At 44.8% G+C, this 41,885-nt stretch carries 41 protein-coding genes and 1 pseudogene; 22 read left to right on the top strand and 20 right to left on the bottom strand.

Annotated features, from left to right (window positions below; translation table 11 throughout):
- A partial coding sequence (locus BLV54_RS17210; RefSeq protein WP_176969695.1) for a transposase occupies nucleotides 1-152 on the top strand: 152 nt, incomplete at its 5' end.
- 245 nt (nucleotides 153-397) lie between these two features.
- Here BLV54_RS17210 and BLV54_RS06055 read toward each other — a convergent pair.
- From BLV54_RS06055 to BLV54_RS06030, 6 genes are all read right to left on the bottom strand, one after another.
- Nucleotides 398-634 carry a thioredoxin family protein gene (locus BLV54_RS06055; protein ID WP_090569223.1) on the bottom strand — a complete coding sequence of 79 codons (237 nt, stop codon included), beginning with the start codon at nucleotides 632-634 and terminating at the stop codon, nucleotides 398-400.
- Between the two features lie 89 nt (nucleotides 635-723).
- Nucleotides 724-1,266: a YMGG-like glycine zipper-containing protein gene (locus BLV54_RS06050; protein ID WP_090569220.1), complete on the bottom strand. Its 543-nt coding sequence runs from the start codon at nucleotides 1,264-1,266 to the stop codon at nucleotides 724-726.
- A 14-nt stretch (nucleotides 1,267-1,280) separates the two neighbouring features.
- Nucleotides 1,281-1,733 (bottom strand): hypothetical protein, encoded by a 453-nt coding sequence (locus tag BLV54_RS06045; protein ID WP_090569218.1) that lies wholly within the window; start codon nucleotides 1,731-1,733, stop codon nucleotides 1,281-1,283.
- Between the two features lie 224 nt (nucleotides 1,734-1,957).
- On the bottom strand, nucleotides 1,958-3,571 hold the full coding sequence (locus BLV54_RS06040; protein ID WP_090569216.1) for a peptide chain release factor 3: 1,614 nt from the start codon (nucleotides 3,569-3,571) through the stop codon (nucleotides 1,958-1,960).
- 40 nt (nucleotides 3,572-3,611) lie between these two features.
- Nucleotides 3,612-5,666: an ABC transporter ATP-binding protein gene (locus BLV54_RS06035; RefSeq protein ID WP_090569212.1), complete on the bottom strand. Its 2,055-nt coding sequence runs from the start codon at nucleotides 5,664-5,666 to the stop codon at nucleotides 3,612-3,614.
- Entirely contained in the window at nucleotides 5,663-7,198 is a 1,536-nt protein-coding gene (locus BLV54_RS06030) for an ABC transporter permease (protein WP_090569209.1), read from the bottom strand. The genes BLV54_RS06035 and BLV54_RS06030 overlap by 4 nt, the downstream gene beginning before the upstream one ends.
- Nucleotides 7,199-7,416: 218 nt before the next feature.
- Between BLV54_RS06030 and BLV54_RS06025 the strand changes: the two genes are divergently transcribed.
- Entirely contained in the window at nucleotides 7,417-8,910 is a 1,494-nt protein-coding gene (locus BLV54_RS06025) for a helicase HerA-like domain-containing protein (RefSeq protein ID WP_090569208.1), read from the top strand.
- 122 nt (nucleotides 8,911-9,032) lie between these two features.
- Here BLV54_RS06025 and BLV54_RS06020 read toward each other — a convergent pair whose 3' ends face one another.
- The 4 genes and pseudogenes from BLV54_RS06020 to BLV54_RS06010 all read right to left on the bottom strand — a co-directional run bounded on the left by BLV54_RS06020 (nucleotide 9,033) and on the right by BLV54_RS06010 (nucleotide 12,778).
- Nucleotides 9,033-10,283, bottom strand: coding sequence for a porin (locus BLV54_RS06020; protein WP_090569205.1), 1,251 nt, complete (start codon nucleotides 10,281-10,283; stop codon nucleotides 9,033-9,035).
- 446 nt (nucleotides 10,284-10,729) lie between these two features.
- Nucleotides 10,730-11,568: pseudogene (locus BLV54_RS17205) on the bottom strand (RQC domain-containing protein); the annotation flags it as partial.
- A 69-nt stretch (nucleotides 11,569-11,637) separates the two neighbouring features.
- Nucleotides 11,638-12,312, bottom strand: coding sequence for a RecQ family ATP-dependent DNA helicase (locus BLV54_RS17200; RefSeq protein WP_339389433.1), 675 nt, complete (start codon nucleotides 12,310-12,312; stop codon nucleotides 11,638-11,640).
- Between the two features lie 70 nt (nucleotides 12,313-12,382).
- Nucleotides 12,383-12,778: an RNA-binding S4 domain-containing protein gene (locus BLV54_RS06010; RefSeq protein WP_218132326.1), complete on the bottom strand. Its 396-nt coding sequence runs from the start codon at nucleotides 12,776-12,778 to the stop codon at nucleotides 12,383-12,385.
- Between the two features lie 524 nt (nucleotides 12,779-13,302).
- Here BLV54_RS06010 and glnA point away from each other — a divergent pair.
- The 10 genes from glnA to BLV54_RS16005 all read left to right on the top strand — a co-directional run bounded on the left by glnA (nucleotide 13,303) and on the right by BLV54_RS16005 (nucleotide 20,744).
- Nucleotides 13,303-14,712: a type I glutamate--ammonia ligase gene (gene glnA / locus BLV54_RS06005; protein WP_090569200.1), complete on the top strand. Its 1,410-nt coding sequence runs from the start codon at nucleotides 13,303-13,305 to the stop codon at nucleotides 14,710-14,712.
- Nucleotides 14,713-14,807: 95 nt separating this feature from the next.
- Nucleotides 14,808-15,299, top strand: coding sequence for a DUF4124 domain-containing protein (locus tag BLV54_RS06000; protein ID WP_090569197.1), 492 nt, complete (start codon nucleotides 14,808-14,810; stop codon nucleotides 15,297-15,299).
- Nucleotides 15,300-15,325: 26 nt separating this feature from the next.
- Nucleotides 15,326-15,775 carry a hypothetical protein gene (locus tag BLV54_RS05995; protein ID WP_090569195.1) on the top strand — a complete coding sequence of 150 codons (450 nt, stop codon included), beginning with the start codon at nucleotides 15,326-15,328 and terminating at the stop codon, nucleotides 15,773-15,775.
- A 143-nt stretch (nucleotides 15,776-15,918) separates the two neighbouring features.
- On the top strand, nucleotides 15,919-16,320 hold the full coding sequence (locus BLV54_RS05990) for a methyltransferase family protein (RefSeq protein WP_218132325.1): 402 nt from the start codon (nucleotides 15,919-15,921) through the stop codon (nucleotides 16,318-16,320).
- Between the two features lie 112 nt (nucleotides 16,321-16,432).
- Nucleotides 16,433-16,609 (top strand): hypothetical protein, encoded by a 177-nt coding sequence (locus BLV54_RS16730; RefSeq protein WP_256329194.1) that lies wholly within the window; start codon nucleotides 16,433-16,435, stop codon nucleotides 16,607-16,609.
- Between the two features lie 235 nt (nucleotides 16,610-16,844).
- Nucleotides 16,845-17,165 carry a DUF2130 domain-containing protein gene (locus BLV54_RS16725; protein ID WP_256329193.1) on the top strand — a complete coding sequence of 107 codons (321 nt, stop codon included), beginning with the start codon at nucleotides 16,845-16,847 and terminating at the stop codon, nucleotides 17,163-17,165.
- Nucleotides 17,110-17,718: a DUF2130 domain-containing protein gene (locus BLV54_RS16720; RefSeq protein WP_256329191.1), complete on the top strand. Its 609-nt coding sequence runs from the start codon at nucleotides 17,110-17,112 to the stop codon at nucleotides 17,716-17,718. Before BLV54_RS16725 ends, BLV54_RS16720 begins: the two co-directional genes overlap by 56 nt.
- A 193-nt stretch (nucleotides 17,719-17,911) precedes the next feature.
- Entirely contained in the window at nucleotides 17,912-20,284 is a 2,373-nt protein-coding gene (gene lon, locus BLV54_RS05980) for an endopeptidase La (RefSeq protein WP_090569189.1), read from the top strand.
- 36 nt (nucleotides 20,285-20,320) lie between these two features.
- Nucleotides 20,321-20,482, top strand: coding sequence for a hypothetical protein (locus BLV54_RS16010; RefSeq protein ID WP_176969694.1), 162 nt, complete (start codon nucleotides 20,321-20,323; stop codon nucleotides 20,480-20,482).
- 88 nt (nucleotides 20,483-20,570) lie between these two features.
- Nucleotides 20,571-20,744 carry a DUF2188 domain-containing protein gene (locus BLV54_RS16005; RefSeq protein ID WP_176969693.1) on the top strand — a complete coding sequence of 58 codons (174 nt, stop codon included), beginning with the start codon at nucleotides 20,571-20,573 and terminating at the stop codon, nucleotides 20,742-20,744.
- A 171-nt stretch (nucleotides 20,745-20,915) separates the two neighbouring features.
- Here the strand turns inward: BLV54_RS16005 and BLV54_RS16000 are convergent, their stop codons facing one another.
- Nucleotides 20,916-21,092 (bottom strand): hypothetical protein, encoded by a 177-nt coding sequence (locus BLV54_RS16000; protein ID WP_176969692.1) that lies wholly within the window; start codon nucleotides 21,090-21,092, stop codon nucleotides 20,916-20,918.
- Nucleotides 21,093-21,183: 91 nt separating this feature from the next.
- Between BLV54_RS16000 and BLV54_RS05975 the strand changes: the two genes are divergently transcribed.
- Nucleotides 21,184-21,372: a hypothetical protein gene (locus BLV54_RS05975; RefSeq protein ID WP_090569186.1), complete on the top strand. Its 189-nt coding sequence runs from the start codon at nucleotides 21,184-21,186 to the stop codon at nucleotides 21,370-21,372.
- Between the two features lie 80 nt (nucleotides 21,373-21,452).
- Here BLV54_RS05975 and mutL read toward each other — a convergent pair whose 3' ends face one another.
- Nucleotides 21,453-23,231, bottom strand: a complete 1,779-nt coding sequence (mutL, locus tag BLV54_RS05970) for a DNA mismatch repair endonuclease MutL (protein ID WP_090569183.1) — start codon at nucleotides 23,229-23,231, stop codon at nucleotides 21,453-21,455.
- Nucleotides 23,232-23,491: 260 nt separating this feature from the next.
- On the opposite strand from mutL, the gene rpiA reads away from it, so the two are divergent.
- The 3 genes from rpiA (at nucleotide 23,492) to ppx (ending at nucleotide 26,502) form a co-directional block, all read left to right on the top strand.
- Nucleotides 23,492-24,151: a ribose-5-phosphate isomerase RpiA gene (gene rpiA / locus BLV54_RS05965; RefSeq protein ID WP_090569181.1), complete on the top strand. Its 660-nt coding sequence runs from the start codon at nucleotides 23,492-23,494 to the stop codon at nucleotides 24,149-24,151.
- 75 nt (nucleotides 24,152-24,226) lie between these two features.
- A complete protein-coding gene (gene phoU, locus BLV54_RS05960; RefSeq protein WP_090569178.1) occupies nucleotides 24,227-24,934 on the top strand; it encodes a phosphate signaling complex protein PhoU in 708 nt (235 codons plus the stop codon).
- 44 nt (nucleotides 24,935-24,978) lie between these two features.
- Nucleotides 24,979-26,502: an exopolyphosphatase gene (ppx, locus tag BLV54_RS05955; RefSeq protein ID WP_090569175.1), complete on the top strand. Its 1,524-nt coding sequence runs from the start codon at nucleotides 24,979-24,981 to the stop codon at nucleotides 26,500-26,502.
- Nucleotides 26,503-26,531: 29 nt separating this feature from the next.
- On the opposite strand, the gene BLV54_RS05950 is transcribed toward ppx, so the two are convergent.
- The 6 genes from BLV54_RS05950 to BLV54_RS05925 all read right to left on the bottom strand — a co-directional run bounded on the left by BLV54_RS05950 (nucleotide 26,532) and on the right by BLV54_RS05925 (nucleotide 33,010).
- Entirely contained in the window at nucleotides 26,532-26,993 is a 462-nt protein-coding gene (locus BLV54_RS05950) for a type IV pilin protein (RefSeq protein ID WP_305367532.1), read from the bottom strand.
- Nucleotides 26,994-27,075: 82 nt separating this feature from the next.
- Nucleotides 27,076-30,468, bottom strand: coding sequence for a pilus assembly protein (locus BLV54_RS05945; RefSeq protein ID WP_256329188.1), 3,393 nt, complete (start codon nucleotides 30,466-30,468; stop codon nucleotides 27,076-27,078).
- Between the two features lie 12 nt (nucleotides 30,469-30,480).
- A complete protein-coding gene (locus tag BLV54_RS05940; RefSeq protein WP_256329187.1) occupies nucleotides 30,481-31,002 on the bottom strand; it encodes a pilus assembly PilX family protein in 522 nt (173 codons plus the stop codon).
- 25 nt (nucleotides 31,003-31,027) lie between these two features.
- A complete protein-coding gene (locus BLV54_RS05935; RefSeq protein WP_090569163.1) occupies nucleotides 31,028-32,047 on the bottom strand; it encodes a PilW family protein in 1,020 nt (339 codons plus the stop codon).
- Nucleotide 32,048: 1 nt separating this feature from the next.
- Nucleotides 32,049-32,489: a type IV pilus modification protein PilV gene (pilV, locus tag BLV54_RS05930; RefSeq protein ID WP_090569161.1), complete on the bottom strand. Its 441-nt coding sequence runs from the start codon at nucleotides 32,487-32,489 to the stop codon at nucleotides 32,049-32,051.
- On the bottom strand, nucleotides 32,483-33,010 hold the full coding sequence (locus tag BLV54_RS05925) for a GspH/FimT family pseudopilin (protein ID WP_090569158.1): 528 nt from the start codon (nucleotides 33,008-33,010) through the stop codon (nucleotides 32,483-32,485). The genes pilV and BLV54_RS05925 overlap by 7 nt, the downstream gene beginning before the upstream one ends.
- Nucleotides 33,011-33,272: 262 nt before the next feature.
- Here BLV54_RS05925 and thiO point away from each other — a divergent pair, with 262 nt between their 5' ends.
- Entirely contained in the window at nucleotides 33,273-34,367 is a 1,095-nt protein-coding gene (thiO, locus tag BLV54_RS05920) for a glycine oxidase ThiO (protein WP_176969691.1), read from the top strand.
- Here thiO and ispH read toward each other — a convergent pair.
- Entirely contained in the window at nucleotides 34,364-35,347 is a 984-nt protein-coding gene (gene ispH / locus BLV54_RS05915) for a 4-hydroxy-3-methylbut-2-enyl diphosphate reductase (protein ID WP_090569156.1), read from the bottom strand. The two genes, thiO and ispH, sit on opposite strands and share 4 nt — an antisense overlap.
- A gap of 203 nt (nucleotides 35,348-35,550) precedes the next feature.
- Complete coding sequence (locus tag BLV54_RS05910) at nucleotides 35,551-36,672, bottom strand: hypothetical protein (RefSeq protein WP_090569154.1); 1,122 nt, start codon at nucleotides 36,670-36,672, stop codon at nucleotides 35,551-35,553.
- A 281-nt stretch (nucleotides 36,673-36,953) separates the two neighbouring features.
- Between BLV54_RS05910 and BLV54_RS05905 the strand changes: the two genes are divergently transcribed.
- The 5 genes from BLV54_RS05905 (at nucleotide 36,954) to BLV54_RS05885 (ending at nucleotide 41,300) form a co-directional block, all read left to right on the top strand.
- Nucleotides 36,954-37,361 carry an archease gene (locus BLV54_RS05905; RefSeq protein WP_090569151.1) on the top strand — a complete coding sequence of 136 codons (408 nt, stop codon included), beginning with the start codon at nucleotides 36,954-36,956 and terminating at the stop codon, nucleotides 37,359-37,361.
- A gap of 120 nt (nucleotides 37,362-37,481) precedes the next feature.
- Nucleotides 37,482-38,909, top strand: a complete 1,428-nt coding sequence (locus BLV54_RS05900; RefSeq protein WP_090569148.1) for an RtcB family protein — start codon at nucleotides 37,482-37,484, stop codon at nucleotides 38,907-38,909.
- An 18-nt stretch (nucleotides 38,910-38,927) separates the two neighbouring features.
- On the top strand, nucleotides 38,928-39,368 hold the full coding sequence (locus BLV54_RS05895) for a universal stress protein (RefSeq protein ID WP_090569145.1): 441 nt from the start codon (nucleotides 38,928-38,930) through the stop codon (nucleotides 39,366-39,368).
- Between the two features lies 1 nt (nucleotide 39,369).
- Nucleotides 39,370-39,960, top strand: a complete 591-nt coding sequence (locus tag BLV54_RS05890) for an isochorismatase family protein (protein WP_090569142.1) — start codon at nucleotides 39,370-39,372, stop codon at nucleotides 39,958-39,960.
- On the top strand, nucleotides 39,951-41,300 hold the full coding sequence (locus tag BLV54_RS05885; RefSeq protein ID WP_256329186.1) for a nicotinate phosphoribosyltransferase: 1,350 nt from the start codon (nucleotides 39,951-39,953) through the stop codon (nucleotides 41,298-41,300). The genes BLV54_RS05890 and BLV54_RS05885 overlap by 10 nt, the downstream gene beginning before the upstream one ends.
- Nucleotides 41,301-41,885: the final 585 nt, after the last annotated feature.

Here is a 41,885-nt window from a genome sequence, read left to right as displayed (position 1 = left end):
CTGCTTTTGCCAATGCAGGGCACACGCTTGAATATTTGCCGTCTTATTCTCCAGACTTTAATGACATTGAACCAAAATGGGCCCAGGCCAAAACAGTCAGAAAAAAGGAAGGATGCTCCATCGAGCAGCTCTTTACCGCTTATGCACTTTAAATCATTTTATATGGGATCAGCTATATTACTAAGTGGGATTGAATTATTAATGCAGTCCTTATTGCAAGTTGGAATTATAACAAAGAAATGCCAATATGCATTAATTATATGATTCTACTATATATTTTATGGTAGATGTTAAATTTGGGCTAAGATGCTTGATCGTTAATAAAACTTTTTTCCCAATTAAAAACCCCCATCGCTGGGGGTTGCGTTAGCAAGTTTAAGATACACAAGTTAATGTATCATTTCAGATCGTCAATACTGGCACCAAAATTGATGTGGTAAGCTGCGCCATCCATTACAAGTGCCGGAACTGATTTAACCCCGGCAGCTTCTGCCGCACTAATTCGAGATTTGTCAGTGCCCAGATGCACAATTTCAACTTCATATTTTGAACGATCGATTGCATTAGCTACAGCATCTTCTGCTGCAACACATACTGGGCAACCGGCATGATAAAAAATAGCTTTTGCTGCCATGTAGTAGACTCCTTTTGTTAATAATCATACAAATAGCTTGTGCATTTTATCACACAAAGCCATTATTGCTAATGAGAATGGTTTCTAACTTAATCAGCTGGAGGAGGGGGAGGAGGATTACCAAGTGGTGGTGGCGGTATGTTTCTTGCTGGTGGTTGAGTAGGAGTACTAATAGTCTGACTCACGTAAGGAGCCCCTGCAAATTGACCTATTACCGGGACACGATGACCATTCGCATACATACACTGAATATAAGACATATCATAACGCTGTTGACTGATATTGCCAGATGTTCGAGCTGCTTGGCTACCAGCTAGACTGCCTGCCAGCAAACCACTGCCTGCACCAATTGCCGCCCCACGTCCACCCCCAATAGCTGCACCCGCAGCTGTACCAAGGGCGGTGCCTACTGCCGCACTTTCTATTCCGCTAGAAATAGAAGCTTGTCTAGTCGTCTGACCACCACCTTGTTGACTGGCATATTGTTTGCATTGATAGTCATCGCTACGAAACTGATCAAAACTTTTACCAACACCTGGCAAAACCATAACACTTGGGCCACTGGGTATAAGTACACATGCGGTAAGCAAAAGCAGTGGTAACAGATAAGTTAATCTTGAAATCTTTTGCATGATGGCTCCTTAAGTTATTCCTTTGGCTGGGGTGGAACTTTTAACCACCCACCTGGGCATTTCTTGACATAAGGATAATAGCCTGCCGGGTTTTCACAATAATGCCAGTAATTAGTTTCTGGGGGTGAGGGAGGTTGCACGGTGCTTGGTTGTTGGATATAAACCGGGGGGGTTGGTGGTACAACGTAAATGGGGGAATAATAATACGGTCCATAACCTCCATAGTAAGGCCGATAATAATAGGGATAGCCAAAACCATATCCCCCATAACGTCGAACTCCATAGCCATAATAGTAAGGATAACCAATTATTGATGAACCATAACCTGATCCTAATCCCAAACTATATCCATCGGGGTAGTATCCATAGCCATCGTAATAATTGTAACCATCATATCCCCATGCTGTCTCATTCAACGTCATTACTAAGAAAGCAGCCGTTAAATATAGAAACCTAGTCTTTCTCATGAGAATCTCCATCCTATCCTAACAAATAACCTAACCCTACTTCGAACAAGCTTTTTTATTTTTAATCAGAATTGGAGGGACTGGCTTCATTAAAGTTTCATGACATTGGAGAAAGTAAAGAAAAGCGCAAATATATTTGAAATTCCAAAGTATGGTATATTTTTGTGGCTTTGGTTGATTAGTAGGTTGCAATTAATTTGAATAATTAGAAAGTTAATTCTTCCTCAGTTACCTGCATGAGTTTCAAATACTAATCCAGCATGCTCCCGCATCTTATGAAAACAGATAGCAGGCCAATTCTCCTTCGCTACACTTAATTCCGCAGCGAATGAAGCAAGAAATGTAGGGGCATCGACCGCATCATAAGCAATACGGTGTGCGTTTGAATCGATGAAGCGTTGCAACTCCTTGGGATCATCAGCGGTAATCCAGCGCGCCAATTGATATTTAGCAGTGGCAATGCGAGCATCTACCCCGTATTCGTGCTGTAGTCTATGTGTTACTACCTCAAACTGTAAATTTCCCACCGCACCTAGTAATAAGTTACTGCCTATGTGGGGACGGAAAACTTGAATCGCGCCTTCTTCACCTAATTGTGTTAGGCCCAGTTTGAGCTGTTTGCTTCGCATTGGATCAGCAATTTCGATCGTCTGGAATATTTCAGGTGCAAAAAAAGGTAGACCGGTGAAATGTAGCGTTTCTCCTTCGGTAAGGGTGTCGCCAAGTTGCAATGTTCCATGATTAGGAATTCCGATAATATCACCGGCATACGCAACTTCAAGTAGTTCCCGTCGTTGCGATAGGAATGAAACAACTGTACTAGTACGTACCTCTTTGCCGCTCCGGACAACCTTGAGATTCATTCCACGTTTGAATTCTCCCGAGCAGATACGTACAAACGCAATGCGATCGCGATGCGCAGGATTCATGTTAGCCTGGATTTTGAAAACGACACCGGAGAATTTAGATTCAACGGGAGGCACTTCACGTTGAATGGATTTGCGTGATTTAGGGGGGGGAGCCAGTTCGATAAGTGCATCAAGAATTTCGCGGACACCAAAATTATTGATTGCTGAGCCAAAAAATATTGGCGTTTGTTCTCCAGCAAGAAAGGCAGCATGATCAAATTCTGGAGATACACCACGAATTAAATCAATTTCCTGGCGTGCTTCAATGAATCTTTCACCAAGACATTCAATCATTGCTTTATCATCTAGATTACTGATGATCATTTCGTTTTCATTTTCAACGCGATCAGCGCCGGGGTGGAACATGCGCATGCAGTGATGTTGAAGATCAAATACGCCATGAAATTCCTTGCCCATTCCTATCGGCCATGTAAAGGGTATCGTTGCCATACCGAGCGTGCGCTCGATTTCATCGATCAAATCAAGTGGATTACGTACTTCACGATCCATTTTGTTGATGAAAGTGAGAATCGGTGTATTGCGGGCGCGACATACTTCCAGTAGACGCAAGGTTTGTGCTTCCACACCATTACCAGCATCAATGACCATCAAGGCGGCATCTACAGCGGTAAGAACACGGTAGGTATCCTCGGAGAAATCTTGGTGGCCGGGTGTATCAAGCAAATTGATAACATGATCCCGATATTCCATTTGCATTACTGAGCTTGCAACCGAAATGCCCCGTTGCTTTTCGATCTCCATCCAGTCAGAAGTTGCATAGCGACTTGCTTTACGAGCCTTGACACTGCCTGCGATATGGATTGCTCCCGCAAACATAAGCAATTTCTCGGTTAATGTCGTTTTGCCTGCATCCGGGTGAGAAATAATAGCGAATGTGCGGCGTCGTTTTACTTCTTGCTCAATCATTATTGAAAATCCTTAAATACTTATTATCTGGTTATGCTGAATTTTAGTTCTGTGAATAAAGGTAGCAATGTGCGCTATGTGTCGGGCTAAAGGTACTTTTATCCGGGTAAATTTTTCGGCAAATTGGCATTACATAAGGGCAACGAGGGTGAAAGTAGCAACCTGATGGTGTATTAGCAGGAGAAGGTAATTCTCCTTTCAGGTGAGTACTATTTGTGCGCCTGGATGTTGCTTCGATCATCGGCACCGACGAGAGAAGTGCCTGTGTGTAAGGATGCTTAGGGGCATTCAATACTTCATCCACATGACCTTTTTCTACAATTCTCCCCAGATACATGACAGCTATTTCATCGGCCAGATACTCTACTACCGATATATTGTGCGTAATGAATAAATAAGCAAGACCTAAACTCTGCTGTAAAGTTCTGAGTAAATTTAGGATTTGTGCTTGCACGGAAACATCCAGTGCACTCGTTGGTTCATCACAAATCAATAATTTAGGATTAACTGCCAAGGCACGTGCAATTGCTATCCGCTGTCGCTGACCACCAGAAAATTCATGTGGGTAACGCCATTTTGCTTCCGGTGGCAAACCTACACGCTGGAGGAGCTCATCGACCTTATTTTCTTTCTGGTGTGACGATAGCTGTTGCTCAGGTTTTATTCTGTCACGATGATCAGAAACTAGGGCATTCATTCCTTCTACAATAATATCGATAATGCGCATTCTAGGATTAAGGGATGAATAGGGATCCTGAAAAATAATCTGAAATTCAGCCCGTTTCTTACGTAACTGATTGCGTGTTAATCTAGTGAGCTCGGAACCATTTAACTGCACGCTTCCTGCCGTGGTTGGGATGAGTTGGCAAATACCTTTACCTACTGTGGTTTTGCCACAGCCTGATTCACCCACTAGCGCAAGCGTTTTTCCGGGAGCAATCGTAAGCGAAATACCATCTACAGCTTTAACGTGTCCGATAGTGTGTTTTAGTAGGCCTTTGTAAATAGGGAAATGAATTTTAAGATTAGTGACGTTCAATAATGGTGAATCCTGATGAGGTGTTGCGTGATATGCTTCAATGGCTGAAGTTGTTTGTTTTTCCCTCATATTAACTTGGTATTCGGATTCATTTTCTTTACTGAAGAGGTGACACTTAACCCGATGGCCAGGGGCTATTTCGATCCACTCGGGTGCTGTCTGGCGGCATAGTTCCCAAGCATGATCACAGCGCTCTGCAAAGCGACAGCCTTGGAATGCTTGTGACAGGGGAGGGACATTTCCGTTTATCACAGCGAGACCTTGATTGCGTTTAGCTCTTTCTGGTAAAGCAGCAAATAATTTCTGGGAATAAGGATGGGCAGGCTGCTGAAAAAAATCTTCACATGTTGCAGTCTCGATAATCTCTCCAGCGTACATGACACCAATACGATGCGCCATTTCAGCAACAACCCCTAAGTCATGGGTTATCAGCAGGATAGCCATACGGGTGCGTTGTTGGAGGTCACGCATGAGATCAAGTACCTGAGCTTGAATCGTGACATCCAATGCAGTAGTAGGTTCATCTGCGATAAGTAGCTCAGGCTCGCCAGCGAGTGCCATGGCGATCATCACACGCTGTTTCATTCCGCCAGAAAACTGAAATGGGAATTCATCCATGCGGCGCGATGCATCCGGGATGCCTACCTGCTGCAATAAACCCAGGATGCGTTTTTGTGCGTCAGCATGATGCAAATCAAAGTGTTGTTTCAATACTTCTTTAATTTGTGATGAGATGGTCATGACTGGATTCAGGCTAAGCATTGGCTCCTGAAAAATCATGCTGATACGCTTACCCCGCACTTTTCGCATATCAGTTTCCGGTAAAAGTAGTAAATCATTGCCGTCAATCTTGATATGGCCTTCAATAATTTCTGCTGTTTCCGGTAACAGGCGCATGATGGAAAGAGCCGTCATGGATTTACCACAACCGGATTCTCCGAGTAAGGCGAATGTTTCACCTTTTAAAATTTTTAGTTCCAGTCCGTCTACTGCATGAATCGGTGCTGAATCAGTATTCAAAATCGTTTTGAGTTTTTCAATTTCCAGCAGCGGCATCATGGGTGTACAGTATTGTCCTTTGCTTCAGGAGAGATAGCGGCAGGAGCTGGTCGGGATGAGGAAGTATTGGATTGCAACATGTTACCTGCTTGATGAGATGACCTACTGACTCTTTCTGATAATGTTTTAATGCGTGGATTAAATGCATTCTGGACCGCATCGGCAAAAAGGTTTGCGCTTAACACCAATATAAACATGAATCCAAATGCTGCGAGTAGTGTCCACCATACCATTGGTTCCCGCGCCATTTCTAACCTGGCTGCATTGATCATGGTGCCAAAGCTGATCATGGAAGGATCAACGCCAACGCCTACATAAGAAAGTACAGCTTCTGCCAACACTAGGCTACTAAAATCCATGACGATAGTAATCAAGACGATATGCATGACATTGGGGAGGATATGCCGGCTAATAATCCGCCAATGTGAAACTGCAAATGCATGTGCAGCCTGAATGTATTCCATTTCACGCAATTTCAAAGTCTCCCCACGCAGTAGCCGGCACAGACCTGTCCAACTGGTGATACCAAGTATGATACAAAGAAATAACAAGCGTAAATCAGCACGCGCTGAAATAGTATCAAACATTTCTGGATGGGTTTCGATGTATACCTGCATCATCAAAACTGCAGCAGCAATGAGTAGAACGCTGGGAATCGAGCTTAATGTCGTATAGGTATACTGGATAACATCGTCTACCCAACCGCGGAAGTAACCAGCAGCGATCCCTAATAAAAGAGCGAAAGGGAGCATGATGAGGGTGGTCAGTGTGCCAATCACAAGTCCAGTGCGAATGCTCTTGAGCGATTGGTACAGCACATCTTGCCCTACCTTGTCGGTACCCAGCACATGGTAATGGGTAGATAGTGCAACGACTATGCCTAGCAAAACGAGTATCAATCCAAGCGTAATCATTATGACATGCCAGGGCGTTTCGGTAGTGCCTTTCCAAATTTCAGATTGCATTTGCAGAAAGCTTATCTTATGCCTCCTGGCTAATAGCATGCCCAAACTCATCACGATTACACTCCAGACCAATAATCCCCCTGCCGCACCTCTGATTGATCGCTCAGTAATGTCACCCGTTCGCTGAACCTCGGGATCCTCTAAGTGTATCCCGCCGAACGTCAGTCTGGTAAATTCCCGCGCTTGACTTCCATCAGGTAATTCCACGGTTTCTTTTGCATAAAGATAAGCTGAAAGGGGGGCTGAATAAGTTTTTTCCACACGAGTACGTAACGGCGTCGCGATGACATCAAAAAGACTCAATACTTCTACACTATATACCTTTTCACCTAGATTATTGCTGGTATTGTCTAAAGCAGGGCGGAAATGGATGGTATCGAGCAGTCCAGTCAGGATAAAAAAGAATAGAATGGTAAGAGCCGCCATACCACTTGCGCTATGTGTTACCCGTCGCCACGGCGTAAGCAAGTGCGTGTGACGCTGCATGTACCAACCAATAGCGATCACAACAGCTACGAGTAAGTAAACTAACGCATCAGTCCAAAGAATAACCGGGTCAAAAGGCATGATAATTTGAATTTTTTATGATTATCAAAAGTAGTTGAATGAATATTGTAGTGTAATTTACTTGCAGGTTTTACATTGCAGGTATAACTATTTCTGCTAGAGGAAAGTTAGGTAAGTAGGCAGGGGATATTTCAACTGATAAGATTAAATTTTGTATACACTTGCAAGTTATTTAGAGAAGAAGAATTTGATTTTTAATTCATGCTCAATTTTAAAATATGAGTAATAGGTTAATCATAGCGCAGTCGAGAAGGTCGACACTTGATTTTTTGCTTCCAATGGCTAATCGGCATGGTCTCATTGCAGGGGCGACGGGTACTGGTAAGACGGTAACTTTACAGGTTCTGGCAGAGCAATTTTCCCGCGCGGGCATACCCGTGTTCATGGCAGATATCAAAGGAGATCTATCAGGACTTAGTCAGGCCGGTGGCGGTAACGTAAAAGTAGAAGCGCGAGCCAAGGAGCTCGGTTTAGCATCCATCGAATATGCTGGTAATCCAGTTATTTATTGGGATGTCTTTGGTCGGAAAGGGCATTCCTTTCGTGCTACGATTTCAGATTTGGGGCCCATGCTGCTTGCGCGCATACTTAACCTCAATGATACCCAAACAGGGGTATTAACAGCGGTCTTCAAAGTTGCGGATGATCAGGGCTGGTTATTACTGGATCTGAAAGATTTGCGTGCCATGCTACAGTATGCTTCGCAGAATGCTCAAAAGCTGGCGACTGAATATGGCAATATCTCAGCCGCATCTGTAGGTGCTATCCAGCGGGGATTATTGCAATTGGAGCATGAAGGGGGCGAGCATCTCTTTGGAGAGCCGATGTTGAGGTTTGTAGACCTCTTGCAAATTGATGCAAATGGGCGGGGGGTCATCAGCATTTTGTCGGCTGAGACTCTGCATAACACGCCGCGTCTTTATGCTACTTTATTGCTCTGGCTGCTTTCAGAGTTATATGAGAATCTCCCCGAGGTGGGAGATCTCGATAAACCCAAACTGGTGTTTTTTTTCGATGAGGCTCATTTATTATTCAACAATGCACCTAAAGTATTGTTGAATAAAATCGAGCAGGTGGTGCGATTAATTCGTTCGAAAGCAGTGGGTATCTATTTTGTCAGCCAGAATCCACTGGATATTCCCGATGTGGTACTTGGACAACTTGGGAATCGTATTCAGCATGCATTGCGTGCATTTACCCCCAAAGATCAAAAAGCGGTCAAATCGGCTGCACAAACATTCCGTCCCAACCCTCACATCGATGTCGAAGCGGCGATTACTGAACTGGCAGTAGGTGAGGCTTTAATTTCTTTTCTGGACGAGAAAGGGCGTCCGAGCCCAGTTGAGATAGGCAAAATTTTTCCACCCATGAGTCGTATTGGTCCGGTAATGGATCAGGAGCGGCAGAAAATAATTCGTAACTCAGGCTTGTTTGGATACTATGAGGAAGCTATTGATCGCGAGTCAGCCTATGAAATTCTGAAAGAGCAGGTTGAGAAGAAAGCTGGCAAGGAAATGCAGCCAGAAAGCGATCGTGGATTTGATTGGCATGACTTACTGGGCAAGAAAGTGGCTACCAAGCGATCAGGACACCAACCCGAGGGAATTATAGAAGCAATGGCAAGAAGCGCCGCCCGAACCGTGGGCACTGAGATCGGTCGACAGATTATGCGGGGGGTACTCGGTTCCATCCTGGGTAAGAATCGTCGCTGATTGCAAAATGCTGTGATGAACTCCTAAACGGAGTTACCGATACTATATTTTTCTGCTGTAATTGTTTCTTCTAATAAAAAGGGCACCCTTAGGTGCCCTTTTTTTGTTAGCTATAGCCTTGTTTAGAAGTCGTGGCGTAGACCTACTGAGTAAACATTACGGTCTGCATCTAGTCCAACTGCAGCAAGATTTCTGTCTTTCACCCAAACACGCTGATAACCACCAAACAGACTGGAGCGTCTGCTCAGACTGTGAATGACACCTGCAGTAATGTTTTCAATATCTTTCTTGGCTAGTGCGCCAATGCTTTGTGCTGTAGCCATACCACCTTGCACGATGAGCATGGTATTACCGATCGTGTAATCGGCGCCTGCAATCCAGAGCCAGCCATCACCATTGGCATTCATGGCTGAGTTACATTGACCACGGCCATCAAGGGTTAGTGAGCCGGCAGCATTCCCGAAAGCAGCAGCGGTAGTACAGGTAGCTGCGCCGCCTAAAGGATTGGCATTGTTGATTGCTTCATACTGACCTCGAACACGCAGGTCGGCAAAAGATATCAGTGCACCACCACGCCAGATCTCTTCGTCATCGATTACGCCACCTAAACTTTTCATCCGATTGCTGACATTATCGCGTGAATAACCACCAAAAATGTTGACACCGAGTGCATCGAACTGTTGACTATATTTACCTGCAATCTGGAAGTCCCATTCACCATCTTCACCGCCGGAGTTTTGGAAGGGATTGCCACTAGCGAGTGGATCAAGAACGCCGGGAGTAAACGCTGCTGAGCCTGCATTAGCTCTGGATGGATCCAATTTTCTGGCATCGCCCGGCATCAACAAAGCTGACATGGAGAAACCTTCAACTACGGGTGAATCATAGCGCGCTGCACTGTTAACAAAGCTGTTGTCACCTGATCCTAATCCATTTTGTGATGCGGTCATCAAGCCACCGCTGCCGTTGGCATGCAGACTGGTATAGGCAAAAGGATCAATGGTATGACCACCTGCAAAATCCTTGAAGGGAGATTGAACTCGACCAAATTTGAGTTCACCCCATTGATCGCTGCCAAGACCGACCCATTGTTCACGAGCGCTATCAGATCTGCCGGAACCAGGGTTAAAAGAAAACTCTACGCGACCCATAGCTCTGAGTCCCATTCCAAGATCTTCTGCAACCTGCAGACCCCAGCGTGATTGAGCTGCATCATCAAGTATGCCTGTTTGAGCACCATTACCATTAATATGAACCGTGGAGTATTCAGCTTGTAGTCGACCAAAAATGGTGACATGTGTACCTTGTGCTGTGGCGATTAGCGGGGCTGCAAGTGCACCAGCTACTCCCAGCGCAATTAGTTTCTTTTTCATGTGAAACTCTCCTTTAAAATTAAAAAGACGGGGATCGTCATGCCTAAAATCTATCAAACTTATTTTTATTAAATACTTCTCATTATCCAGACCTTCCGAACTGGAAAGGTTAGATAAATTGTGCCCAACATAAATCAGTGGTGCAACAAAAAACAATCAAATTTTCGATTTTAAGCAACATTGTGTTGCTTTTGTGCAACATAAAAATTATTTTGTAAAATTGTTTTAAAAAATATTCAAAAATAATTTTATTTCCTTGTTTTTTGCTACAAATAGTATTCCGATCCAATATAAAAATTAATCCATCAATCTGGGCAACAACAATTGATTCTTAAAAAATTTTGGTTGATTATTGCTATGATCTACGTCAGTGACTGCTTCTCTCAAGAATCTGTTTTTTCATTATTTTATCAACCATACTTTTAGGCTGCTTGCTACGATTTTTTTCACAAATTCTGGGAGTTTGGCGAAATAGAGTCGTGCATGCGGCGTGCTGAAGTACTCGGTTTACGTTTGGAAGAAAGGCGTAAATGAATAATTTGTTCTCCTTTCAATACGGCACGACAAGCAGGAGTTAGATGCAGTGAACGATGATCTGCATTATCCCAGGCGAGATATCCAAGTACTGTTAATTGCCGAAAAACTGCATGCCATGCTCCTTCATTAAACTCTTTGCCGATACCAAAAGTGCTGATTTTGTCATGCCCCACTTGCTTACGCTTTCACTATGATTGCTACGTAACACGTCGATCAAATATTCTGGATCGAAGCGCTGGCCAGTACGATAAACGCAGGATAGTGCTTTTTGTGCGGCGATTGTTCCGTCCCAGACTCCCGGCGGGTGATGACAAATATCACAGTTGCCACATGCGACAGCAATCATAGTCTCACCAAAATAATCAAGTAGTCGTACTCTGCGACAAGTCGTTGCCTCGCACAGAGCGAGTAGTGCATCAAGTTTAGCAAAGGCAATATGTTTAAACCTGGGTTGAGCCTCAGACCGTTCAATCAGGCGCCACAACTGCACAACATCCCCTGGGCCATAAGCCATCCAGGCATTAGCAGTCTTCCCATCACGACCTGCTCGACCGGTTTCCTGATAATAATTTTCCATGCTTTTTGGTGGATCCAGGTGCGCAACAAAACGGACATCCGGCTTATCAATCCCTAAGCCAAAGGCTGTTGTGGCGACTACCACGATACCTTCTTCGTATAAAAATTTCTCCTGATGCTCCTTACGTGCTTGGGTGCACATGCCGGCATGATAGGGGATTGCTGAAATGCCATTTTCAGCTAGCCATGCTGATGTTTTCTCAACTTTCTTGCGTGATAAGCAGTAAACGACACCTGCATGTCATGCATGTTCAGTACAAATAAACTTTAATAGTTGTGCACGACCATTTGTCTTCTCGATGATGCGGTAATGAACATTGGGGCGATCGAAACTCGAAACAAAAAGTCGTGCATGACCAGGATGAAGTCGCTGAATGATTTCTGCACATGTTATGGGATCCGCTGTTGCTGTCAACGCAATGGGTGGAACATTCGGAAATCTTTCATGCAAAATTGAAAGCTGCATATATTCTGGACGGAAATCATGCCCCCATTGAGATACGCAGTGGACTTCATCGATTGCAAATAATGCTAATTGTATGCGCTGCATAAGATGCAGAAATCGGGGAGTAAGCAATCTTTCAGGTGCGACGTATAGTAGATCGTATGTACCTGCAAGTAGATTATGCTCGATGTTAGAGGTTTCCAATTGGGAGAGCGAAGAATTCAAATACGCTGCTCGTGCTCCTCTTTTGCACAAAGTGACTACCTGATTCTGCATCAGTCCGATTAACGGTGAAATAATGATTGCGACCCCATTGCGCATAAGTGCAGGAATCTGGTAACACAACGATTTTCCTCCGCCTGTTGGCATCAATACCACACAATCATGACCACTGGTAACATGAGTGATGATTTCAGCTTGTTGACCACGGAAGCTACTATAGCCGAAAACTTCCTTGAGGGTTGTAAGCACACGAGACATCATTTTGAAAAATCCCGCTAACTCAACCAAAATTGAATAGCCAACGGTTCATGCGTAAGCGCTATTGCCGATTTTTGAAATGATCTATTTCACGCCGGTCGCGTTTGGTGGGCCTACCTTTGGTATAAAATTGCTGTGGCTGCATTTTAATTTGCTCCATAAGCACTTCGCGTGCTTTACGGCTTGCATCAGTCTCCTGATAGAGTTGCTGCGCCTCTGATGCCGAACCTCGCTTATTGGATAATGCTATCACTTTGATTTCGTATTGATAATGCGCAATCCGAATGGTGAGCATGTCACCAATTGCCACAGTCTTGGCTGGTTTCACCCGTGCACCATTAATGTGTATTTTACCGCGTTCTACTGCTTCTGCCGCTAGAGAGCGTGTCTTAAAAAAGCGCGCGGCATAAAGCCATTTATCAATACGGAATTTTTCGATATCGTTTTGCGGCATCATCGTTTTGCTACATCAATCAATTCATTGGTGATTATCTGAAAAGTGCCGGTACAATAAGATCATACTGTTGACTAAACTGAATATTCAGAATCGTGGTTTCTACCAAATAAATGTTAAGTTCTGGCCTTAATTCCATGCTGATAGTATCGTATAAATGGATGCTCTGGTGAGCATAAATAAAGATATGACAGCCATACTTGAATAGCAACTGGCGAAGAAGGCAAAATTACCGAATTATTATATAATTAGCGGATAATTTGAATTACAGGACGAATACCTGTTGCTTGCTGATTAAAAGTCTGTACTGGATCTTCCATAGCTAATTACCCTGCGTGATACAAATACTCTAGGAATAATATCTCTGAGGATGATTTTAAGCAGTATGCTTAATGACTATAGAAATCTGTTCTTTGTTGCCTATCAAAGGAAGGCACATTGTTTATTTCATATTTCACGCTACATACACTGTATATAATTTTCTTAAATAGCTTTTACAAAACCATAATGCCTGTCTGGAGATAAAAATGGCGGTAGCTGATGTTTTAAAAAAAATTCAAGACCATGAAGTTAAATTTGTTGATCTGCGTTTTACTGATACTAACGGCAAGGAACATCATGTAACAGTTCCTGCCCATGCCTTTACTGCAGACAAATTTGAAGATGGGCACGCTTTTGATGGTTCTTCTATTGCGGGTTGGAAGGGAATTCATGCTTCGGATATGTTACTTATGCCTGATCCCGACACAGCTACGATGGATCCGTTTATGGATGAAGCGACATTGTTCCTTACCTGTGATGTGGTTGATCCTTCTGACGGACAAGGCTATATCCGTGATCCCCGTTCACTGGCAAAGCGTGGTGAAGTCTACCTTAAATCTACCGGTGTCGGGGATATTGCTTATTTCGGTCCCGAGCTTGAATTTTTTGTTTTTGATTCTGTACGCTGGCAAACCAGTATGGCAGGATGTTTTCTAAAAATCGAATCAGAGGAAGCTGCCTGGAGTTCGAAAAAGAAATACGAAAATGGCAATATTGGACATCGACCTACCATCAAGGGTGGATACTTTCCTGTGCCACCAGTTGATTCGCTCCATGATATTCGTTCTGCGATGTGCCTTGTTCTGGAAGAGATGGGCATCAGTGTCGAGGTTCATCATCATGAAGTCGCCAATGCGGGCCAATGTGAAATTGGTACCCGATTTAATAGCTTAGTAAAGCGTGCAGACTGGAATCAGATACTCAAATACGTCGTGCACAATGTAGCGCATTCCTATGGTAAGACGGCTACATTTATGCCAAAACCTATCGTGGGGGATAATGGCTCTGGTATGCATGTTCATCAATCGATTTGGAAAGATGGAAAGAACTTGTTCTCTGGAAATGGTTATGCTGGAATGTCTGAAACAGCGCTGTATTATATTGGTGGTATTATCAAGCATGCAAAAGCATTGAATGCGATTACCAATCCTGGCACCAATTCGTACAAAAGACTCGTTGCTGGTTTTGAAGCACCTGTCAATATTGCTTATTCTGCTAGTAACCGTTCCGCTGCAGTGCGTATTCCACATGCCAGCAATCCTAAGCAACGACGTATTGAAATACGTTTCCCTGACCCAATTGCCAATCCCTATCTAGCATTTACTGCATTGTTGATGGCCGGGCTTGATGGTATTCAGAACAAAATTCATCCTGGCGACCCCATGGATAAAAATCTTTATGATCTTCCTCCCGAAGAAGCATCCAAAGTTCCGAGTACTTGTAACTCCTTGGAGGAAGCACTGCAGAATCTGGATAAGGATCGTGAATTTCTTACCCGAGGTGGTGTATTCTCCAATGACATGATCGATGCTTATATTGCCTTGAAGATGGAAGAAGCAATGCTCTATCGGATTAATACTCACCCCGTTGAGTTTTCAATGTATTACAGTTTGTAAATAAAAAGCAAATTTGAGGTGTTTATTATTTTATTGCCTTAGCTTCATTTGATTGAAAATTTAATCAGTTTTAATTTTTCAGTCGGGAGATTGCTATGGGGCAAAAAAATTTTGCCATTGCTTCAGTCTTGGCAGCTTTGTTAACTATTACGACTCATGCGGCGGCAGGTATTTATAAGCTTGTAGATGAAAATGGTCATGTAACCTATACCAATGCACCAGTTAAGGGCGGACAGAAGCTCCAGTTTAACTCTTCAGAGACCAAAGTAGTCGCAAAAGTTACGACAATGGCGCCTTTGACCAGAGGAGATTTTCCAAAAGTAACGGATGGTCAGCAGAAGAGGCGAGATATTAACCGTCGTCAAATTCTTGAGAATGAATTGGCTACAGAAACAAAATACTTGGTGGAGATCCAGCAGACTTTAAATGAAGCTATAAAAAAATTGAGACAAGCTGCGACTAATAATACCCAATTGTTGCTTGATACCCATATTTCAGAAAATGAAAATATAAAGAAGCTTCGTAATCAAATTACCTTGCATGAAAGAAATATCATGGCACTACGTGCTGAGTTGGGAAATCGCTAATCATTGTCATCCTGAATGATTGCCTTATGAAGACTGTCAACATTTTATTCGTGTTGCTTTCTACATATAGTTTTCTGTGTATGGCTCAGTCAGGAGTATACAAGCATGTAAATCAAGACGGTCATACCTTTTATTCTGATACTGAAATAAAGGGTGCTAGCGAGATTGATTTGCCCGAGATAACAGTATTGCCAGCAGATCGCTACGTTCCAGCAAGTTTAGCCATAAAAAAAGGCGCAACTCCGCCCGAGCACAATGAGGTAGTCGAGAAAAAGATCGACCAAGAAATAACACAAGCATCTATGCTCGAGACAGCTCGTCAGAATTCTTCTGACAAAAATGTAAATCAACCGAATGATTATGACCGAGTGCAACAAGTCATTGAAGAAATGGCTCTTTACGAGGATAGTATCGAAGTGCTTGAAATTGAGCTTTATAATTTAGGGGTGGCTATTAAGGAGCGCATGAAGGAATAACACTTAGAAATAGAACGATCTTCGCTTCGTTTATTTATTGATTCGATTTCTTTCTATTTTGATTCGATGTCAGATCAAAGTCTATGAAAGCATTTGAACTCAAAATTCCTCCTATTATAATAATGTCAATTATTGGCATTATCATGTGGTTTATTGCAATTCTTGTCCCTCAGTCAGCGCTAACTATTCCTGGGCGAGTCATTATGGCGACAGTTGTCGGCTTTACTGGCATTGTGTTTATTCTGGCAGGTGCTATAGCGTTCAGAGTGGCAGGGACAACAGTCAATCCAATGCAGCCGAGCAAAACATCGTCCATCGTGACTGGGGGCGTCTATAGAATAAGCCGTAATCCTATGTATATCGGTTTTTTGCTGATACTTTTATCATGGGCGTTATTATTGTCAAATATAGTTTCCTTGGCAGGATTACCTCTCTTTGTTTGGTATATGAATCGTTTTCAAATCATCCTGGAGGAACAGGCGTTGATTGCTAAGTTTGGGACTGAATATGTTGCTTACACGAAAAGCGTGCGCAGATGGTTATGAGTTCTGATTATCAGTGTTATTGCGCCTTGCAGCCATCTATAAAAGGGGGAGTTCATATTTCTGTGGTGTACAAATTAAGATGTGTGTGTAATACCTAATTTATCGATAGTGTATGAACGAGCCAACCATTACTTGTTCTAATTGCCACATTGAAATTCGGCTTACTGAATCGCTCGCTGCTCCTTTGCTGGCTGCCACTCACCAGCAATATCAGCAGCGGCTTGCGCAAAAAGATCATGAAATCGCCAAACGTGAACAGGATATCCCCGCGAGCAGGAAAAGTATCTGATCGAGGCCAGGCGAAATCTTGAGCAGCAAATTACTGAACAGGTTGCAGCTCAGCTCAAGATTGACCGTGCACGACTGATTGAGGAGGAATCCAGAAAAGTCAAACTGGCGATTGCTTCTGAGTTAGAAAGCAAGGTTCGTGAATTGGCTGACCTTCAGGAATTGCTCAGGACGCGTGACAGAAGCTTGCTGAAGCACAACATGCACAAGCAGAGCTCATCAAAAAGCAACGTGAGTTGGATGACGCCAAACGCGAGCTAGAATTGACAGTTGAGAAACGAGTTCAAGAAAATCTGGCGACAGTACGATTTCAGGCTCGTCGTGAAGTAGAGGAAAGCCTCAAATTAAAGGTTATGGAGAAAGATCAAACCATAACCTCGATGCAGCAGAAAATAGAAGAGCTTAAACAGAAAGCCGAGCAGGGTTCACAGCAGCTACAGGGAGAAGTGCAGGAGTTGGAGCTTGAGACGTTGCTGCGCGCCAAATTTCCTCTGGATGCTATTGAACCGGCTCCGAAAGGTGATTTCGGGGGGGGATGTGTTGCATTATGTGTTTAGTCGGAGTGGTCAGCAAAGCGGTGTTATTTTATGGGAGTCCAAACGCACTAAAAATTGGAGCGATGCCTGGTTGGTAAAATTGCGTGAGGATCAGCGTAATGCAAAAGCGGAAGTGTCGATCCTGGTCAGCCAAGCGTTACCGAAGGGAATTGAAACCTTTGATGTTGTGGAGGGAGTTTGGGTGGCGCATCCACGGGTGGCACTCCCAGTAGCGACTATTCTGCGTCATGCTTTACTTCAAGTCAGCCTTGCGCGACAGGTCTCAGAAGGGCAGCAAACTAAGACCGAAATGGTTTATCAGTACTTAACTGGACCACGTTTTCGTCAGCGCATAGAAGCGATCATCGAAGCCTTTGCTACGATGCAGGAAGATTTAGATAAAGAGCGCAAAGTTATCATGACGCAATGGGCGAAACGTGAAGAACAGATTGAGCGGGTAATGGGCGCGACAGTGGGCATGTATGGAGATTTGCAGGGCATAGCCGGGAAATCGCTGCAAGAAATTGCAGGTTTGGAGTTTGAAGCTATTGAGATAAAAGAATTGGATCTTTAAACGATAATTTTTAGTCATTATGTGAATTTGATTGGCTTAATGGTTGTCAACATGTTTTAGGTGTAATTGAAAACATGAAGGGCGTTCAGTACATTTTATCCGGATGCGGAAAAAATGGTGGAGCTGGAGATTCTTTAATCCAGAATAGAATGGCTCATTCATCTCATTCATCTCATTCATGGAGAAACCGATCATGGAACAATCAGCCGTAACCAACTTCGAATTATCCGATGATGTCATTGCGCTGATCCCCATGCGCAACGTTGTGTTATTTCCACATGTTATCATGCCGATTGCTGTTGGGCGCGCCAAGTCAATCGCTACAATCGAGCACGCACTACAATCGAATTCTTCTATCGGTATCGTATTACAACGAGATGCTTCAGTTGATAATCCTGGACTAAATGATCTATGTCTGATTGGCACCATTGCCAGGATTGTACGCCACATCTCTGCGACAGATGGCTCGCAGCATATCGTGTGTCAGGGAGTAGAACGTTTCCAGATTGAGGAATTGATTGAGGGCTATCCTTTTCTAACTGCTCGGATAAGACGTATCGAAGAAACTTCTCAACTATCCACTCAGGCCGAAGCACTCGCTGTGCAACTGCGCGAGCGCGCAATCGAAATTTTGTCGCTAATACCGGGAATCCCTGCAGAGCTTGGGCATGCTCTGCAGACGACCCGTGCGCCTGCGCAACTTGCCGACATTACAGCCAGTTTACTTGATACAGAGGTCAATGAAAAGCAAGCGCTACTCGAAACGATTGATATCGAGGAGCGGTTACAAAAAGTTCTGAAGCTTTTGTCACACCGGATTGAGGTGTTAAGGCTATCGAGAGAAATCAGTGAACGTACCAAGGAGCAGATGGAAGATCGCGAACGTAAGTATTTATTGCGGGAGCAATTGAAGGCGATTCAAAAAGAATTAGGTGAGAACGGGGACCATGACCAGGAGATTACCCAACTCAATGAAGCAATCACAAAAGCGGGCATGCCCGCTGAGATCGAGGCACAGACTCGCAAAGAGCTCCAACGATTGCAGCGTATGCCAACTGCCTCAAGCGAATACTCAATGCTTCATACTTATTTGGAATGGATGACCGAGTTATCTTGGCGATTACCGGAAGAAACGCCGATTGATCTCAATGTTGCTCGTGAAATTCTAGAGGCTGATCACTTTGGATTGGAACGCGTCAAGCAACGTATCATCGAGTTTCTAGCAGTTCAGAAATTAAAGCCACACGGTCGAGCACCTATCCTTTGCTTTGTGGGTCCACCAGGGGTGGGAAAAACATCGCTCGGTCAAAGTATTGCCCGGGCTCTGCAACGACCATTCGTTCGAGTGTCGCTAGGAGGTATACACGATGAAGCGGAAATGCGTGGCCACCGGCGTACTTATGTGGGCGCAATGCCAGGTAATATCATACAGGGTATACGTAAGGCAGGTGCGCGTAACTGTGTAATGATGCTCGATGAAATCGATAAGATGACAGTGAGCGCGCATGGAGATCCAGCGGCAGCGCTGCTTGAGATCCTGGATCCAGAGCAAAACTCGACTTTCCGGGATAATTATCTCGGTGTTCCGTTTGATTTAAGTCATGTAATTTTTATTGCTACCGCCAATGTTATCGATCAGGTTTCTCCGCCGGTACGTGACCGTATGGAGATTATTGATCTGCCCGGTTACACGCGTGAGGAAAAGCTTCAAATCGCGTTACGTTATCTGGTGCATCGCCAGCGGGAAGCCAATGGTTTGCGCGCAGATCAATGTGAGCTAACAGTTGCAACGCTGGATAGCCTCATTGCTAACTATACCCGTGAAGCAGGAGTACGCCAGCTTGAACGTGAGATTGGCCGGATCATGCGTCATACTGCTTTGCGCATTGCAGAAAATGGGCAACTTAAAGTGCGTGTCGATGCATCTGATCTGGATGCCATACTCGGCCCTGCTAAATACGAACATGAAACTGCTGCACGTACCAGTTTACCAGGCGTGGCTACTGGGCTGGCATGGACACCAGTAGGTGGCGATATCCTGTTTATTGAAGCTACGCGAGTGAGTGGTAGCGGGCGCTTGATTTTGACGGGGCAGCTTGGTGATGTCATGAAGGAAAGTGCCCAGGCAGCACTGACGCTGGTAAAAGCGCACGCTAATGAACTGAATATTCCCGTATCAATGTTTGAAGGGATCGATGTGCACTTACACGTTCCGGCAGGAGCTATTCCAAAGGATGGGCCCAGTGCGGGAGTAGCAATGTTTGTTGCGCTTACCTCATTGTTTACCAATCGACCGGTGCACCATGAAGTTGCGATGACAGGTGAAATCAGCTTACGTGGATTAGTGCTGCCAGTTGGGGGCATCAAGGAGAAGATACTTGCCGCGCAAAGAGCTGGTTTGCAAGCAGTACTCTTACCAGCACGTAACCAGAAAGATTTGCGTGATGTGCCAGAAACAGCAAAATCAGCCATGCAGTTTATTTATTTGGAAACAGTTGATGACGCGATTCAGGCAGCATTAGCTCAGCCAAACTATTCGACTATGCCAGAATTCAAACTTGTTTGAACTTGGCCTGGATATTTCACCAGGTTGACCTGTACCATGATGCAAAAACTGATGAACAAGCGCTTCTGGATAGATTTACACAATCCAGTTTTTACCATTGTTGGTCTTCGCGGGTGCTGGCAGGTGATTTGCGGCATTTTTTTCGCCCTCCACTTCACGCCAGTAGTCACGGATATTGGCGTGGTGCGGGATACGTAAATCCGCTTGCAAATCGCCTCGCCATCATCCCGCGTCCTGGCGAAATATCCGGGGCAGAAACCATTTTTAGGTTGAATGAGCGTCATTCATGCCTTGGACTGCTGAGCATTACCCGCCAGCTATGCAAAATTTACCGCTGTTAGTTCGACTGAAAGCCATTGCCATTGCCAATGCTTTAGTGGTTGAAGGAATGGAGGAGGGCCGTGCAATCCGTATTGCCATTGCCAAGACGAAGCAGTGGGCTTATAGGGATACTACGTAAATTTGCTCGCAAATCTCCTTCGCCATCATCTCGCGTTCTGGTGTGGTGTCTTTGTTCACTTTCTCTACTAGAAACGATACTGAATGTTATTTTAATCCTAGATTCCTCAGTTGATCGCTCGTTCTGATGTTAACATTATGAATATAATAATTTTTCCTACATATTTCATTTTCACCCTCTGGGTGTTTCCGCTGCAGGACGGATTGCGCAATTTTGCAAGCGCATGGCTGCGTTGCAACTCTTTGGAATGGAACGACCATTCCGCATCGTTGTGCCTTGCCCTGCACTCGCAAAATCACACACTCCATCCTGCCCAACTGAGGAATCTAGGTTAATAAGTTTGATCAAGATCAATATTTCCCATAGTTATAACGAGTACTATCCTAATCGAAGTTTAAAAAACAATTTTAATTATCTGCTAACGTTAAAGGAATTTTATATGAGAGCTCAATACATAGCTGCAATGATAACGGTATGGGTATTGGTTGGCTGTGGCAAGCCATCAGCACCAGAGACTCCTGATCCTTCGGCTTATGGAAAAACTATTCAGCCCTTCCATCAAATACCTGCAGATGTTCAGGAAGGTGAAGGTAAAGCCAGATCTACAGAAGAGAAATCGAATTATTAAAAATTTACGAGTGTTCTATAGTTTCAGGTTTTGTGCGAGAGCGAGGTTATAGAACACAGTTGTTTTTTGCCTATCGAGAGCTAATTTCCTCGCAAGAACATCTTATCAAGCTCAACCAAACTAATAGCGAACCAGGTTGGTCTGCCATGATTGCATTGATCGGAGCGTTCAGTTGCTTCCATTTCGCGCAGCAATGCATTCATTTCGGTGATCGTTAATTGACGATTGGCACGGACAGAACCATGGCAAGCCATAGTGGCTAAAAGCTCGTTACGTCTACTGGTTAATATCTGACTGCCTCCAAATTCACGAGTTTCAGCTAACACATCGCGTGCGAGCTTGATTATATCGGCATCTTTCAACACTACTGGCACTGCTCGTATGATTAACGAAGTGGGAGAAAGTGTAGCTATTTCAAAACCTAGCTCATTTAAAACAGCGTGATTTTCCTCGACTGTGGCGACATCTAATCGATCAGCCTGAAAAGTAACTGGAATTAACAGCGGTTGCATGGATAATGAGTGTTGATCAAGCGCTAATTTGAGTTTTTCATAAACCACGCGTTCATGAGCAGCATGCATATCTACAATGATCAAACCTTGCTCATTTTGTGCCAGGATATAAACCCCGAGCAGTTGTCCTAATGCAAAACCTAGCGGTGGAATTGGCTGCGTGGGCTGAATGGGTGAATTGCCAGGATCCATTTTGAGCAAATCCGATTTATCACCGTATAACGTCGGATAAAAAGATGAGGGTTGGGCAACGGTTGTGAGTGGTAAATTTACTTGCCGTGAATAGCTTACCGGAGGACGTTTAGAATTTTGGGTTACTTGAGTAACGATGGCAGGGGGTATTTGAGAATCCGCTTGGCGATGAGGTGAAGCCAATACTTTGTTGATACTGTGGAAAACAAATTGATGCACAGCTTGCGCATCACGGAAACGCACTTCTGCTTTGGCCGGATGCACGTTAACGTCTACGTTTTGAGGGTTGATTTGAAGATACAGCACGAAGGCGGGATGTCGATCCAGATGTAGCACATCGCGATAGGCTTCACGTAAAGCATGAGAAATCAGCTTATCCCTGACGTAACGACCATTGACAAAAAAATATTGCAAGTCGCGAGCTGAACGCGAATAAGTTGGCAATGCGACCATGCCTTGCAAGCTGATATCATTTGCCTGCTCGGAAACCAGCACGGCAGTCTGGCTGAATTCTTTTCCTAGAACAGCTGTAATACGCTGAATGGTATCTGCTGCATATAAGTGACTTCGTGTCTTATTATTGTGTTGTAAATTGAATGCGATATCGGCATGGGAAAGAGCGATACGCCGGAATACTTCCTCACAATGTGCGAATTCAGTGGCTTCAGTTTTCAGAAACTTGCGACGTGCCGGCAGATTAAAAAAAAGATCACGCACTTCCAGAGTAGTGCCAACGCTGTGTGCTGTTGGTTCTGGACGGGTAACTTGTCCTCCTTCCGCTTGAATACGCCAGGCATGTTTGTCGCCTGATTGATAACTCGCTAATAATAATCGAGAGACTGCTCCGATACTGGCGAGTGCTTCGCCACGAAAGCCCAGGCTGGCTATTTTGTGTAAATCTTCCTGTGCGCTGATTTTGCTCGTTGCGTGGCGTGCTAACGCAAGAGGCAAGTCACTTCCGGAAATTCCTTTTCCATTGTCAGTTACGCGGATCAGGTTAAGGCCGCCTTGCATAATTTGGACGGTAATTTCTGTTGCACCAGCGTCTATACTGTTTTCCAGGATTTCTTTCAATACCGAAGCGGGTCGCTCGATCACTTCCCCTGCAGCGATCTGATTGATGAGTACATCCGGAAGCAATTTGATTACATTCATGTGAAAATAAAATGAGTATTCATAGTCATTATTTTGCCTTAAAGTTATGATACTCTTGAGAACAAGTCACATACTAATTTTACTGAAATCGATAAGGCAAGGAATTTCTAGATTGAAACGTTGGAATCTTCTATTAAGAAATGGGAGTTTATAGCCAGAACTGTTAAGTGTTACTCAGGATACAACGTTGTTATTGTCTAAATATTCAGTTAATACTATTCTGATGGTTGACTATTATTTGATACCGATACAGGAGCACCATGACACAAGATGAACAAAAGCGTGCGGCTGCACAGGCAGCCATTCAACATATCCCGATTGGGGCTGTAATTGGGGTTGGAACTGGCTCTACCGCAAACTATTTTGTCGATGAGCTTGCTAAAATCAAGCATAAAATTGAAGGTGCAGTTGCCAGCTCCGAGGCAACTGCGCAACGTTTACGCAAGCATGATATAGACGTATTAGATCTTAACATGGTTACAGATTTGCCTGTTTACGTAGATGGTGCAGATGAAATTACCACGCATTTGCATATGATCAAAGGTGGCGGAGGTGCTTTGACCCGTGAAAAAATTGTTGCAGCTGTAGCCAGAAAATTCATATGCATCGCCGACCAGAGTAAGTTAGTAAATATCTTGGGCACATTTCCACTTCCAGTAGAAGTTATTCCAATGGCGCGTAGTTATGTGGCTCGTGAAATTACCTTATTGGGTGGTCATCCAGCGCTGCGTCAGGGATTTATTACAGATAATGGCAACCTCATTCTGGATATCCATGGTCTACAAATCCTGAATCCGGTTGAGTTGGAAACGACACTTAATCAAATAACGGGAGTCGTCACTAACGGTTTGTTTGCCAGAAAAGGTGCTGATATTTTATTGCTAGGCACAGACAGCGGTGTTGAAACAATAACTGCCTGATAGTTAGACTAGAAATAAAACCTCATTGGCTACACATAAAATAATTGTTTCATCTTACTGAGCAGAAGATACGATATGGCTAGTAAAGAACACATTTCAAAAAGATTTGATGCAGATCTTGAAGAAGTGCGCACCCGTGTATTACAAATGGGAGGATTTGTTGAGGAACAGATTGAGCGAGCAATAGATGCCTTAACAGAAGGTAATGAAACCATCATTGATCAGGTAATTGCCAATGATCATCGCGTCAATGCCATGGAAGTATCTATCGATGAGATATGCAGTCAGATCATTGCACGTAGGCAGCCAACAGCAAGTGATTTACGTATGATCATGACAGTCATCAAGACGATCACTGATTTGGAACGAATCGGCGATGAGGCTGCAAAAATCGCTCGCATGGCGCGGCTCATTCATGCAGCTGACCGCTTACATGCTCCACGTTTTGTAGAAGTTAAACACGTCGCTCAAATTGCTTTGGGTATGTTGCGCCAGGCGCTGGATGCTTTTGCCCGCTTGGATCTGAATGCTGCTGCACATATCGTGCGCCAGGACGAGTTGGTTGATGAAGAATTTCGTGCCATTCTTCGGCAGCTCATCACGTTCATGATGGAAGATCCTCGTAAAATTTCCACTTCACTGGAAATTCTTTTTGTGGCAAAAGCAATCGAGCGTATTGGTGATCACGCAAAAAACATGTCTGAATATGTGGTTTATATGGTCAAAGGCAAGGATGTTCGCCATGTCACTGCTGATGAAATTGAACGCGAAGTAAGAGGTTAAATCATTTATGTAATTTAGCTATGCCTAACATTTAGCATAAGGTTATGCGCGAATATCCCACACTTGCTGCAGTTGATCTTGGTTCCAATAGTTTCCACCTCCAAGTAGCGCGTGTGGTGGGTAAACAGCTTTATCCATTAGATAGTCTAAAAGAAATGGTTCGGCTGGCTGCCGGACTTACGCGTGACAGAAAGTTGGACGAAGCATGCCAGACGCGTGCCTTGGATTGTTTAAAACGCTTTGGTGAACGTCTACGGGGTTTCCCGACCCATGCTGTGCGTGTGGTTGGTACAAACTCACTTCGTGTTGCCAAAAACGCTGCAGACTTCCTGGTAAAAGCTGAGTCTGTATTGGGATTTCCAATCGAAATCATTGCCGGACATGAAGAAGCACGCCTGATTTATCTGGGAGTTGCACACAGTCTGCCAGTTTCCGAAAATAATCGGCTTATCATCGATATCGGTGGAGGCTCCACCGAATTTATTATCGGCACTCGCCTGGAGCCTAATAAACTGGAAAGCCTTTATATGGGTTGTGTCAGTCATAGTTTGCGCTTTTTCCCGGATGGAAAGATTAGCAAGGGGGCCATGAAACGTGCTGAGCTTGCGGCGCAAACTGAGATACAGAGTATTACAACAGAATTTTCAGCTGATCAATGGCAAGAGGTTTATGGATCTTCTGGAACAGCGCGTGCATTAGGTCGTATTCTTAGATTGAATAACTTTGATGATGGTAATAAAACGGAAGGGATTACGCTGACAGGTTTGGAAGCATTTCGTGAATACCTTCTTAAAGTGGGTGACATCAGGAAGATTGAAATCGCCGGCTTACATCCCGATCGTGCACCTGTGATCGTGGGCGGCTTTGCCATCATGTTTGCTGCATTCAAGGAATTAAGTATCCCGCGTATGTTTCTGGCAACAGGTGCACTGCGTCAAGGTGTGCTCTACGATATGCTCGGCCGCTTTCATAATGAAGATATGCGAGAAGTATCTGTGCGGCAGTTTATGCAACGTTACCGTGTTGATCTTGGCCAGGCAGCACGCATAGAATCGCTCTCTTTAGCGCTGGGAAAGCAACTCCTGGCTAATTATCCTGATGAGGAAACAGTAGAAGATGCCTTGCGTTTATTGTCCTGGGCGGCACGCCTACATGAGATTGGCATTTCAGTAGCCCATTCTGGCTATCATAAACATTCTGCCTATATACTCGGGAATGCAGACATACCTGGTTTTTCTAAAATGGAGCAGATGCAACTCAGCCAACTTGTGCTCGCTCATCAGGGATCTCTGAGCAAAGTGAGTGAATTTCTGACTAATCTTATTAGTCTAGCTCAATCCATAGCGCTGCGCTTAGCGACAATTTTTTACCGCAGCCGTACGAACATCAAGTTACCTCCAATGAAAATACATGCAGGTAGTGAGGCCTGTAAGCTGTTTATTTCGCAAGCGTGGTTAGAGTGCAATCCGTTAACTGAAACTTTGCTAAATGCTGAAATTGATGCTTGGGCAGCGCTGAAAATTAATTTCTGTATTCAAGGCACATCCTCAAAGGAGGACTTTTCTTGAGCTTTTTTAGGAATGATGCTGGGCAACAATTAACGTTGCCAACAATCTGATGCGGCTAACGATGAATTACCGCTGACGCCTTTGATGCCCGTATGCGTTAACGTCAGGGTGGCGCACGCATCATTGGCCATTGTGCCAGTGGGAACAGCCTCCAAAGTGTAGGTGTTTTGTGTCAGTGTGCCTGCTTTAAACCGAATAATATATTTTGCTGTACCCGTCGTGGGAGACTGGGTAACGGGTAAAGTAAAATTGGCTGCGTCGCTTTTCAGATCATACCGATTCGCCTCAGTGAAATTACGTTCCAGTAACTGCGTCATCTCCAGCAGGATACCTTTAGCTTCTATACGATTGGTACGACGAACATGTTCTTGATAGGAAGGTAGCGCAACTGCTGCCAGAATACCAATAACTGCTATGGTCATCATTAACTCTATCAGGGTAAAACCCAATAATCTTTTTCTCAGCTGGATCGTGTCAGTCATTTGTCTCATTCCTGTATCCTAATCAGATTTTCAATTATAAAAATTAGATTTTAGAGATAACTAGGAGTACTTTCCCCTTATATAAGTTCTGCTATTGTATCTGTTTCCAGGAGTGGCGTGGATTAAGTGAGCTTCCTTTAATGGTAATGGGTTCAATTAAACCAGTGGTTGAGCCGGCAATCAAGTGAATGAGATTACCTGCACTGATGGCGACCGATTCACTCCGTACGCCATCAGAGCCAATGGCTGCGATGAGTCGATCCTGGTTATTGAGTATTCCATTATCGTCGGTATCAAATTGAGGAGCTGTCAGCATACCACCCGTTTCTGAGTTTAGCAGCATTAACCAATTATAGCCTCCAGAAGAGCAGGGATCACTGGAAGGAACGAGTGTAGTAAAGATAATCCGCCCAAAACTGAGTTGCGGCATGATGACAGAGCGCTCCCCTTGGGGAATTGAGCTTGGCGGTTGCAGAAGATCGAGATACCACCCTCGTTTAGTCGACCAGTTTACTAGATTGTTTGATACCGTGCGTTCAAGTGGAGGTGATACCGTTTCAGTCAGAATGGTTTGCTGTTGTAGCATACTTCGATCTGTTTTATCTATCGGGCTTTGTAGATTATCCCAGATGCCATATAAGGATTGTGTATTAGTGTTGGAATTGTCTCCCGAGGCAATGTACTGACCCGTACCAAAATAAACGAGATATCCACCACTTGGATGAAGCCCGATTTCCAAGGAGGAGGTGATGGATTGTACCTGATTGCTGGCATTTCTGGCTGTAAACAGGGGAGCCGTTGTTTTGCTTGCTTTATAAGCAACATCCCACTTATTTGGATTTTTATCCGATAGATCGAATTTCCAGACATTGCCTTGCAAATCCCCCGCATAAACGATATCAATGATTTTATCGCCATTCGTGTCGACTAAGGCTGGGCTGGAAAGACCATTGCTGGTACTACTATTGGTTGCGATTTTCGTAATCAGCGCACCTGTCTGTAGATTAATGATGTAAAGATAAGCATGATCAGTAGTGCTGTTGTACCCATTACTGATAATGGCAGCCCAAACGTCATTGTTCAATAACGCGATTTTTGCCTGGCCCGGGACAAAACCCAAATCGGTGTCAGAAAATTCCCAGAGCACATTTGAGGTGGAGAAACTGGTTGGATTGGTGATATCTAAGGCAAAAATACCTTTTCCTCCAGCACCTAACGAGCCCAGCAGTATGGTTCTCCAGCTGGGAGTAGTACCAATATAGGCATCACCGGCATAGGCGTTGCCATCAACAAAATAACGATGCGTGTAATCGGGTGATGTCAGCCAGCTCAGTTTTGGATAAACTGCACCCGGTATATAACTGAATAGCTCAACACCCGTTTCGGCATTAAAAGCATGAAGCATCCCATCGTTTGCTCCGGTATAAATAACCGGTGTTCTGCTCGCATTGGATTGAGCATAGGTAGAATAGGAAGCTTGTCCTGCTGTCCCGCTAGGCAATGCGTCGTAGCCAAAATCGAGCGCCTGAACGAATAACAGATCTGAATTGACAATATCACCCAGCAGCCCATTGTTGCGATTACGAAATTTCCCGCCTTGCGCCAATTCAGTAGTTTCATCACCTCGCAGCCAGGAAATTCGGCTCGTACCCAGTCCATCGTTAACACCTCCGATGTTGGTATTCAGTGCATTCTTTTGTGAGCTCGATAAAAGTGAAAAATTTGCGGAAGTAAACGCAAGTCCGCTCGTTCCATTATGCGTAAAGATGGCGCGACTGGCGTGCGATGGTAACACGGAGGAGGCTTCCCATAGCGTTGTTCCTAACGATCCATCTGAACTTAATTGGTATGCGAACAACTGTCCACTCCAGTCATTACTATTAAATTTTGCTTGATAAATATGAGCGCCGGTACTCATTCGACTGGTATTCGTGGTGACTGATGCTGCTGAGCTTACCCTTGAAGTGATAGTGCTGAAGAGGTTACTCAAATTGCTGGCAAAGGTGGTTGAGTCTTGTACACTAAAGAATTTGCCTCTGCTGTTCACGGCGGCATGCCACAAATCGTCAATTTTTGCAGCATCACTGGATATTGGATCTGGCCATGATTCTGATCCAGTTGGTAATGAGGATAGCGTACCCTGCACACCTAGACCAACAGTGAAATTCACCATATGTTGCCAGAAGGCAGGATCTCCCGTGTTAGTGGGTACTTTGTTGTCAAGATCGGTACGCAAATCATTCTTCCAGTATTGCATCGCTACATCGGCAAGCGTATTGCTGTAGTTGTCAGAATAAGGAAGTGTGGGCGTATATTTATAAGTTGCAGGTATGGCATGAGGTAGATGGTTGGTAAGGGTATTTCCTGCTGTATTATCTGAATTCCCTGTCCCCGAATAAGAATCACTCCAATAACCATCTGTCACCAGTATATGATAATTTTGTCGACATGCATATTGTGTACCCCCAGCTGAACCAGGCGTTTGTCCCCAAGGGCCTTGATCATCGGCACGCATAAAATAGCGACCTACGTTGTCAATTGCTATGCGAAGTGGTGTTCCTGCTACCGGGATAGTATGGTTATAAAGATTATCAAAAAAAGCTGTTCTATTTGTGCCGCTAAATTGCCTTACCCCATTGATAATGGTGGCTGTTGAAACGCCATCGATACTCGTGCTTCCCTGGTTGATTGCGCCAAACCCAACTCGTACGCTACTTCCTGGAGCAGCAAACGCCTTACCTACGCCGGCACGTGATGACAGGATACGTGAGCGGTAATAAGTATACCAGTTAGCAAAATTCTGGATTTCTTCCTCATATGTACAAACAGGTGCAGCAGCACAGTCTGTTCGATCTGCTCCTCCTGTATAGGATGAAGTAGTTGATTTAATTTCAATCCTGGAATAGTTGTCCGCCGACAGAATTTCTCCTCCGTTGTAATTGAAATAAACAGCGGGATAGAATGTTCTTGTTTCTAAATTGGATAAATCTCCGTCACGCTCTAACCACTGGGTTGCTTGACTATTGTTGACGGTTAAGTTTCTGCAGCCGGCGCCCGTATTCTTAGGATTATGCGGCGCGCAACCGGGTGAAGCATTGCTCATCAGGGATCCATCGGCATTGCTCCAGGGCTGGTATCTTACTGTGGGGTTGTAATAAATTTTGTTAATCTGACTGGAACGTAAAGCTGCTGTGTAAGGGTTATTCGGATCAAAATCGACAGCCCGGTTCTTATAGTCATCTGCTCCATATACACTTGATGCACGAGGAAACATATAGTACACGTCCCTAAAGATCCAATCTTCCGGCATGATTTCAAACTGCATGGAACCTGAGTCATCCAGCGTAAACATCACATTAGGATCAACGGCGGTAGTCAGATAGAGAGGAACATCTGATAGCGCAAGCGTTGCTTGCGTGTGAGTGGGAATGCTAGTGATGAGAGCAGCGGTTATCCATATCCTGGAGATACCCGGTTTTTTCAATTTTACCTCCATTCATCTTCGGTAATCACTTTGTAATATAACTACTGCTGACTCAGTGCCGCCCACTCCTCTGGCAGTGACCCTGTACATGTTTGATATCATCGTGGTGGCTGATTGCTGCACACTACCCCCTTTTTCTGCAGGGACAGGAATGAGCTGTTCGATGATATAACGCGGTTGACTTGCTACACCTGTCAATGTGGCGGTAATTATTCTGCCGGAGGTAGACCATTCTGACCAGGTAATAGGGTTAGGTGCTTGAGTTTCAGGATTTTTATGGTCATAAAGTCCATTTGAACCATCAAATTCGGGTAAAGTAATCTGCTGCAGAAACATTTCTCCTTCCCTGAGGGCAGCTTCAGCCGCTTGTAACGCCAGAGTCTCGTCACGCAAATTACCTGCCATTTTTTCTTCTAGCATGGTAGTCTGTATAGCCGTTATCCCCAGCAGCGTCATCATGACTAGAAAGATTAATCCGGTAACGAGAACGACACCACGTTGTCTTGATCCAAATTTAGTTTCCCGAGAAATCACGACTCATAGCCTTTACTGGAATTTATTAAGATACCCGGTTGCGCAATGTTATCACGGTGGTAAAAACCTGGCGGAGGCGCCGATCTGTAGGGGTAGTAGTGGTGCCGTTAAAGGTGTAGGGTTGGGGTTGGCTGGTGATATTATCTCCTATCGACTGCAACAGTAAGCTGATACGCACGCTGACGACTTTACCCCAATTTACCACCACATCGGCAGTGCGATAGATATCTGCCGTCCAGTTTTCATCGAGATCTTCGCCATATTCAATTTGCATGTCTTCTATGCCTCTCACCAACTCTTCTGCTTGGCTTGCGCCAACCTTACGATAAAGTGCCGGCCATATTTCTGCCATGCGAATAAAATAAGAGCGGGTAGAAATCTTGACGAGGTCTCCTCCAGTGAATTCCTTACCTAATTGTTTTGTGGAATTTCCCGGTGTGCCGGTATTACCCGTGTTATGAACGATATTGTCCTTATTGGACGAAGTGTTGATATTGGTAATTTGAAAGATAGCTGACGCCAGACAATCGGTAACCAGCACAATATTGCCTTCTTCAAGGCCGCTTCCCGCCGTTACTTTGAGATCAGCAGAGCCAGGCGGATTTCCGCCCGGGTGTTGAATAATTTTAGTGCTATCGCCATCGACTCCGCGCACCACGATAATATCACGTCCTCCTAGCGGACTGGGAATAGCCCCTGAAGGAGGTAGAGCAGGTGCCCAGACGGTTGCTTTGATCGCTTCGAACCCCTCCAAAGCTTGCCCGAGTCGCCATAAAAAATCTGTGGAATTATTCAGGGTATTCACTGTCGGCACACCATTACCTGCACACCCAGAATAGCCAGCCATACGGATATCTTTTGAAAGTATGTGAAAGGCATAGCGTGCATTTTCCTGTATTCTGGCTAGCGCATCGTTGACTCGATAAGTTTGGTGACTGGAAGTTAGAATGGTGATGACACCACTCATCAACAAAAGCCCGATGGTCATGGCAACCATTACCTCAACTAACGTGAAACCATGCTGTTTTATAGATATTCTTTTCATGCTAGAGCTGGGTAGTCAGAATAAATTGCTGAGCAGCTAAAGCGCCACGGCTGTCATCCCACTGAATGGTGACTGTAACGACGTTACCGGCGATGTTAATGGCGCCCGTGCCAGCGGGTAAGCGCAAAGCCAATTCATTTAACCAATTGTTGAGATCCTGCTCTGGAATGGTGCTGACGGCAGGGATGGAAGTCCCTATGGTGATGTTATAACTGCCATTAATCGCTTCAATTCGATTGGCGCGCATGCTATCGAGAATACTGTAAGTCATCATCGTGGCGGTAGAGCGAAAACTTGCACTCTGGTTATGAGTGAGCCCGGCAGACTGCAGACCTGCCAATCCAAGTAAACCAATGGATAGCACAACGATTGCCACTAACACTTCAATCATGGTGACACCCTTTTGATGTGGCAATTGAAAATCTTTTTTGAGGATTAACATGATGATATCGTCTCTGTGTATGGTCGCCCTGTATGGTTTATAGTAATCTTGCGTCCTTTTGTGCTATTGCACAGTATGAAAGTGCCAGTACCTACTAAGTTACCATTACCACTACTACCTCGACTACTTCCATTCGCTAAGTAAGCAATCCAGTTTGCGAATTTTGTACCACCATCCATCGTGCTGCCTTTCAATGCAGGGAAAACCCTTAAAATTTGATCGCTGCCATCGATTGTCCCCGCTGTCCCGCTATCGCTGTATACTATCCAACCATCTTGCCAGCTGCTGCCGGCTGTACAGGTTGTGCCACTGCTGCTTTTACATATGGTTACCCGCATGCCACGTTTCACTGCTTCAGAACGACTGAAATGAAGTGCTGTGAGAAGCTCATTCGTCTGTGTAGCAAGGCGTGACTGCACCATCATCGACTGATAGCTAGGTACTGCGATGGTAGCTAAAATAGCACCAATGCTCAGCGCAATCATAAGCTCTAACATTGTAAAACCGCTATTAACAGACATATACAATCCTTTATCCCATGGTTTCAACCCTGTTAAAGTAACGGATAATTTTTTAATCAACTTTAGCCTGCATTGATGGTCATTAAGCTTGTGAAATAATCTGAATGGCTGGCCCGAGAGCAGTGCATGCAGAGAGCAGTAATAAGATGTATTAAATAGATAAGCATGGAGTGAGTAATCCTTTGTAACTATGAGGAATAGCAGTAGTTTTTTTGTACTCTTTCCAATGTAGCTTATTTGCACGCGATGCCACGAGTGAGATATGAATGAAGTGACTCCAGATTTTATTGTTATTGGTGCTGGCGTGATTGGGCTTGCTACTGCAGTTCAGTTGCTGAAAGAAGGTGCAACTGTCACTATCCTGGAGCGTGCTAAGGTGGGGCAGGAATCTTCTTGGGCAGGAGGTGGTATCTTGTCACCATTATGCCCCTGGAGCTATCTGGATAGCGTTACGCGCCTTGCTGATTATAGCGCGGCCATGTTTCCAGCATGGGTGGCAGAGCTGTATGCATCAACGGGTATTGATGCTGAATATGTGGTAAGTGGAATGCTCGTACTGCCACCGTATGACGCAAATGCCGCTCAAAAATGGCTGGCGGAACAGAAGGTATTTATTCAGATGGCTCCCTTGAGCGAGCAAATCAATTTTCTTCATTTAAAAGTGGAGCATTCACTGTTTCTGCCCCATATCGCGCAGGTGCGTAATCCTCGTTTGCTAAAAGCTTTATATAACCAAGTCGTGCAACTGGGCGGACGCATTATTGAGCATTGTGAAGTACAAGAAATCATAACGCAGCACCATCGGCTTCACTCACTTACGACATCTTGTGGCAAATATTGTGCTGCTCATTTTGTCATCACTGCAGGTGCTTGGAACAAACAAGTGTTAGGAAAGCATGCGCTCAATCTTGAGATTAAGCCAATTCGCGGCCAAATGCTGTTATACAAGTTTGAAGAACCGCCGCTGGGGTCGATTTTGCTTCAGGGAGATGTGTATTTGATCCCTCGGCGCGATGGATATTTACTAGTCGGTAGCACAATGGAAGATGTTGGCTTTAACAAGCAAACAACGCTTGCTGCACGTGAGCATTTATCTGGGCGCGCACAAAAACTGTTACCCCAGTTAAAAGGGAGACCTCTGATAAAGCATTGGGCGGGTCTCAGACCAGCCTCGCCGCATAATATCCCCACTATCGGCCGTCATCCGCTATTGAATAATTTATTCATCAATAGCGGACACTTCCGCTATGGTATAACTATGGCGCCAGGTAGCGCCAAAATTTTACTAAACGAAATTATGGGCAGACCACAACCCTTTGATACAAGCCCTTATCAAAAAGGGTGGGGAGTTTATTAGTTTGCTTCACGCACATACTTATCCATGGATATCGCTTCTGCTTTAGGGAGTGGAAACACCACAGACTCAACAACACCACTTAATTCCTCAATGAGGACATCGCTTCCTGTTTGTTCGGCGCCAATTTGCTTGAGCCTGTCCAGAACTTGCTGCACCAATATTTCTGGCGCCGAGGCGCCGGCGGTGATCCCAATGCAACTTTTTCCAATCAACCATCCATCCTGCAATTGCTCAGCACGGTCAACCATATAAGCTTCAACGTTGGCATTACGTGCCACTTCACATAAGCGATTGGAATTTGAGCTATTGGGAGAACCCACCACTATGACCAAATCACAGTGTTTAATCATCTTTTTGACCGCATCCTGACGGTTTTGCGTGGCGTAACAGATATCATCCTTTTTGGGACCTATGATTTTTGGAAAACGTCGTTTTAATGCATTGATTACACGTGCAGCATCATCGACAGATAAGGTCGTTTGGGTGACATAAGTCAGATTGTGCTCATTCTTAACTTGTAAATTCGCAACATCTTCTTCTGTTTCCACCAAATACATCCCGCCATCATTTCCTTCTACTTGACCCATGGTTCCTTCAACTTCGGGATGACCCTGATGGCCAATCATGATGATCTCTTTTCCTTCTTTACGCATTTTTGCTACTTCGACATGCACTTTAGTTACCAGCGGGCAGGTCGCATCGAATATCTTGAGCTTGCGCGCTGCTGCTTCTCGTCGCACTGCATGCGAAACACCATGGGCGCTGAAAATCAGAATACTTTCTTGTGGAACTTCTTCCAGGTTCTCAACAAATACAGCGCCTTTTTTTTCCAAATCTTCCACCACAAAACGATTGTGTACTACTTCATGTCGCACATAAATGGGGGCGCCATGCATGGTTAATGCACGCTCAACAATTTCGATGGCACGATCCACACCGGCACAAAAACCTCTTGGGTTTGCAAGCAAAACTTTGATCATTGGTTATTCTCCATGAAGATGATATCTGGCATCACCGATAATTAGGCATTCGTTCATTCATAGTAATTCGGTTTAACACACTTTAAGGTGATTATAAGGTATCTAGGCGAAAAAAATTTCAGGAATCATTGCGCACACGCTTCAATAATAAATACGCGCAAGCCTAATCGTGAGCGTTCAAATTAGTTATTGATACGAACAATCTACCCGGCTTCCTGATATCGCTTGGCTAGCTCCACTCGTTTTTCATAGGCCTCGCGAGCGATACGAATATCTTCTAGAAAGAGAGGTAATTCTTTGAGTAATAATGCTTGAGGGCCATCAACCAGCGCCTTGCTGGGTACCGGATGAAAATCAACCAGCACCATATTGGCGCCTGCGATAATTCCTTGGGCAGTTGCATGCATGACATCAAGGATGCCATCTGGTGAACCTGTTCGAGTACCAACCGAGTGTGAAGGATCAATACAAACCGGCATGCGTGTCAGGCGCTTTACCACAGGAACATGTGTAAAATCCACAAAATTACGATGAGGATCACCCATATTGGTTTTCATTCCACGCAAGCCAAAAACTACTTTCCGATTTCCTCCAGAGGCTAGATATTCTGCTGCATTAAGAGATTCATCCAAGGTAATACCAAAACCACGTTTAATCAGTACTGGAAAATCCTGCTGGCGGCCAACGATCTTCAATAACTCAAAATTCTGGGTATTACGGGTGCCAATCTGCAGCATCACACCCGTTGAAGTGCCAGTTTGGTAGAGCGCTTCCCGAATCTCTTCCACATGAGATTCGTGAGTTACTTCCATAGCAATCACTTTGATCTCATACTTACCAGCGAGATCGAAAACATAAGGCAAGCAGGCTTTGCCATGTCCTTGGAAAGAGTAAGGGCTTGTGCGAGGCTTATAGGCACCCATACGTGTACAAACCTGGTCATGATCACGCAATGCTTTTAGCATTAATTCCACATGCTCTAGTGTATCGACAGCACATAGTCCAGCAAATACATTTAATGTATCTTGGCCAAAACGCACACCGTTATAGTCGAAATAGGTTGGCCGATCATCATTTTCATGTCGCCCAAGAACACGATATTCTTCGGAGACACGCACTACCCGATCGACACACGGTAGACTTTGCATATCTTCAACTGATAATGCTTTGGTATTACCGATCAAATAGATTTCCGTCAACGTTTGTTCAAGACCGATCTCCGTATGTGCGCGGACGGTGATACCTGCAAGATTAGCGAGATGTGCAAGTAATTGCTTATATTCATGGCTTTCAGAAAGAGTGCCTGGTTTCAGAATAAGAATCATAAAGAATGCCTGATATAGTTTCTACAAGAAGAGATAACAATGATTCGACATCGATTCTAACTGAAATTGGAATGAATTGTCATTGCCTGTGCAACTATACATATCCTCGTGATCAACAAGAGGACGGAATTCAAGATTGTCATTGCCTGTGCAACTATACATCTAGTCAGTCTATCTAATGCTAAGATGTTTCTAGTAAGGCATTATTTTTAATTTATGCCGTGTGTTTTTCAGGCTGCATTATTAAGATAAATAGGTGCGTCTTGTCCAAAAATACAAAAATGATTTCACTCTATTTCGAACATGATGCCGATGTCGGCATTATTGGTCGTGGATCAACAATCGAGCAAGCATTTGAGTCAGCCGCTGAGGCAGTATTTTCCATCATGACTAATCTTGAAACGGTCCAGCCTGATATTTCTGTAGCTTTTGAGTTTGAAGAAGAAGATCTCGAACTCGCGCTAGTGACCTGGTTAAATTTGCTGCTGGGAAAAGCACGTGAGTTAGGTATGGTTTTTTGCCGCTTTCACATTCATCGGCAAGGTAATCTATGGAATGCCGAAGCACTGGGTGAAAAATGGCATGCGGATTTAGAACGCGGAGTAGAAGTTAAAGGTGCGACTTTGACGATGCTTTCAGTAAAGCAAATCGGCGCAATATGGGAAGCGCGTTGTGTGGTGGACGTGTAATTCCATTTCCAAATCAAACATGACGCAAGAGCGAACCGCAGACAGTATAAATAATACGGCTAAGGGAGCCAACTAAGTCAGGTTTGATTTGGAAATGGAATAAGATAGAGGAGGTATAAGATGGATTTACAGCAATTACATCAAATTCAGTCTTACCTATGGACACTTCCCCTGAAACCAGGCGAGAGCCGGAAGGAGGTATTACTATACGGTAGTGCGCCTTTACTGGAAAGCATGGACGATAAGGTGCTTGAGCAAATCACCAATGTCGCATCGCTACCTGGTTTGGTGGGTGCTGCGATGACCATGCCAGACGCACATTGGGGCTATGGTTTTCCGATTGGCGGGGTTGCAGCATTTGATGTTGAGCAAGGTGGCATCATTTCTGCGGGTGGTGTTGGCTTTGATATCTCCTGCGGAATCCGCTGCTTGCGCAGCAACTTGAATTTACAGGATGTGAAACCACACCTTTCGACCCTTGCTGAGAGGTTGTTCAAGGTTATTCCGGCTGGTGTAGGTGAGGAAGGTTTACTCAAGCTGGATACGAAACAGCTTGATCAAGTCCTGCTTGGCGGTGCGCGCTGGGCAGTGCAACAAGGCTATGGCAGCGAAGCAGATTTGGAATTTATCGAAGAGCGAGGCTGCATGGCAGGCGCGGTACCAGCAAACGTTTCCGAGTTAGCCAAGAAGCGACAACGCGGTGAAATGGGCACCCTTGGCTCAGGCAATCACTATCTCGAAGTCCAAGTAGTAGATCGTATTCTTGACCCTGCGGCCGCACAGGCTTTTGGATTGCAGGAAGGACAAATTATCATTTCGATACACTGCGGTTCGCGTGGCCTGGGACATCAAATTGGTACCGAGTATCTCGTCTCAATGGCCAAGACTGCTGAGCGCTGCGGCATTCATTTACCCGACCGTGAACTGGCTTGTGCCCCGATCCAATCTCCAGAAGGACAGCAATATATTGGTGCAATGAATGCGGGCATCAATTGCGCTCTGGCTAACCGGCAAATTTTGACTCATCTTACCCGGGAAACATTTATGGAAGTTTTCCCAAATAGTGAGCTTGAAACGCTGTTTGATGTTTCGCACAATACCTGCAAAATAGAAAAACATAAAGTTGATGGCAAGTCTCGAGTGCTGCATGTGCATCGTAAAGGTGCTACCCGTGCATTTGGTCCGGGGCATGACACATTGCCTGAACGCTATCGTGCGGTAGGTCAGCCAGTGGTCATAGGTGGGAGTATGGGTACCGGCTCTTACATTCTTGCGGGTAATAGTGATAATCCCGCATTCGCCTCAGCCAGTCATGGGGCGGGTCGTGCATTGAGTCGCCACCAGGCGTTAGCCCGTTGGCAGGGAAAACAGTTAGTCAGCGAACTTGCCCAGCAGGGTATCTTAATCCGTTCCCGCTCCATGCGTGGGGTAGCTGAGGAAGCACCAGGTGCATACAAGGATGTTGACTTAGTCGCTGAAGCAACAGAGCAGGCCAAGCTTGCTCGTAGAGTTGCCTTTCTTAAGCCTCTGGCTTGTGTAAAAGGATGATTTGCCACAGGAGACATCATGTATCAAAAAATCCTCGTTCCAGTTGACGGTAGTACCACTTCAAATTGTGCGCTGCAGGAAGCTATCAAGCTAGCGCAGCAGCATCATGCACAACTGGAAGTTGTGCATGTATTTGAAGATATTCTTTACTGGGTAGATGAAAGCTATATCAATTACGCCGAACTGCAAGAAACCATCAGAGAAAGTAGTGAAAAAATACTGGCTGAGGCGCAAGCGTTGGTGCAGCAAGCAGGATTGACAACTGAAACAAAATTACTCGAGGCAAAAGGTCAGCGTATTGCCAATGTTATTGTGGCGGAGGCTGACCGTTGGCAAGCTGACTTGATTGTCATCGGCACGCATGGTCGAACTGGTTTCAGTCGCCTACTATTGGGAAGTGTTGCTGAGGGGATGGTGCGTACGGCATCTATACCCGTTTTATTGATACGAGGTAGCTAGCATGGAAGTAAGACTAGGTGGCGGAGATGCACTCGTGATCATCGATATGCAGAATGATTTTCTGCCTGGTGGAAGCTTGGCTGTACCGATGGCTGATACGATTATTCCTGTGATCAATCGTTACCTGAAGCTTTTTCATGAGCACGGTCTGCCGGTTTTTGCAACCCGCGATTGGCATCCTCCTGATCACTGTTCTTTCCAGCAGCAAGGCGGTCCATGGCCGCCGCACTGCATAGCAACTACAACAGGGGCAGCGTTTTACCCGGAGATAGAATTTTCTATTAATACTCAGGTTATTTCCAAAGCGACAACGGCAGAGAAAGATGCTTACTCAGGTTTTACTGATACTCAACTCCATGCGTTACTGCAAGAATTGGGTATTCACCGCTTGTTTGTCGGTGGTGTCGCGACTGAATATTGCGTGCTCAATACTGTGAAGGATGCACTACAACATCATTACGCTACATTTGTTCTTAAGGATGCGATTTGTGCAATCAATCTAAAGCTTGATGATGATTTACATGCGCTGGAGGAAATGGAGCGTCTTGGTGCAACGCTTATCCAATTTGAGGTAGCTGCTGCATGGGCATGAATCCACTTTCCAGCCCGCTGCTCTCTGATCTTTATCAGTTTACGATGCTGCAAAGTTATCTTGAGCAAGACATGCAAGAAACAGCTGTTTTTGAGTTGTTTATCCGTAAGCTGCCGCCCGGCCGAAATTTCATGGTTGCGGCTGGACTAGAACAGGCACTGGATTATCTTGAAAACCTAAAATTTTCATCTGCGGAACTCGACTGGCTCGCGACACGCTTCCACCCTTCACTCATCAATTATTTTGAACAGTTTCGCTTCAGTGGCGATGTGCACGCTATGCCTGAAGGCACCCTATTTTTTCCCAATGAACCTATCTTGCGAATAACTGCGCCGCTACCCCAGGCACAATTGATCGAATCGCGCATTATCAATCTTCTTCATTTCGAAACACTGATCGCATCTAAGGCCGTACGCTCAGTGCTGATCGCGCCTGATAAGTTATTGGTCGATTTTGGTATGCGTCGAGCACATGGTGCCGAAGCAGCTTTACTGGCAGCGCGAGCAAGCTATCTGGCGGGGTTTACTGGCACAGCGACTGTTCTGGCAGGCGCATTTTATGACATTCCTTTATTTGGAACCATGGCGCATTCCTACATTCAGGCACATGCAGATGAAACCACAGCTTTTGCACACTTTGCCCACTCCAATCCGGATAACGTCGTTTTGCTGATTGATACCTATGACACCGAAGCCGCAGCAAGAAAAGTGGTCACATTAGCGCCGAAACTTATTGCAGATCATATCAATATCAAGGGAATTCGCCTGGATAGTGGCGATTTGGCGGCTCATGCTTACAATGTGCGCCAGATTCTTGATCAAGGAGGTTTACAGAGCACGACCATATTTGCTAGCGGTAACCTGGATGAATGCCGACTGCAAACCTTGCTATCAGCCAAGGCGCCGATAGATGGTTTTGGCATTGGTACCGCATTAGATATTTCCAGCGATGCGCCTGCCTTCGATTGCGCTTACAAGCTACAGGAATACGCTGGCAAGCCACGCCGTAAGCGCTCAGAAGGCAAGGCGACCTGGCCGGGGAGAAAGCAGGTTTACCGTTATTACACATCCCAGGGTGAGATGAGTCATGACATTGTGGCGCTAGAAAAAAATGATCCTTATGAAGGGCAACCATTGCTTGAGCCGGTTATGTTGGCAGGACAGCGCATTCATCCGAAAAGACCTTTGCATGACATACGTCAGCAGACACTGGCAGGCTACACTCACTTACCAAAAGTTATGACAGCCTTAGAGACAGCTTCCGCCTATCCGGTCACGATTTCGACCGCCTTGCAGGATTTAGCAAAACAGCTTGATGCAGAAATGATGACTCATTTGTAGCAAAATCAATATTCTTGTCTTGGCTTAATTGTCTGCAGCGATTTCATGAAAATCAGTTATTAATTAACCAATAACTTGAAAGTAGCATTTTCGATAAAAATGCTACTTTTCGACAATCCCAATAAGCAAGGAGGGAATTTGAAGAAATCTTCCAGCTGAGTATTTGGCTGCAAAGCCACCGATTGCTGAAAGATGGGCCAATATCGGTATGGTAGTGCAGGCAAAGACGATTACCTATCCCTTGGAACAAACTGGTCATCGGGATCATGTTGAGTAATTTCCATCTACTCAAAACAGTCTGTTCCACACCATATTGAAAGTATGAACTGCAAGAGCAATTAAATCGTTGCATAACCTCGACTGCTGCCTGACTGTGGTAAACCGCACCTTTCCATAGCTATATCGAATCCAATCCGGTCCAGCATCCGCTTCATTAACCCCATGCCACCCCAAGCCGTTATTCCATTCCCAAATCAAACTATGCTACTTTAACGTGAGTTCGACATAAGAAAAGAAGTAAAAGGAATCTGAATTCCTTATGATGAAGCGAATTTGGAAAAGAGTTTCATCATTAGAGGAGTCAGA

The organism is Nitrosomonas sp. Nm33 (genome assembly GCF_900107265.1).
Taxonomy (GTDB): Bacteria; Pseudomonadota; Gammaproteobacteria; order Burkholderiales; family Nitrosomonadaceae; genus Nitrosomonas.
This window is presented reverse-complemented; position numbering and strand designations above follow the sequence as displayed.

Bases quoted from the DNA above. Each gene is read 5' to 3' on its own strand.
- BLV54_RS06055 (WP_090569223.1), bottom strand. From the start codon at position 634: ATGGCAGCAAAAGCTATTTTTTATCATGCCGGTTGCCCAGTATGTGTT.
- BLV54_RS06050 (WP_090569220.1), bottom strand. From the start codon at position 1,266: ATGCAAAAGATTTCAAGATTAACTTATCTGTTACCACTGCTTTTGCTT.
- BLV54_RS06045 (WP_090569218.1), bottom strand. From the start codon at position 1,733: ATGAGAAAGACTAGGTTTCTATATTTAACGGCTGCTTTCTTAGTAATG.
- BLV54_RS06035 (WP_090569212.1), bottom strand. From the start codon at position 5,666: ATGATGCCGCTGCTGGAAATTGAAAAACTCAAAACGATTTTGAATACT.
- BLV54_RS06030 (WP_090569209.1), bottom strand. From the start codon at position 7,198: ATGCCTTTTGACCCGGTTATTCTTTGGACTGATGCGTTAGTTTACTTA.
- BLV54_RS06025 (WP_090569208.1), top strand. From the start codon at position 7,417: ATGAGTAATAGGTTAATCATAGCGCAGTCGAGAAGGTCGACACTTGAT.
- BLV54_RS06020 (WP_090569205.1), bottom strand. From the start codon at position 10,283: ATGAAAAAGAAACTAATTGCGCTGGGAGTAGCTGGTGCACTTGCAGCC.
- BLV54_RS06010 (WP_218132326.1), bottom strand. From the start codon at position 12,778: ATGATGCCGCAAAACGATATCGAAAAATTCCGTATTGATAAATGGCTT.
- glnA (WP_090569200.1), top strand. From the start codon at position 13,303: ATGGCGGTAGCTGATGTTTTAAAAAAAATTCAAGACCATGAAGTTAAA.
- BLV54_RS06000 (WP_090569197.1), top strand. From the start codon at position 14,808: ATGGGGCAAAAAAATTTTGCCATTGCTTCAGTCTTGGCAGCTTTGTTA.
- BLV54_RS05995 (WP_090569195.1), top strand. From the start codon at position 15,326: ATGAAGACTGTCAACATTTTATTCGTGTTGCTTTCTACATATAGTTTT.
- BLV54_RS05990 (WP_218132325.1), top strand. From the start codon at position 15,919: ATGTGGTTTATTGCAATTCTTGTCCCTCAGTCAGCGCTAACTATTCCT.
- BLV54_RS16730 (WP_256329194.1), top strand. From the start codon at position 16,433: ATGAACGAGCCAACCATTACTTGTTCTAATTGCCACATTGAAATTCGG.
- lon (WP_090569189.1), top strand. From the start codon at position 17,912: ATGGAACAATCAGCCGTAACCAACTTCGAATTATCCGATGATGTCATT.
- BLV54_RS16010 (WP_176969694.1), top strand. From the start codon at position 20,321: ATGATGCAAAAACTGATGAACAAGCGCTTCTGGATAGATTTACACAAT.
- BLV54_RS16005 (WP_176969693.1), top strand. From the start codon at position 20,571: ATGCCTTGGACTGCTGAGCATTACCCGCCAGCTATGCAAAATTTACCG.
- BLV54_RS05975 (WP_090569186.1), top strand. From the start codon at position 21,184: ATGAGAGCTCAATACATAGCTGCAATGATAACGGTATGGGTATTGGTT.
- mutL (WP_090569183.1), bottom strand. From the start codon at position 23,231: ATGAATGTAATCAAATTGCTTCCGGATGTACTCATCAATCAGATCGCT.
- rpiA (WP_090569181.1), top strand. From the start codon at position 23,492: ATGACACAAGATGAACAAAAGCGTGCGGCTGCACAGGCAGCCATTCAA.
- phoU (WP_090569178.1), top strand. From the start codon at position 24,227: ATGGCTAGTAAAGAACACATTTCAAAAAGATTTGATGCAGATCTTGAA.
- ppx (WP_090569175.1), top strand. From the start codon at position 24,979: ATGCGCGAATATCCCACACTTGCTGCAGTTGATCTTGGTTCCAATAGT.
- BLV54_RS05950 (WP_305367532.1), bottom strand. From the start codon at position 26,993: ATGAGACAAATGACTGACACGATCCAGCTGAGAAAAAGATTATTGGGT.
- BLV54_RS05935 (WP_090569163.1), bottom strand. From the start codon at position 32,047: ATGAAAAGAATATCTATAAAACAGCATGGTTTCACGTTAGTTGAGGTA.
- pilV (WP_090569161.1), bottom strand. From the start codon at position 32,489: ATGTTAATCCTCAAAAAAGATTTTCAATTGCCACATCAAAAGGGTGTC.
- BLV54_RS05925 (WP_090569158.1), bottom strand. From the start codon at position 33,010: ATGTCTGTTAATAGCGGTTTTACAATGTTAGAGCTTATGATTGCGCTG.
- thiO (WP_176969691.1), top strand. From the start codon at position 33,273: ATGAATGAAGTGACTCCAGATTTTATTGTTATTGGTGCTGGCGTGATT.
- ispH (WP_090569156.1), bottom strand. From the start codon at position 35,347: ATGATCAAAGTTTTGCTTGCAAACCCAAGAGGTTTTTGTGCCGGTGTG.
- BLV54_RS05910 (WP_090569154.1), bottom strand. From the start codon at position 36,672: ATGATTCTTATTCTGAAACCAGGCACTCTTTCTGAAAGCCATGAATAT.
- BLV54_RS05905 (WP_090569151.1), top strand. From the start codon at position 36,954: ATGATTTCACTCTATTTCGAACATGATGCCGATGTCGGCATTATTGGT.
- BLV54_RS05900 (WP_090569148.1), top strand. From the start codon at position 37,482: ATGGATTTACAGCAATTACATCAAATTCAGTCTTACCTATGGACACTT.
- BLV54_RS05895 (WP_090569145.1), top strand. From the start codon at position 38,928: ATGTATCAAAAAATCCTCGTTCCAGTTGACGGTAGTACCACTTCAAAT.
- BLV54_RS05890 (WP_090569142.1), top strand. From the start codon at position 39,370: ATGGAAGTAAGACTAGGTGGCGGAGATGCACTCGTGATCATCGATATG.
- BLV54_RS05885 (WP_256329186.1), top strand. From the start codon at position 39,951: ATGGGCATGAATCCACTTTCCAGCCCGCTGCTCTCTGATCTTTATCAG.